This window comes from Synergistetes bacterium HGW-Synergistetes-1 (genome assembly GCA_002839185.1).
Lineage (GTDB): Bacteria > Synergistota > Synergistia > Synergistales > Synergistaceae > Caenicola.
Map to the genome: position 1 here is coordinate 1 of PGXO01000005.1, position 57,671 is coordinate 57,671.

A 57,671-nucleotide genomic window follows, 5' to 3' on the forward strand; every position below is an offset into this window, starting at 1 on the left:
CTCTTCCGGAGCCTTGTCGATCATGTCGAACGGCGTAAAGTCCGCTCCGCCATGTCTCGCAAGCGTCTTCGTGATCGCCGCTGTAAGAGTCGTCTTACCATGGTCAATATGGCCTATCGTTCCTATGTTTAGATGCGGCTTGTTTCTTACAAATTTCTCCTTTGCCATTTCTGTCTTGCCTCCTTTAGATATTTCCTGTTTGTTAGATCGTTTGCTATATTTTCAGAAGTTCTTCCGCTACGCTTTTCGGTACTTCGTCATAATGATCAAATGTCATCGTATACGAAGCTCTTCCTGACGTCTTGCTCCTGAGGTCCGTTGCGTAACCGAACATTTCTGCAAGAGGAACAAAAGCTTTGACTATCCTGGCATTGGCTCTTGAACCCATTTCAGAAATTTTACCTCTTCTTGACGAGATGTTTCCCATGACATCACCCATGTATTCTTCAGGCACTACCACTTCAACATCCATTATTGGCTCCATAAGAACCGGGTCAGCCTTTTTAATAGCTTCTTTGATCGCCATGGATCCGGCAATTCTGAAAGCCATTTCGGAACTGTCGACCTCATGGTAGCTTCCATCGACTATCGCGACCTTAATCCCTATTACCGGGTAGCCGCCAAGAATTCCGTTATTAAGAGCTTCCTCAACACCTTTTTGGGCTGCCGGAATATACTCTTTCGGTACAGAACCGCCAATTATACGGTCTTCCCATTCAAAGCCCCTTCCTCCGGCAAGAGGTTCAACTTCGAGGACTACGTCCCCGTACTGTCCCTTACCTCCGGACTGGCGAACAAACTTGCCCTGGGCCCTTGCGGGTTTCTTTATAGCTTCTCTGTAAGCGACCTGCGGGCGTCCTACCTTTACCTCTACATTGAACTCCCTGCGGAGCCTGTCAACAATAATCTCAAGGTGCAGTTCGCCCATTCCGCTTATCAGCGTCTGGCCCGTTTCCTCATTTACTGCAACATGGAAAGTCGGATCTTCCTCAGAAAGAGCGTCAAGTCCTTTTGCAAGTTTGATCTGGTCTGCCTTGCTCATTGGCTCAACGGAAAGCGAGATAACGGGCTCAGGGAATATAAGGTTCTCAAGAAGTACGGGGTCTTTTTCATCGCAAAGCGTATCCCCCGTACGTACCTGTTTGAGTCCCGGTATTGCAACTATAAGCCCTGCCTGTGCGTTCTCCAGTTCTTCACGTTTGTTTGCGTGCATCCTGAGTATCCTGCCTACTCTTTCACGGCGTCTTGTGTTTGTGTTGTAGATAGACATTCCGTTCTCAATAGAACCTGAATATATCCTGCAGAAAGCAAGCCTTCCGACAAAAGGATCGACCATGATCTTGAACGCAAGAGCAGAAAAAGGCGCATCTGCGGAAGGATGGATCAATATCTCTTTTTCTAAGTCGTCAGGATCGTGAGCTATGAGCGGAGGCATGTCCAACGGGCTTGGAAGATATGCGACGACTGCGTCAAGAAGAGGCTGCACACCTTTGTTTTTAAATGCCGAACCGCACATGACCGGTACTATGTTGAGACCTATCGCTGCTTTTCTGATGGTCCTTCTGATCATGTCTTCGGGGACTTCCTGGCCTTCAAGATAGAGGCGCATCATTTCATCATCATAATCAGAAAGGTTCTCTATCATTTCAGACCTGGCAATCTCTACCTCTTCTTCAAGCTGAGGAGGTACTTCTGCAAGATGAAATTCTGTTCCAAGCATGTCATCATAGATTATCGCTTTTCTGGCTACGAGGTCCACCATTCCGGCAAAACCGTCTTCCACACCAATTGGTATCTGAATAGGAACAGCTCTCGCACCAAGACGCTTGCGCATCTGGTCTACAACGGAGAAAAAGTCCGCCCCTACCCTGTCCATTTTGTTGACGAAAGCGATCCTGGGAACATGGTATTTGTCAGCCTGACGCCATACTGTTTCTGACTGGGGTTCAACTCCGCCAACTGCACAAAAAACGGATACTGCCCCGTCAAGTACTCTCATAGAGCGCTCAACTTCAACAGTAAAGTCCACGTGCCCGGGTGTATCAATTATATTGATAAGGCAATCGCCCCAGAAACAGGTAGTCGCGGCAGATGTGATCGTGATACCACGCTCACGTTCCTGGTCCATCCAGTCCATTGTTGCAGCACCTTCATGAGTCTCACCCAGTTTGTGCTTACGGCCTGTATAGAACAGAATTCGCTCTGTCGTCGTAGTTTTACCCGCATCTATATGCGCAGCTATTCCAATATTGCGCACTTTACTCAAGTCGATGCCCTGCATCGTCAACACCACCAAACTAAAACTATTTTGAAATTTTTATTCTTTTTACTACCAGCGATAGTGTGCAAACGCACGGTTTGCTTCAGCCATGCGATGCGTATCTTCTCTCTTCTTTACAGAGCCGCCTTCGCCTTTACAGGCATCTGTGAGCTCGCGGGCAAGACGTTCTACCATTGGTATGCCCTTGCGTGAACGAGAGAAATTGATGATCCAACGAATCGCAAGAGCCTGCGCTCTTTCAGGTTTAACCTCTACAGGAACCTGATATGTTGCTCCGCCAACTCTCCTTGGACGTACTTCGACGAGCGGACGAACGTTAGTCATCGCTTTTTCAAATACTTCTGCAGGTTCGATAGTAAGCCTGCTTCCAGCCAGATCCAGTGCTCCATAAAAAATTCTCTCAGCCGTGCTCTTTTTTCCGCCGAGCATTAGGCAGTTGATGAATTTTGAAATTGCCGGGTTCGCATAAACTGAATCGGGCGGCGTTATACGTTTTTTTACATGTCCTTTGCGTGGCATTTAGGACCTACCTCCCTTTAATAATACAAATTACTTCGGTCTGCGAGCGCCGTAGAGCGAACGGCTCTGACGACGGTTTTCAACGCCGCCGCAGTCAAGAGTTCCCCTGATTATGTGATAACGAACACCAGGTAAGTCCTTTACACGTCCACCACGGACCAGGACTACAGAGTGTTCCTGTAAATTATGTCCTACACCCGGTATATAAGCAGTGACTTCTATTCCGTTAGTAAGACGCACACGTGCGACTTTACGGAGAGCAGAGTTAGGCTTCTTCGGTGTAACTGTATAAACACGCGTACAAACTCCGCGGCGCTGTGGGTTCTCCTGAAGTGCAGGGGCGCTCATGCGACGCCTCTTGTCCTCTCTGCCGTTACGTATAAGCTGGCTTATTGTTGGCAAATAGCTCCCTCCTTCCCTATTAATATATCTTTCTACTTTTTAAGAAGTGCCGCCGCCGCAGTCTTTCTTGTCACGGCGCAAGCTCTTCCCAATTGCAATGATGTTTCTGCCCATTCTACGGGCACTCCTCGTTTTGCGGCCTCTGTCAATATTTCTGCTTTCAGGGGAATATCCGCTTCTTTAGAAATAAAAATCTTGCTTACTCCATCGGCCTTAAGCTTCCTCAGAACTGAGTTTACCCCAGCTATCCTTCTGGATGAAGCGAGTTCGTTTAAAGGCACACGAACACCTCCTGTGCAAAGGCGCACCAGAGTATATTAACAGCGGAAGCCTCCGGTGTCAATAAACACCTTTGCTTCCGCTGAAAATTTTATTTGATTGTTATTTTTTAGGCAAAACTACTTACCCTAGGAACAGTTATTTGTCAGCTAATGCTAACGTTTCAGCATGTACTGAAACCGTTGGTTCTGCATTTTCGGTGATCTCAACTTTCCTGTACCTCTCAATGCCCGTTCCTGCCGGTATCAGAAGTCCTATTATTACGTTCTCCTTAAGTCCTACCAGGTTATCGACATCCCCTCTTACAGCCGAAGCTGCAAGTACCTGGGCCGTCTGCTGGAACGACGCTGCAGAGAGGAAACTGTCGGTGGCAAGTGCCGCCTTGGTAACGCCGTGCACAACCGGTCGCCACTGTGGCTCTTCTCTAAGGCGCCTTACAAAGGATATCCTCTGTATAAGTTGTTTGAAATCCGAAGGTGCCTGTTTCGGACGAACTGTTATGTCATTTGCCCCTGATGAAGCGATGTTGTCTAGGACTTTACTGGTAATTTCCTGACCTGCTTCTGCGACAATGTTTCCTTTTTCGTCCTTTACATTTTCGAGAAGAACTTTACCAAGCGCTCTCTCAGTCAATACCTGTCTGATGACCTTTTCCCTTGTGATTATATTTCCTTCGCTTTCGATTCCCGATATAGACCCTTCGACTATTCCCCTGACAATTGAACCATCAATGCTGTGGATGATATTTTCGATTACCTCCCCATCAGAGTTAATAGCCTGTGTAAGCGGTTTGCCAAAGTAATGCTCGATCAGAACATGATGCATCGAATCGGTCAGGTTGATATGCTCAGGTGATTTCCAAAGTTTTATTTCGTTAATGTTGTTTGCACTCAATGTCTTTATTGCAAGGGAGTCGACCAGCGCATCCATAGGAATGATCACTTTGCCGTCCTTCTCAACATCGGCAGCAAACCATGCCGCGTCTTCGCTCTCGTCAAGGACATTAGTATCCCTTACCAGCATCGGCCGCGGAGGCATAGCAACGATCTTTGCAAGGTCTGTTGCTGAGAGTCTGGTCCCGGCTTTGATAATAACTTCGTCATGTCCTTCATACGTTAATTCCTTAATAAGCTCAAGCCCTTCCGTAGCCCTTCGGAAGCTTGCGTCTCCCAATACTACGCGCAGTTCGCCGTCCTTATCCTGGACCAAAAGTTCCCCTGCTGCTCCACCCGGCTTTAGCATCTCTCCGAGCGCCGCCTTTGTTATCTGATCCGGGGCATCACTTTCTTTTTTGATAATATCTCCCGGCGCATCAACTATTTTACAGTCCCTGAGGAAATTGTATGATTCATCCAGAGAAGCCTGATTTTGATCCGAGATCACCCTGACGCTATCCTCAAGGTCTTCTTTCCATACCAGCTCACCAGAAACAAAAGAACTGTCTCCTTCTTCCAATACCCGAACACGGTTCACCGGCGCAACTTTGCGCAGTATAGTCTCAATGTGTTTATCATTAATCGAGACACCCTGTGACCGGTAAACTTCCTGGATACCGTCAAGCAGATAATGCTGTACCGCCTCAAGACCCTCTACTTCCAAGAGCTGCTGAGGATCAATGTATCCCTCCGTCAATAACATTCCCTTTGATATAGTACATCCCTCTTCTATTCCTGAGAGCAGGTTCTGGGATGCCGGGATATTATAGGAGATCCTTTCCTCAGATCCGTCTTCTTTGACTACACCAATGATCAGTTTTTTCTTGCCATCCATCTCCCTGATCTCAAGGAGGGTCCCTCCAACTTCAGCAAGAATGGCAACCTTTTTGGGTCTGCGGACTTCGAAAAGCTGTTCTATCCTTGGAAGACCCTGAGTAATGTCTTCTCCTGTAAACTGACGAACTCCTCCTGTATGGAAGGTCCTCATTGTGAGCTGTGTTCCAGGTTCACCGATAGACTGAGCTGCAACGACTCCGACAGATTCTCCTATCGCTACCCTTTTCCTCGTTCCAAGATCCCTGCCATAACAGGCTCTGCATATACCATGCCTCAAACCGCATGTAAGAGGGCTGCGTACCCAGACTGAAGTTATGCCAATAGATTCAATGTACTCTGCTTTTTCAGCTGATATCTCTTCATCCCTAACAAGCAAAGGTTCACCTGTAACCGGATGTGGAATATCCCGGAGGCTGGTCCTTCCCGTGAGTCGCTCAGACATGGAAATAGTAGCCTTACCATCCTGTTGGAGGAGAGGGCGTATTTCAACGCCAAACTCAGTACCGCAGTCTTCTTCCATTATTATCAGGTCCTGGGCTACATCAACAAGGCGTCTGGTAAGATAGCCAGATTTTGCTGTACGGAGAGCTGTGTCGGCAAGCCCTTTCCTTGCTCCGTGCGTGGAAATGAAGTATTCGAGCGTATTGAGACCCTCTTTGAAGTTTGCTACTATAGGATAACGAATGATCCTTCCGGAAGGGTCTGCCATAAGGCCGCGGATTCCGGCCATCTGGGCCACCTGCCCGCGTGAACCTCGAGCTCCTGAATCTACCATTATCTTCAAAGGGTTGGTGTCCTTCATGCTGTCCATGATCTTATCAGCAATGCGACGTCCAGCGTCAGACCAGAGGATATCCTTCTGTCTCATGTACTCGTCTTCGGTAAGTATTCCCATTTCGAACTGTGAAGTAAGATCCTCTTCCTGTACAAGCGTCACATCCAGTATCTCTTTCTTTTCGGGAGGCACTATTACATCCCCGACTCCAAGGCTTATGCCGCTGTATGTCGACCAGCGATACCCGAGCGTCTTTATCTCGTCAAGCATCTCGACCATAGCGGTCTGTCCTACCTTGTCGTATGCCGTATCCAAAAGTGAGCCCATCTCTTTTTTATTTATGGTTTTGTTGATGTATCTCAGATCCGGATGAAGTGCAGAATTAAAGAGCACACGGCCCGGTGATGTTTCTATCCACTTTCCGTCAACTGTTTCACATTTCCATTCAGGGTCAGCTTTCAGTCTGATCTTCGAGTTAACGTTGACAATTGAATGATCAAGAGATGACATAACATCCTCAACATCAGAGAAGTGGAGTCCCTCTCCCTTAAGTCCGTTTCTCATGCTGGTCAGGAAGAAAACACCAAGGATTATGTCCTGTGTCGGTATGACTACAGGTTTCCCGCTGGCAGGAGAGAGGAGGTTGTTTGAGGAAAGCATAAGCACTCTGGCCTCAGTCTGAGCCTCCAGCGAAAGCGGCACGTGAACGGCCATCTGGTCTCCGTCAAAGTCTGCGTTGAAAGCAGTACAAACCAGAGGGTGCAGCCTTATTGCCTTTCCTTCGATGAGGACAGGCTCAAATGCCTGTATTCCAAGCCTGTGAAGGGTAGGCGCACGGTTGAGCATAACAGGATGGTCTTTGATTATCCCTTCCAGTATTCCCCAAACTTCGTCTCTGCCTCGTTCTATAAACCTTCTTGCACTCTTGACATTTGGAGTAAGACCGCTTTCTACAAGCTTATGCATCACAAAAGGCTTGAAAAGCTCAAGCGCCATCTGTTTAGGAAGGCCACACTGGTATAATTTCAGACTTGGCCCTATTACTATGACAGAGCGTCCTGAATAGTCCACCCTTTTGCCAAGCAGGTTCTGGCGGAAACGTCCTTTTTTACCTCTGAGCAGGTCTGTCAGACTTTTTAGCGGCCTATTGCCTGCTCCAAGCACTGCCTTGCCCCTGCGTCCGTTGTCTATTAGCGCGTCAACAGATTCCTGCAGCATCCTCTTCTCATTGCGCACTATGATCTCAGGCGCTTTTAGCTCCTGAAGCTTGCGAAGACGGTTGTTCCTGTTGATGACCCTTCGATAAAGGTCATTCAGATCGGAAGTTGCAAAACGTCCTCCGTCCAGCTGAACCATCGGGCGAAGATCCGGGGGAATTACCGGCAGAACAGAAAGAACCATCCATCCAGGTTTGCTGTCGCTCTTTCTGAAATCTTCAGCGACCTGGAGTCTCTTGACCAGTTTCCGCTTCTTTTGGCCTGAGCACTCCGCAATATCTTCCCTAAGTGAGGAGACAAGTAAATCGATATCCATCTGTTCCAGAAGTGTATATACACCTTCCGCTCCGATCCCTGCTCCGAAGGTTTTGTCGTAGGCCGCACAAATAGTCTCTTCCCTCTCAAGGATTATGTCGGCTCTGTCGAAAGGGGACTCTCCACCATTGATAACGATATAGCACGGGTCTTCCAGGGTCTCTGTCTCTTCTACCGTCTGGAAGCGTTTTGGGTACTTTTGGTTGTAAAGTCTGTATTCACTTTCGGAAATAACATCATTCTTTACAAAAGGCAGATGGACGACAGAAGTCACTATGAAGGCATCCTGATTGTTCAGGACCGCCCTTTCAAATTTAAGCTCACTGTCTGCCTCTTTCATCGCCTTGATCTTTGATTCAGCGATGATGGCATTGGATACCTGCTCGTCACCTTCTTTGAACATACGGTACGCAGGCTCTGTCTTGAAGAGTTCGTCACCGTACTCACTGAGGATACGGTTGACTTGGGACGCAGTTATTACATCACCCTCGTCAACGTTTATCTCTTCAACCTTTGTGATCCGGAAGGCCTCTTCTGCTTTGAACTTGGGATCGTAAAAACGGTGGATACGCTCTTCAGAAGCCGATATGAGCTTGCCCCTGCGGGCAAGATCTATTCTGCGGCCTTCGCTTACCACCTTATAGACCTTCTCCCTCCGGCGTGTGGGAGCAAAATAGACCACCTTTTCGAGCTCTTTTGTAGAAGCTCCCAGCAACAGGCTAAGCCTGCTAGGGATACCTCTGAGATACCAAATATGTACCACCGGAGCTGCAAGTTCAATGTGTCCCATTCTCTCTCTGCGAACGCGGTTATCTGTGACCTCTACTCCGCAGCGGTCACAGACAACTCCCCTGAACTTGGGGCCACTTCTTTTGTATTTTCCACAGGCGCATTCATAACTGCGGGTAGGACCAAATATTCGTTCACAGAAAAGTCCGTCTTTTTCCGGCCGGAGCGTCCTGTAATTGATAGTTTCAGGCTTTTTCACTTCACCGCTCGAAAGCTCCCTGATCCTTCCGGGAGAGGATAGTTTTGTCCTTACTCCGGCGATTTCGCGATTTACGTTAGCCATTAGATATCATCCCCCTGGTCGACCTTTTTAGGAGCAACATCACTAAAGAGATCCGTATCCCCATCCCTGAGCACTTCAGCTTCTTTATCTGCATCTGTCTCGTGCAGCTCTAACGGACTGTATTCTGCCGCATGTTCATGGAAGAGATCGTTGTCTATTGTTACTTTTGATGGGCGGCTCAAACCAAAATCTTCCTCAAGGCTGTCCACTGTAGAATCAGGCTTGAATGACACATGACGCCTTGATTCCCTGCCGCTGTCATCGTCTTCTTCTGAAAGCACAAGCTCTCCAAATGACCCGTCTGAGTATTTAATCTCAACATCCAGACCAAGTCCTTGAAGCTCTTTGATAAGCACCCTGAAACTTTCAGGGACACCGGGCTTGGCAAGATTTTCACCCTTAACTATTCGTTCGTAAGTCTTAAGCCTTCCTCTGATGTCATCGGATTTGACAGTAAGCATTTCCTGGAGCATGTGTGCGGCTCCATATCCTTCAAGAGCCCAGACTTCCATTTCACCGAACCTCTGGCCTCCGAACTGGGTCTTACCTCCCAGAGGCTGCTGCGTAATCAGGCTGTAAGGCCCTATCGAACGTGCATGGATCTTGTCGTCGACAAGGTGTATCAGTTTGAGCATGTACATTACTCCGACCGCTACCTTGTTTGCCATTGGTTCCCCTGTTCTGCCATCGTAAAGAGTTATCTTGCAGTCGTCTCTCATCTCGGGATATTTAGTTTCCTGTATTTTTTTAACATAAGGCATCAGGTCTTCTGCTGTCGCAGACTCAAATACAGGGGTCACAACCTTCCAGCCATTCTGCATAGCGACAAAACCCATTACAGTCTCGAGAACCTGACCAAGATTCATTCGGCTCGGAACTCCAAGAGGGTTAAGGACAACGTCAACAGGCGTACCATCTGAAAGATATGGCATGTCTTCTTCTGCCATGATTCTTGAAACAACACCCTTGTTTCCGTGACGTCCAGCCATCTTGTCACCCTCTGTGATCTTGCGGAACTGAGCAACATAGACCTTTACAACTTCGTTTACTCCGGGACTCATGTCTTCGCTGTTCTTATCCCTCGAAAGCCTTTTGATCTCTACTACTTTTCCGCCCTCACCATGGGGAACTCTCAAACAGGTGTCACGAACTTCGCGGGCCTTTTCTCCGAATATTGCTCTTAAAAGTTTTTCTTCAGGAGACTGGTCTGACTCTCCCTTAGGCGTTACTTTGCCTACAAGGATGTCTCCGGCCTTGACTTCCGCACCTATTCTGACAATCCCATCTTCGTCAAGATTTTTAAGAGCATCCTCTCCAACGTTCGGTATATCTCTTGAAATCTCTTCAGGACCGAGTTTAGTATCACGTGACTCGACTTCATATTCTTCGATATGTATAGAAGTGTAAAAATCTTCTTTGACCAGTTTTTGACTGAGAAGTATGGCGTCTTCAAAGTTGTAGCCCTCCCAACATACGAAAGCAACCACAACATTTCTTCCCAGAGCAAGTTCTCCCCCGTAGCATGCCTGACCGTCAGCAATAACCTCATCGGCCTCTATGCGCTGACCATTTGCAACTATAGGCTTCTGGTGGATAATGGTACCCTGATTGGAGCGTCTGAATTTGGGCATTGTATAGATATCTTTGTCATTGTCTTCCGTCGTAATCTCAATACGGTCGGAATCTACATATGTGACCGTGCCTGCCCTTCTTGAAACAGAACATGACCCTGAGTCCTTCGCAATGCGATGTTCTATCCCTGTACCCACTATAGGTGAATCGGGGAAAACAAGAGGCACAGCCTGTCTCTGCATGTTGGATCCCATCAATGCCCTGTTCGCGTCGTCATGTTCAAGGAATGGGATCAAAGCAGTTGATATCGAAACTATCTGCTTTGGTGATATGTCCATATACTGCAGCTGTTCCGGCAGTATCTCTATAGTGTTGTCATGATGTCTGACATATATTCCTGTACCGCCGTCTGTAGGCAACACGTGTCCTTCGTCAGAAATTGGCGTATCAGCACGTCCGACATAGTACTCATCTTCGTCGTCCGCAGAAAGGTAAACTATCTCATCGGTCAGCATCCCGTTTACCACTTTTCTCCTGGGACAAACAAGAAAGCCGTACTCGTTGATCCTTGCAAAAGTCGCAAGGGAAGTTACCAGTCCTATATTAGGCCCTTCAGGCGTTTCTATAGGACAGACCCTTCCATAGTGGGTATGATGGACGTCACGAGCTTCAAATCCTGCTCTTTCTCTGCTCAGGCCACCGGGGCCGAGAGCGGAGAGACGGCGACGGTGCGTAAGCTCGGCAAGAGGGTTGGTCTGATCCATAAACTGAGAAAGCTGTCCTGAACCAAAAAATTCCCTCAGTGCAGCAGATATGGGCCTAACATTGATAAGGTCCTTGGCCATCGCGGTAGCAAGATCAGGAGTCGTTGTCATACGTTCCCTTGCTATCCTTTCCATCCTAAGAAGACCGATCCTTACCTGATTCTGGAGAAGCTCTCCAACGGCCCGGACCCTTCTGTTCCCAAGATGATCGATGTCATCCATATGTTCGTTTCCTTCGCGGAGCCTGATCAAACCTTTTATTATCGCGACTATATCTTCAACTGAAAGAAGGCGTTCTGTACTTGGAGTATCAAGGTTCAGCCTTCTGTTGATCTTGTACCTTCCGACCCTCCCGAGATTATATCTGCGGGGATCAAAGAAAATACTGTTGATATATTCTCTGGCATTTTCCATACGGGCCGGTTCATTTGGCCTTAGTTTACGGAAAAGTTCAAGCATTGCCGCATCCGGGGTGGTTGTGTTGTCTCGTTCGATAGTGGCAGATATGGCTGGATCTACATCCCATACCCAGATTTTTGTCCGGCCGCTTTCCCAAAGTGCCTCAAGATCCTCTTTAGTAAGCCTTTTGTTCTTCGGGATAGCAACAGCCCCGTCACCCTCGCCTGATACTATAGCTTCTGCAAGGAGCATTCCTTTTACTTCATCTTCAACGAGGTCTCTTTCTACTTCCTTGGCTCCGAAAAGTGACAGAAGCTCATCCGTGGTCTGAATGCCAAAAGCTCTCAGCATCAAAGTGACAGGTATTTTTTTCCTGTTGTCGATCTTAACTGAGAGCACTTCACCGGGTGCAAGATCAAATTCTATCCATGCTCCGCGATCCGGTATCAGTTTTGCCAAAAATGATTCCTGTCCGGGGATGCCTAATTCAGCGCTTAAATAAACGCCTGCCGATCTTGCAAGTTGATTAACAACGACACGCTCAGTGCCGTTGATTATAAAAGTTCCTCTTTCTGTCATTGCAGGGAAATCACCGAGGTAGATTTCCTCTTCCTTGATCTCGCGTGTCTTCCTGTTGGCCAGCCGAATCGTCGCACGCAGAGGTCTCGACCATGTAAGGTCCCTGCTACGCGCCTCATCCAGACTCATAACCACCGGATCAACATAGTATCTTACGAATTCAAGGGCGAATGAACCGTCATAACTTTCGATAGGAAAAACCTCATCGAAAAGTTCCTGCAGACCTTGTGAATTCCTAACGTCAGGATCAGTATCAGACTGGAAAAACCACTGATATGAATTGCGCTGGACTTCAACAAGATCCGGTAGAGCGATTAGATTTTTTTCCTTTCCAAAAACCTTGCGCTGCTCAAAAGCCTTGCCTGATGGAGTCTTAGCCTGCATGGGAGCAACCTCCCTGATTGGAATATTTGGTAAGAATGTACAATCGTACAAATGGGTATTATAGCAAAAAAGCGACAACTGTCAATAGACAGGTGTCGCCTGTTTTTGATTTGATTGGTGTCGAGGAGGGGAATTGAACCCCTATGGGCGCTAGCCCACTGGATCCTGAATCCAGCGCGTCTACCAGTTCCGCCACCCCGACATCTGAATATTGATATTGATTGAATCAAGCTTGCAACGAAGTGGATTTTATCAGCAAGTTCGATCTTTGGCAAGAAGATATTTCATTTATGATATTTCATTTAAACTGATCGGCGAGGGAACGGGGGAATATTATTTCCAAATGGTTTTTAACTTAAGGACAAATTGTCTTTTTTGTTTGTTCAAATGCTATCTGCCCTGTAAGGTCAGCAGGATGTTTTTCTTTTTTCTGAACTAATGGTCGCAAGTGAGTCAGAAATCTAAAAATATTACTTCGTCTTACATCTAATATACTTTAATTCTGTCAAAACGACGGGCATCTAGATCTGGCAACGATGTTCCGATGACCCGCCGCCTTATTATCCTCTGTTTTTTTGTGAACAAAAGTGAGCAAAACCATAATTATGGGATAAAAATAGTGAAATCTTGCACAACATTATGGAATATATGTTAAAATTTTGATATTGGGGAAGGTCAGCATTCTGTTTATTGGATCGTTGGCCTTAGAGATCGTAATAATAATATCAGGAGGGATTTTGTGTGAAAGTACTTCAGTTAAGAACGGAAAAATGCGTACAGTGCGGAGAATGCATGTCCGCATGTTCCAAAGCGTGGTTTAAAGAAGACAATCCAGCACTGTCCAGGATCAAAATCGAAAACAAAGCCACTTATCCTAATATCAATGTGTGCAATCAGTGTGGCGCATGCATAGAAATCTGCCCGACGAAGGCGCTTGAGCGTGACGCAAACGGCATCGTACAGGTACGTAAAGACAAGTGCACATCCTGTCTTATGTGTGTGGGTTTCTGTCCCTCTGCAAGCATGTTCTTCAATGCTGCGAAGCAGACCGAGCCTTTCAAGTGCATTTCCTGCGGCATCTGTGCCAAGGCATGCCCCACAGGAGCACTTGAGCTCCTTACCACACCGGAATCAAAGTAAGAAGGAGTGACAAAAATGGAAATGAAAGAGATGAAACTTTTATCGGAATGGTCATACGAACCTGCGAAGATCCACAGAGGTTACGCAGGAGAGACTCTTTACGTAGGACTTGGAAATAAAGACGGAAACTACAAGTTTGAAAAACGGCCTGTATCCGAGGACATGAAAGAGAATTTTACCGGCGGACGCGGCTTCGGTCTTAAACTGCTTTGGGACGCAGTAAAAGAAGGCACAAAGTGGGATGATCCCGAAAACGAACTTGTCATTGCCGGCGGTCCCTTCTGCGGGATCACACAGTATCCCGGCACAGGAAAGTCATACACTGTATTCCTTTCACCTGCGACAAAACAGACGTACAACAGCAATGCCGGAGGATACTTTGGTCCTTTCCTTAAATTCTCGGGGTTTGACGCCCTTGAAGTCCAGGGAAAAGCAGACAGACCGGTTGTAGTCTTTATCGACGGAGATAATTTCAAAGTACAGATCTTTGAATCTACCCTTGAAGACAACAACGCATACTATATCTCTGAAGAACTGCACGACTATTTTGCAAAAGACGAACAGGACAAACGCACCATATCCGTTATCTCAACAGGTATGGCAGCAAAGACCAGCTATATAGTAGGTCTTAATTTCAGCTTCTATGACGTCCGCAGAAAGGCCGTAAGACTTAAGCAGGCCGGACGCGGCGGCGGCGGAACCGTTCTCTGCGATAAAAACATTGCAGCAATAGTCGTTAAACGCACGAAGTTCACAGGAATTGAAAATGACCCAGTCGACGTCGAAACAATAATGAAAGCTGGAGCCAGCCTGCACAAGCGCATCCATGACCATGACAACGAGCAGTGTCAGATGCGCGCTGCCGGTACAGCCCACCTTACTGAAATCATGGACGACTACGAACTCCTTCCTGTCCACAATTACAAGTACGGAAGCCATAAAGACATAGGCAACATCAGCTCACACGAATACATCAAGCTCTTCAGCCAGGGAACTGCAGACGGCTGCTGGTACGGATGCTCACTGGCATGCGCTAAGGCTGTAGACCACTTCCCCCTTCAGACCGGACCATGGAAGGGCAAAGAAGTAGTTGTAGACGGACCCGAATATGAGACAGCTGCAGGCCTGGGGTCGAACGTAGGCATTTTCGATCCTCACTGGACAATAGAAGCCAATTTCTATGCCGACCATTATGGACTTGATACGATCTCCCTCGGAACAACAATGGCATGGGTATGTGAATGCTATGAACTCGGGCTCATTAACAAAGAAAATACACATGGCCTTGAGATGACTTTCGGCAACAAGAAAGATCTGATGGAGCTGATACACCGTATAGCCAACGCAGCTGATGATTTTGCGGTTGCGACCGGCTGGGGTATCGAAGCTGCACGTGAGTACTACTCAAAGAACTACGGCGCAGATCTTGAAGTAATGAAAAAGATCGGAATGGTATGCCAGGGACTGGAAGCTTCCGAGTACAGATGCCAGGAGTCAATGGCTCAGTGGGGAGGATACTTCCTCACGCTTAAAGGCCCTCAGCATGACGAAGCATGGCTCATCTTCATGGACATGGTCAACAAACAGCTGCCGACATACGAGGACAAGGCCGAGGCCCTTTACTTCTTCCCCTGCTTCCGTCTGTGGTTCTCTCTCCACGGTCTCTGCAAGCTGCCATGGAACGACATCGAACCTGTCGACAACAGCATCAAATATAAGGGCATTGAGGCTGCAAGGGTACCTGAGCACCTTAACAACTACCTCAACATATACACAGCCATTACTGGCAAGCCGCTCGACAGGGACGGAATGATCCTTCAGTCTGAAAAGGTTTACAACTTTGAACGGATATTCAACCTCCGCATGGGCAAGGGTACTTCTAAGTTCCATGAAGCTCCTGACCGCGGACTCGGCCCTGTCTGGGAAGACGAATGGATGGCAAGGCCCGACTATTTTGACGCCAAGCTTAAGGAGTTCGGTGAGGAGATAGAAGGCAAATCAGTCAAAGAAAAAATCACCCTTCTCCAGAAGCACCGCCGCGCACAGTGGGAACAACTCAAGGCTGCTGTCTACAAACGCCGCGGATGGAACAAGAACGGCATACCGACACTCAAGACGGTGAAACGCCTTGGCATCGATTATCCGGAAGTTGTTGCTCTACTTGAGAAACACCTCAAGCCGGAAGATGAATTCGAGGAAGCATAAGGACAGCAATATAAATGATAACGGTAAACGGGAACCAGTCAGAATGGGAAGAAGGCCTCACAGTTAAGCAACTCCTGGCGAGAGAGAATTATACTTTCAGGATGCTGTCTGTGTGGATCAACGACCGACCGGTCGAAAAAAAAGATTTTCCCACACATCTGATCCCCGACGGAGCAAACGTACAGGTAATACACAACATCAGCGGAGGTTAACTACACCGCATACAATTGCTCAAAATAAAAATGAGAGACGGAATTATCGGTCTCTCATTTTTATTTGAGACATTGTCTTTGTAGTCATATAATTAATAACATTTATTTAAAGGATGTGCACAAAATGTATCAGCTACTTTGGAAGGGTTTCAGGTTCGGGACGCTTTTGCAGGTTGCAGTTGGACCTGTCTGTCTTTTTATATTCCAGACAGCAGCTTCGTCAGGGTTTTGGGCCGCTGAGGCAGCTGTTCTGGCTGTAACGCTGGCCGATCTTTTTTACGTCACAGCAGCAATACTTGGAATCGGAGCATTGATAGAAAGGAGTTCGTCTGCCAGGTATATTTTCAAATATCTCGGGGCAGCGGTGATAATACTCTTTGGGATATCTTCCATTCTCGGGTCTTTTGAAATACACATAATACCGGGCTTCGGAACGTTAACCAGGACAAACTCGGAGAGTGCCTTTATCAAAGCACTCCTCCTTACCCTTTCAAGCCCCCTTACGATCATTTTCTGGGCGGGAGTATTCTCTGCAAAAGCGGCAAGCGGAGAAATGAGCGGCAGAGAAGTATCCTATTTCGGTTTCGGAGCGATACTTTCAACCCTCGTATTCATGTCGATGACCGCAATAGCTGGGACACTTACAGGAAGTTTCCTGCCGTCATCTGTCACCCTTATACTAAATATTCTTGTCGGTCTGGTGCTGATTTTTATCGGGGTAAGAACTGCTGTCAGGAATTAGTCTTCTTATTTACTGTTATCCACTTCTTCAAATTCTTTTTTTCGAGGATCTCTTTATCAAATATTTCTGTGCGTGATGCAAGAAGCATGCAAAGCGGTATTCCAATTCCGAAACAAATAACCGCCTGGCTTATGCCAATGTATATTATCGAATAGAGCACAGGAGTATCTGTAATAACTCCAAGATATGTACCTACAGCCAGTGCATTTATAACCACCGGAGGAACGGCAGCAAGCCATATCCCGGGCATTTTATATGTCAGCCATGCGGCAGCAAGAGTCGCCGCACTTCCTATAACTATATCTATCAGGCCGAACCCTCCTGCAATGTTTGAAAGAAAACAGCCGATAAAAAGCCCAGGGATCGCTTCTGGCATAAAAAAAGGAAGCAGCGTCAGCGCCTCAGCGACCCTGAACTGGACGGGGCCGAATGAAAGCGGAGAAAGCGCCACGGTGAGTGCAGTATACAAAGCAGCGATCATTCCGGATACAGCAATACTTCTTATCATTACAAAAAACTCCTGACAGACAAAGAATGTTGGTATTATAACCCTCTTAAGGCTATAATGACCACAAACAAAAGCATCAAATATATCCTGACGGAGGTACTCACTAATGAACATTACAATGCTGGGGGCAGGAAGTTTTGGGACAGGGATGTCAAAACACCTTGCCGATCTGGGACATAATATTCTAATGTGGACGATAGATAAAGAACAGTCAGAGTCGATCAACAAGTCAGGCAGGAACACTTTTTGCTTCCAGGACACAATCCTGCCGCGTACGATCAAATGCACGATGGACATGGATGAAGCTCTGAACTTCTCAGACCGTGTGATCATGGCGATACCTACCCAGTTTGAACGTGAGGTATGTCAAAAGGTTGCTGCCACCTGCAAAAAGAATCTTCACATGTTGAACCTGGCTAAAGGCATTGAGATCAGCACAGGATATCTACTCCATAAAGTACACGAAGAAGAATCTCCTGAAAATATCTATTCGGCACTCTCCGGTCCAAGCCACGCTGAAGAGGTATTGATAGGGTGCCCCACTGCCGTTGCGCTTGCCTCATTTCACGAAGGAGAGGCAGAAAGCTGGCAGAAGATACTTACAGGGAATAATTTCCGCGTTTACACTTCTGATGATGTTATAGGCCTTGAAGTAGGCGGGGCAACAAAAAATATATATGCTGTCGCAGCAGGGATCTCAAAAGCTATGAAGCTGGGAGACAACGCGCTGGCTGCGATCGCATGCAGAGGACTGGCTGAGATCATGAGGTTCGGCAAGAAACTCGGAGCAAAACCGATGACCCTTTCCGGCCTTGCTGGTGTAGGCGACCTAATGGTCACCTGCTACAGCATGCATTCAAGGAACTTCAGGCTTGGTCTGGCAGTTGGAAGCGGCAAGACATTCGATGCAGCGGCAAAAGAACTGGGACAGGTAGCAGAGGGAGCTTACACAGTTAGAGCGGTCATTGAAAACAGCAAGAAGTTCGATGTTGAAATGCCTCTTGCTGAAGGCGTCTACCGTATCCTTTACTGCGGAGAATCACCCGAATTGATCATGAGGGAACTTTTCTCGCGTCCGCTTAAAGCCGAACAGCTCTTCTGATCGTTTTAAAACCTTACTGACAACGCAGTGGCTTAGAAAATTTATATAGGGACCTGTAATGCTCAGCTGCTGATAAAGAGTAGCTGGGCATTATTATTGAAGTAGTAGCATGTTGATATATTTATACCGTTCTGCAGTTGGTGTCCAGGATCGGAACAATATTTTGCAGGTTAAGTTTTTGAACTAAAGAGGTCCCTAAATATTCACATCAATATATAGATTGACAAATTTATCTATATATCTTACTATGTAAATCACAGCTCAAGGAGGTGGGAACATGAATAAAACTATGAGTCCGTCAATTTTTGATGACATAATATCGATCACAGAATTCAACAAAGGACGGGCGGGAAAAATTTTTGAAAGCGTCAAATCCGGTCGTCCCAAGATAGTCTTTAAAAATAATGTTCCTGAATGCATTTTGATTTCACCGGAACAATATAAGAATATGCTTGATGAGCTAGAGGATCTACAGCTTATCGCGTTGTCTCACGAGCGAATGAAAAATTATGATTCCGAAAGATTATTATCCTCAGAAGAAATAAATAAGAAATATGGTTATAACGATCCGGATATCGCCGATGTTGATGAGATTGAATTTGAATGAGCTGGAAGGTAAGCTATCTTCCCGAAGCCGATAAAGACTTAGAAAGGCTGGATAATTCACAAAGGCTTTTGGTACTCAAAGCAATCACTAAAGTATCATTAAATCCAAAATCGAAATCTGAAGGAGGTTACGGTACCCCCTTAGGAAACAGAAATACAGCAAGGCTGGCAGATCTGTTTAAAATTAAATTAAAGAAATCCGGACTGCGGATCATTTACAAGTTAGTTAGAACCAAGGAGACAATGTTAGTAATAATTGTCGGTGCAAGGGCTGACAATGAAGTTTATATTGAGGCTGATACACGGGCTAAGAAACACCAGCCTCTGTAAAATATAAACAGACTCGTATCGCAACAACATACTCCGAACCTCTGAAAGTTTGTGACCATGTTTTGAAACAATTGCTACACTACAGCTTCACCATGGCTTCACGCGACTGATTCTGTCACAGTTTCACAATCGTGTTCATCCCTTAAGAAAGAACCCCAGCACCTCGTTCAGCGACGAGACCCTGACGGTCTCCATCGGGTATTCGTCTTTCGGACTCCTTCTGCTTATCACAGCTTTTTTGAAACCGAGCCTTGAAGCCTCTTTCAGTCTCATCATGGTTCTTCCAGCAGGTCTCACCTCACCGGCGAGCCCCACCTCTCCAATGAAACAGACATCTGAGGGAAGTGGAATATCTTTTAAAGTCGAAGCAAGTGAAACACACACGGCAAGATCTGCTGCGGGATCCCTAAGCGTCAGGCCACCGGTGATATTTAGATAAACGTCACTGGTCCTTGAATATACACTGCACCTTTTTTCCAGGACTGCAAGCAGGAGTTGGAGTCTGTTGGCCTCAAGTCCCCTTGAAGTACGCTTTGGATAAGGGAAAGGAGAACTGCAGGCAAGCGACTGTATTTCCGCCGCCAGCGACCGTGATCCTTCAAGTACCATGGAAATCGCCACCCCGGAGCTGCCGAGGTCGCTTCCGTCCCAATAAAGCCTGCTCGGATCGAGTACAGGTGATAGTCCCTTATCTGACATCTCAAATATTCCCAGTTCGTCAGTACTTCCGAAGCGGTTCTTCTCGGCTCTGAGCAGTCTGTTCGGAGAGTTTTGTTCTCCGGAGAAAAGAAGAACCACGTCGACCATGTGTTCAAGGAGTTTTGGTCCCGCGATCTGCCCCTGCTTTGTGATATGCCCTACGATCACAGTTGGTATCTGAAAGTTCTTAGCCATCTCTACAGCCATGGAAGCTACTCCTCTGACCTGATTGGGAGATCCCGCCCAGCCGTTTTCCGCATCTGCCCTGAAGGCCTGTACGCTGTCAACGACCACAAAATTATATTCCTCCGCAGCTTTCAGACATGATGCGAGATCATCCTCACAGAGAAGATAAAGGCCTTCAGACATGAGACCCAGCCTTCTTCCCCTGAGAGCAAGCTGTCCGGAAGATTCTTCTCCCGAGATATATAAAACTTTTTTGCCGTTTCGTGCCATTTTTGCGCATACCTGAAGCAGAAGGGTCGATTTGCCGACTCCGGGTTCTCCCCCAAGCAAGACAACTCCGCCCGGCACCCATCCGCCTCCAAGAACCCTGTCAAGTTCTCCGATCCCTGACGGGACTCTTTCCTGCTCCTCAACATCAAGTCCTCGAAGCGGCGATGCTGCCTTTGCGGCTGCAGGCCTTCCATCCTTAGTCATGAGGATGGGCTCTTCCTCTTCCATGCTTCCCCAAACGCCGCACTTAGGACATTTGCCAACCATGGTAAGGCTTACATATCCGCACTCGCTGCACTTATATCTGTTCATATCTTTTTTTGCCATGTTTGAATCCTCCGCATACAGAATATCAGAGCACTGAAGCAACTACAAGTGATATAATAGCGCGCAAACCTCAAAAGAGGTAATATATCACCGTAATATGAGATGGGGTGGCACTTTGTTTTATTTTTACCTGGCAGCCATATCGACCCTTGCGATATTTGTAGCGGCAGGAACCCTCATAGGCGCAAAGACATCCGATCCCAGAGATTATTCTCTTGGTGGGAGAAAGTCTTCCGCTGCGGGAGTCACCGGCATTCTTCTCGGAGCCCTGGTAGGCGGGGCATCCACTGTCGGCACCGTACAGATGGCCTACAGCCACGGGATGACTGCTGTATGGTTCACGCTTGGAGGCGGGATAGGCTGCCTGCTGCTGGGACTAAGATTCGCCGTCCCGCTGAGAAATTCTAATATCACTACAGTCGCTGATTACCTTGCCAAAAGCTATGGAGGAAAAGAGAGCATCTGCGGAAGATCGATATCATTAACTGCGACGATCTCATCGACTCTTGGCACCTTCATATCGATATCCGCCCAGTTTCTGTCATGCATAGCCCTGCTGAAAGGACTTTTCCCCATCTCTTCGTCCACAGCATCCCTGCTGGCCGGTTTTTCAATAATCGGCTTTATTGCTGCGGGAGGTTTGAAGAGCTTCAGTACTTTGGGCGGAGCAAAGATCATTCTGCTCTATTTTGTCCTTCTCTCCTGCTTCGTTATGGCAATAGTAAACGGAGGTACTTTTAGCTTCGTCGCATCACAATTAGACGCTGATCTTTGGTTCAACCCGTTTGGAAGGGGTTTCGTACCTGAGATCGGGTATTTAGCCTCCATGATAGTTGGAGTTTTCACAACCCAAATCTACATACAGTCCTTAGCTGCAGCAAAAGACGCCCAGACAGCAAAAAAAGGGGCTTTCGCATCAGCACTTCTTATGCCTCCTATGGGATTTCTTGGAGCCTGGGTAGGGCTCTCCGTAAAGGCCAGGGGTATAGAAATGAGACCTGATGAAGTCCTTTCCTGGTTCATAATGGACTCTTTTCCTCCATTCTTAGGAGGAATCATATGGGGAGGAATACTGATCACGGTTATAGGATGTGCATCAGGGCTGATTCTTGGAATATCGACAAATATTGTCAAGAACCTTATTCCAGAAAAATTCATACAAAAACACAGTGATAGTGAAATTATGATCCACCGTATGCTGATAGGCGCTATCGTAGCAGCATCAGCCTTAGCGGGGATAACCGGAGCCGGCTCTATGATACTGGAATGGAGTTACCTGAGTATGGGACTCAGGGGAGCCGGTACCTTCCTGCCTTTCGCAGCAGCTGTCATACGCCCTGATTCCTTATCACCCAAATGGGCGCTTGCATCTTCGGCAGCAGGGCTCTCAGGAACGATCCTTTGGGGTCTATCTTCTTTGCCGGGTGACCCTCTCTTCGCCGGACTTGCTGTTTCGGCAGCCTGCGTCCTTATAGGCTTCAAATCAAAAAAACAGTATATATAAAAACAAGCCGGACCTCCTTCTATGATAAGGAGAACCGGCTTTCTTAATTCAGAGACAATAATATTATCTCTTGTATCCTATTATGTTGCGAAGCAAGCCTTTTCTCCAATTCTGGCCATTTTCATCTTCAACACCTGCTGTTTTTGATCCATCTATTACTCCTATGACGCCCCTGCCCTGCTCTGTTTCAGCAACAAGCACCTGCATGGGGTTAGCAGTTGCCGCAAAGACACGGCATACTTCCTGTACATTTTTGATCCTGTCTAGAACGTTGATCGGAAATGAGTTTCTTAAAATGACAACGAATACGTGACCCGCATTGATCGCCTTTGCGTTTTCAATTGCTGCATCTTCAAGATCTTTTTTGTTTCCGTCATGCCTGACCAGGCAGTCACCGGAAGCCTCACAGAAAGCAATTCCGAATTCGATAGAGGGCGAAGATGTCACCAGAGCCTCAAAAATATCCTCGACTGTTTTGATGAAATGGCTTTGCCCTATTATGATGTTGCATTCCTCCGGTATTGTCACCTGCTGTATATCGATACTGATATTACATGACATGATATCTTACCTCCTCAGCTCTTGATATTTACAAGTATATCAAAACCTATATCTTTTGACCTGTATTATCCTTATGGATTAACGTTTTATCGAAGCATGAAAAAACCCCGTACGCAATAACACGCCGGGGTATTAATATTTATTGTGATATTTTTGAGATTATTTTTTCTTTTTCAAGTCAGCGATAACATCGTCGGTAATATCCGTCCCGCCGAAAAAGACCGCTCCCTTGTCAACTACCACTGTTATCTTCTTGGCATTTGCAACTGTTCGTATCGCCAGGTTAATATCCTTGAAGAGCGGTTCCATAAGCTTTCTCTCTTCGTTTGCAGCCTCTGTTCGTTTGTTCTGGAAGATCTGGGCCTTCTTTTTGTCGTCCGTCTCTTTATCGATGGCCACCTTAGCCTCTTCCTGTTTTTTGTTTGTCACATCGCGAACCTGTTTCTGGATCTGTTCAAATTTCGGATGCTGGAACATGATCCTCTGTGGATCAACGCAGCCCATTACATCCTGAGCATATGCCGCACCTGCGATATACAAAGAAAGGAAAAGCACGGACAAAATACTTACTGCTATTTTTCTTGCTGGAAACATAATACCTTTACCCCCTCTTAGTTGGTTCAATAAAAATAGAACATAATAAGTCAACTAGTGAATTCTACCTGTCAATATATTCAAAGTCCACGTATAATTGCGGAATAAAGAAATATCAGCTTCGAAGGGCGGCGGACCCATATGGATTGCATAGCAACTTTTGACACGACTCACATGGCTTTGTTCTTTGAGAAATCCTGCAGGAGCATTGGCTTGAAAGTAAAGATCGTTCCGGTTCCCCGAGAGATATCTTCAAGCTGCGGCCTTGCCTGCAGTTATCCCTGCGAAGATGAAGAGAAGATAAGATCCATAGCCGCAGAAAAAGCCATAGAGGTCTCTGATTACCACAGACTTTAAGAGCTACTCCTCAGGTTCATCCGGGGGAGTGCCGTCTTTGAAATACTTATGCCAGAAAAGTGCTGTAAGTCCCCTCCAAAGCAGATAACCTCCTGATGTCACCGCAACACTGATCCAAATCAGATCCGTAAAACTCAAACCTGTCCTTTTAAGCTCCAGCTGACCGCTCTGCCTGACTTCGGCAGACCCAGGACCAAACCATTTCCAGGCCCAGAACATCAAAAACACAACTGCCACTGCCGTCAGGATGTTGTTGATCGTTTTTTTCGGGATCTTATCAAAGTCCATATTTACACCGCCTTTAACATTACTTGTTATTTTCTTTTAATTATCCTGTTCAATATCTTTTCCAGGTGGAAGCGTATTACTCTGCCGTATGAGAACCCTTCGAAACGGCCCGTTATTCTTGTCTTTCCATCTACGCTCCGTCTCACAAATGTCCTTGCTTTTGGCCTGAGCATCACCTGGCTTGGATATAGGCTCCTGTGACCCGCGACTACATAAGAGACCGCGCATACCAGACCGGCAAAAGGAGCTATCGGAGCTCCAAAAAGCTCCATAGCCAGAATAGTTGATGCGATCGGTGTATTCGTAGATCCTGCAAGCACTCCTGCCAGGCCCAGCGCACTGCTGACAGAGGGATCAAGACCGAATATATTCCCAAAAAGCGAACCGGCAGCGGCACCGACAAAGAGCGTAGGTGTAAGTACTCCTCCGCTTCCTCCACATGATAATGTGACTGCCATGGCAAACGACTTAAGGGCAAATGCCGCTATCGGGACGTTGCCTCCCCTTATCGCTTCATCTACTGTTGCCATTCCAAGTCCAAGGTATCTGCTGCCAAACACGGCGCTAATTGCAAGAAGTATGGTCCCGCCAAGAAGCGGTTTCTGCCAGTCAGGTATCTTCAAAGATTTAAATTTTTTATCCACCGCGTGCAGACACTCTATGTGGAATACTGAAACAGTGCCGAAAAAGACACCGGCAAACAACGACCAGCCAATCAGACCGGGAGCAAGAAGAGGAACGTTGACGGTAAATTCAGGAAGATGCCCCGCACCCAAATATGCCGCTGTAAAGCATGATACGATCCCGCTTATGAAGGATGGAAGGAGAACATCGTAGAACATCTGTCCGACGAAGAGGACCTCCACTCCGAAAACTGCTCCTGTTATGGGAGTCCCGAAAACTGCGGAAAAACCTGCGGAAATACCGCATATTACAAGTTTTTTCCTGTCAGATTCATCAAGCCTGAATATCTTGGAAAGACCGTACATCAGCCCTGCGCCTATCTGCGCACAAGGACCCTCTTTTCCTGCCGAACCTCCCGCAGCTATGGTTACTATTGTCGCGATCAGTTTTACCGGTACGACCTTGATATCGATAATTCCTGCCCTGCGATGAACAGCGTCGATAACTTTCTCTGTTCCGTGACCTGCCGCTTCAGGCGCAAGTATTCGAACAAAATAGAGGCTGAAGAGGAGCGCGGGGAAAATAAGTAAGTATCTCCAGCTGCTGAAGGAAGAAACGTATTCGATAGCCCAGTCAAGCGAAATAAGAAAGCCTGCAGTCACTGCCCCGACGATCACACCTGCCATGATCGAAAAGAAAGACCACTTTAAAAGAGAACTTAGGAGCCAGAGTTCATCCCTGACCATTTTTGTGTCCATTTTCATCACCGCCGTTAATTCTACCACTTTATCGCAGCTCTCCAGGGATCAATAAAATAATACCAGAGATAATCCAAAAGCATATTTAGAGTATAATCTTCACATTATGAAAGAGAGCAAATTGCCCACACTCCAGAAAATAATAGCCTGCTTTTTTGCGCTTGTATTCATAGCCTCAATAATTTTCATTGGCTACAGGATATATTCCAAACCTGCATATGAGGTGCACGAGAAAGAACAGGCGAGGCTGCTTGCGATTTCCGCCGTATCCCTCTTTTCAGAGAAGACATCCAAATACCCCGGCATTTGGGCAAAATTTGAAAGCAACGAAACTGAACTGATGATCGATCACATGAGAATAATGGGAAACTGGGTCGTCAAAGTAAATTTCATAAATAAAGGAAGCCATATCGATGTTCTGTCATCTGTAAGCTCCGGGTGGAACTCAAGAAGCCCTCAATCCGCAGAAATCAGAGCAAAAATATTTAATGACGGCAGCATGGAATTTGAAGACGGAGATACTGCTTCGACATCCGCCGACAGGATCAAAATCGACAGGCTTAAGACTCTTGGCAAGATACACAATTTCAGATTCCCCGACGAACAGAAAAAAGTGCCTGTTTTGATAGATGCTGAGGAGTTCCTATTTACAGATCCTGAAGGGAATGAATTTCTGGTTTTAAAAGATCCTCTAAAAATCAGTCAGGATATCCTGCCAACAGAATAAATCCTGATCCTCTTCAGCCGCTTGCCGCCATAGGGTATATCTCCAGGACATCACCTTCAGAAAAACTGTAGTTCCAGGGCTTTGTCCTGTTGTTGACTACAGGAAGGATGTTCTCTTCTTTTCCGATCCCGGATCTTACAACATAATCCCTTATAGTCTCACCTGCTGACGGCATAAGTACGGAACTCTCATCTACACCGTAAAGATCTGCATACTCGGGTCTGATTTTCAGTCTGATCAATAAAAGCACTCCTTGTCAGCTTAGTCCAAGCCTCTCTATCGTCTCCGGTTTTGGGACCCCGTCATCGTCCCATCCGCGCACCCAGTAATATTCATCAAGCATAGGTTCAAGGTCGGGAGTGTAATCACCGGTCCCCTCATCCCTTCGCGGTGTAGAAAGGATGCGCTCAGGCAGTCTGTCATCTTTCCTGCGCAGACCAAGCCTGATGTTGTACAGCCGTTTAAGATTAAAGATCCTCTCACCTGTCTCTGCCATCTCTTTGACAGACGTCTTAATGCCTGTCACTGCTTCATACCATTCGCAGATCTCAGTCACGTTGACACCGCCGTAAATCGTAAACTTGCACATTTTGAGGGAGTCCATCAGCCCCATGAGATTCTGGGCATGGAAGTTCAGAAGTCCTTCTCCGCCTTCAGTGTATCTGGCACGCGGTTTTTCATATCCGAACTCCGGCATGACGGCAGTCTTTTCGAAGAAATATGCAGAACTTGTGAGATGGCAGGCTCCCCTGTTGCTTGTGGCATATCCCACAGCCATCGTATTGAAACAGCGGGGGTCATGAGCGGGAAGGGTCAGTCCTTTGACATGGACAGCAAAACCCTCTGTCCCTGGCATCTTTGCGGCCATTCCGGCTACTCCGAGGCCAAGAAGTTTTCCGACGCCTTCAGCCCTGCATATCTTTTCCGTCAGTGCGACAAGCGCTTCTGCGCTCCCCCATTCCGCACTGATACCGTCAAGTTCGTCCAGGGAAAGGAATCTCTTCTCAAAACATTCCATCGCCATAGCTACTGCGCTTCCAGCCTCAATGGTGTCCACACCATGCCTGTTGCAGAGGTCCGCTGCGTAGGTTATTGCCTCAAGGTCGTTCACCAGGCAGGAACCGCCCATAAGCCCAAGCGTCTCATATTCCGGGCCGGCGCCTTTGACTCCCGCCCATCTTCCGCTCTTTATCTCCACATCGCGCCCGCATCCGATCGGACATGAAGCACAGTAATAATTTTTCTTCAGTATGGTGTCTGCCATAACCTGTCCGGTAATTTTTTCCGCATCGGGCCAGTTTCCCCTTCGCCAGTTCTGCACAGGAAGATCGCCCATCTTTTCTGCTGCAGCCGTTCCTCCGGCTGTACCAAGCAGCTTCATACCTTTCATCTTTTCTACTAGAAGAGGAACCATCTTCTTTTGCTGGACCGTCAATCTTGCAGGGTCAGCAATCTCTGTATCTCTGCTTCCGATAGCTGCAACGGCTTTGAGCCTCTTGGATCCCATAACTGCTCCGAATCCGCATCTTCCGCTCATCCTAGCGTTTTCACCGTCATGGCCTATACAGGATATTGGTACCATTTTTTCACCGGCGATACCAATGCAGGACGTCTCACAGGAAGGTCCGAACCATTCCTTCAGGTGTTCGTCCGTATAAAAGGTATCCTTGCCCCATAGGTCGCCTGCAGGCTCTATGGTCACGTTCTCGTCCTTTATAACAATGATTGCCGGCTTATCAGATATTCCTTTGACGATGAGCCCGTCCCAGCCGGAACGCTTGAGCGCTGTTCCAAACCTGCCGCCCGCGTCGCTCTCGCCGAATATCCCCGTAAGTGGTGATCTGGAGGTTATCTCGTGACGCCCGGAGGTCGGTACCTTAGTTCCTGTAAAGGGTCCAGTCATCCATATTATCGGGTTATCAGGACCGAGAGGGTCTGTCTCAGGTCCTGTCATGTCGAACAACAGCCTGGCACCTATCCCGCTTCCGCCAATGTAATCCCTGTACAGTCTTTCGTCAGGAGTTATTGTAGTTATGGTGCTGGCGGACAGGTCGATGGAAAGGATCCTGCCCCAATATCCTTTCATGCTAGTACCCAAGTTCTTCGCCGACTATTATGACATGGCATTCACGCCCAAATGGGGGGCGCTCCATCATGGTCACTATCCTGCAAACCCTCTCATGGCTGTTGCAGTTTACGCAATGGCCTACAGCAGCACATGGTACCTTGTAGTTAAGACGTATAACATTAGGGGGAGTAGCTGTATTACGGGCCCGTTTAAGCGCCGTTTCAAGATCGGGCGTTATTTTGTTGATGCCTACGATGTAGAGCAGCTTGCCGGGTGCCCAGGCCATTGCGCCCACCCTGTTCCCTGTGCCGTCAATATTTACAAAAACCCCCTCATCGGCTGTAAGCGCGTTGGTGCTGGTCACCAGCCATTCTGAGGTCATTTCTTCCAGCAGCCTTGTCTTTCTGTCCTCTGCTTTCAGTTCCGGATCCCAGTGGACAGAGACCTTCGAGCCTCTTTTTTTAAGCTCGTCGATCAGACCTATCTGCCTGACAGTAACTGTACCAGGGACTCCAACGGAAGCTCCGTCAGGTATAAGTTCAAGCGCTGCCTTAAGTGCTGCTTCTTTATTTTTCACAAACCAGGCGGAGTACCCCAGACTGTTCAGTTTTTTGCAGACAGTTTCTCCCAGTTTTTCATATCCGTTGATTTTAGCTTCGTTCATATCCATAGCTTTCACTCCTTCATGACATCGTTATACAAATTAATATGCTACAATCATACAGTTTTTGCTTTTAACGGTCTATACTTATCCTAGCGATCACTGGCAGGGGAGGACTGATCTTGAAAAACTCAACGATCATGAGAACAGCAAAAAAAGAAACATTTATAATCATTGGCCTTTATATTCTCTTTTTTGCATGGTGGTATGTTACAGCATACGGTTTCGGGGACGATCCTTCCGAGTACAGCTACATATTTGGCTTCCCGGAATGGTTCTTTTACAGCTGCATAGTTGGCTACGTCGGCATTTCTGTCCTCCTGTGGATATGTGTCAGGTTCTTTTTCGCTGACATAGATCTTGAAGAAAAGAAAGAGGGCAGAGAAAATGATTGAACGTACCGGCATGATACTGCCCCTAGTCCTTTATCTGGCATTGATAATGGGCATCGCATTATGGGGGAATACTTTCTCAAGAAAAAAATCCGATACCGCAGGATTTATGGAGGAATATTTTATAGGCAGCCGTTCAATGGGGGGATTTGTCCTGGCAATGGCTGTGATAACGACTTACATCAGCGCAAGCAGTTTTGTAGGAGGACCCGGGGTCGCATACAAAGTGGGACTCGGATGGATACTCCTTTCAATGATACAGGTGCCAACAGCTTTTCTTACTCTGGGAGTACTGGGCAAAAGGTTCGCTCTGATCGCCAGAAGGACAAAAGCTGTAACTATAACCGACTTTCTCAGGGCTCGATACAACAGTGATTATGTTGTGATCGCGGCATCTGTCGCACTGCTTGTCTTCTTTATGGCGTCCATGCTCGCACAGTTCATAGGTGGTGCAAGGCTCTTTGAGTCGATAACAGGATACTCCTACCGGACAGGCCTTATCATATTTGGGATAACCGTCATAATCTATACCACTGTCGGAGGCTTCAGGGCTGTCGTCCTGACTGATATGATCCAGGGCATTATGATGCTCTTTGCATCGGTAGCCCTGCTCTTCGCTGTGACCTCAGCAGGAGGAGGAGTGGCCAATATAATGGACACGCTGAGATCTATCGATCCGGACCTTCTTACACCGGGAGGAGCCGGAAATTCCATCCCAAAACCCTTTATCCTTTCATTCTGGGTACTGGTTGGATTCGGGATACTCGGCCTGCCTCAGACAACACAGAAATGCCTGGGGTTCAAAGATTCAAAGTCGCTGCACAACGCCATGGTGATAGGCACCTTCGTTGTCGGTTTCGTCATGCTCGCTATGCATCTCATCGGTGCCATGGGAAGGGCTGTCATTCCAGGGATAGAAATCGGTGATCTGGCTGTTCCGACACTCACCGTTAAGCTGATGTCACCATTCTGGGCGGGAATATTCATTGCAGGACCGCTTGCTGCGATAATGTCCACTGTCGACTCAATGCTTATCATGTGCTCTGCAGCGATAGTAAAAGATCTGTACTTCCACTATATCGCGCATAATGACCCTGAACTTCTGCCCCCGTCTAAGGTACGGTCCATGAGCTTCACAGTTACCTGTGTGGTAGGTGTCATAGTCTTCTTCGCAGCGATGAAGCCTCCCTCCCTGCTTGTATGGATAAACCTATTCGCTTTCGGCGGTCTGGAGGCAGTATTCTTCTGCCCTACGATCTTCGGCCTCTACTGGAAGAGAGCAAACTCTACCGGTGCAACACTCTCAATGATCACAGGCTGCGCAGCCTTTTTCTGGTTCAATATAACTAAGACAAGCATAGCGGGAACAACGGCCATAGTCCCGACACTGCTGATTTCTGTAATAGTATTTATCGCAGGGAGTTTTCTTGGAAAAGAGGAAAAGCCAGAAGTCCTTGAAATTTTTGACCTTTAGGCTTCCTGTTTATACAAAGTAAAGGGTAAAAACGAAGAGAGGGCATGATCGGCCCTCTCTTCGTTTGTTATATTTCTTCGTTGCTTATTGGTTCTGCCTTTGGCAGTGTCATTATGAAAGATGCCCCTCCAAGAGAGGATCTGCCCAACTCAAGTGAGCCTCCCTCGCGTTCCGAGATCTTTCTGGAGATAGAGAGCCCAAGACCGTATCCTCCTGCAGAGCTTCGGCTTCTGGCACGGTGTGAGTCTCCCCTTCTGAATTTTTCAAAGATTATATCCCGATCTTCTTCAGTTACTCCCGGGCCGTTGTCATCCACATATATATGAATGTTATGATCATCTTCTTGAACTGTAACTTCTATTCTTCCCTCCGTCTCCCGGGAAGATGAGACATACTTTACACCGTTTTCGACCAGATTGAAAAGAGCCCTTCGAAGGTCTCCGTATACTGTTCTGACCGTAATGTCTTCCTCCGGCAGGATGGCCTTTATCTCTATCTTCCTGCTTGCGGGAAGCTCTTTTACGTCAGATATTATGTCGCGGACTATCTCTTTGAGATCTACTTCTTCTCTTCTGTTCCCCTGAGGATCAACGTCAAGCTTCACCAACAGGAGAAGATCCTCAACAAGGCCGCTTATCCGTTCCTGTTGGCGTATCATACTGTCAACGGCCTTAATATCCTCAATATCTGTCAGAGAGTCGCCTGATTTCAGAAGTTCAAGCCCCGTTCTAATTACTGTCAACGGAGTCTGGAACTCATGACCCGCATCTATAAAGAATTCCCGCCTGGCCTCATCCAGCTTGATCTTATCCGTCAGATCCTCAAGAACGATCATCCTGCCGCGTGTAAGTGTAAGCGTCGACATTTCGATCTTTGAGCCTCCGCTGCGGGATAGGCTTATCATCCTTCTTCCGTCTCCTTCATCAAGCATGCTGCACATCTCATCGGAAGGAAGGATCACTTCTATGGAGAGACCTCTCGCAGGCTCGTTGCCAGCCCTTCCGCATATCTTTGAAGCAGCACTGTTCATGTAACGGATTTTTCTAGCCTCATCGATGAGTATCACGCCGACAGGGAGCGCACCAACGAGCAGAGAGAGTTCCTCTTTTCTTTCCTGCGCCTCCCTGACGCTGAGCTTAAGGGAGTCTGACATCGAATTCAACGCGTTCGAGAGGTTTTGTATCTGAGGATCGTTTGTTATAGGGAACCTTGCTGTTCCTCCGGCCGCTATCGTCTGTGCAGATTCGCTCAGCAGATCAAGCGGCTTTGTTACGAAATGGAGCATCAGATATGAACCTAACAATACGAAGAAAAGCATGATCTCCAGTGAATAGAGGAATGGTTTTGCCATGGATAGAGCAAGGCTGTTCAGCTCTTCAAGCGGGTAGGACAGCCTTATGACCATTCCCTGCCCCGGAATCCCGGGGATGATCACCCTTTTAGCCATGTAATTCTGCCACTCAGATTGTGTCTTACTGTATCTTAGTTCTGACCCGCTCCCATCCTCGAAAGCTTTTATGATCTCAGGCCTCTTGTAATGGTTGTCCATTTCATTCGGATCGCTTTTGCTGTCGATGACTACCTCACCCATGGTATTTATTACGGTAAGCCTGCCCCTGGGGTATATTTTTTCCCAGAGAGACTGGATATCTCTGATCCCCTTCAAGCCGTCCTGCTCTCCTGCCGCAGCAAAAGCGTCAAGATATCGGGAAAGGGTCTCCCTGTTTTCTTCTACAACTTCTCTGCGCTCGTTTTTGTAAATAAATGCCCAGACACCGATGCCGATAAGCACGACACACAAGGTAAGCAGCAGAGCTGTTTTTTTTCTGAGAGTCATTTTTTTAAACATCAAACTGTTCCTCCTCCCAGGAAAGCCTGTATCCACGTCCCCTGGATGTCTGGATCAGAAGGTGGGGGCTTTTGCCGTCATCTAGTTTTTTTCTGAGTCTCGAGATATGGACATCGATCGTCCTTGTATCCTCGCCGCTGATCCCCCAGATCTTCTTTAATATTTCCTCTCTGGAAAGAGTCCGTCCGATCCTTCCGGCCATGAGCTCAAGTATCTCAAATTCCATTGGGCTGATGTCAATGGGCACGCCGCGAAGAAATGCCTCTCTTTCTTCCCTGTCTATCTTCAGGTCTCCGTCCTCTATCGTCCTTCCGGTTTCTTCGCCTTTTTTTCTTCTAAGAAGTGCTCTGACACGTGCAAGAAGTTCGTCAAGGCTAAAAGGTTTTCTCATGTAGTCGTCAGCGCCAAGGTCAAGTCCCTGCACAGCGTCTTCAGCTGAACTTCTTGCTGTCAGCATGATGATCGGAATGTCTTTAGTTGCAGGATCGGATTTTGCCCTTCTGCAGACCTCCCATCCGTCCATAAGCGGCATCATGAGATCAAGTATAACGAGATCTGGAAGCTCTTCTCCGACAAGAAAGAGCGCGTTGTCACCGTCGTGGGCTGTTATCACCCTGTAGCCATGCTTTTTCAGCGCCCTGCCGATGAATTCAACAAGACTCTCTTCGTCGTCCGCAATGAGAATTTTTTCAGCCATGAGGCTTCCTCCTATGAGTCCTTTTTTCTCCTATACTGGGACGCCTTTACCGTCTTGCCTGTGTACATATAGGCTATCCTCTCCGCCACGTTTGTCACGTGATCTCCCGCCCTTTCAAGTGTGCGGGATACATTCATCAGCTGCAGTGACTGCTCTATTCTCTCGGGCTTTTCCATCACCATGAGAAAAAGCTCCCTCATTATCTGTTTTTCAAGATCGTCAACCTGATCATCCATAGGAAAAACTTCCATTGCTTTTTCCGGAGATCTCGTATCCATTGCCGTCATTGCCATATCGAGCATCCTCTTTATGCATTCAACCATGCGCGGAATGTCAATAAGGGGTTTTATTGGTGTTTTTGAAACCAGTTCTATCGCTGTCTTAGCTATGTTTCCTCCATAATCGCCTATCCTCTCAAGGTCTACGGCTATATGCATTATAGAGGTCACAGTCCTTAAGTCTTCTGCAAGAGGCTGGTAACGGGCTGCGAATTCCATGCATGCCTCGTCTATTTTATCTTCAAGATCATCTATCATATCATCCTTTTCAAGGACTTCGCGCGCCGCAGCCTCGTCTCTGTTTTTCAGTGCCCAGACTGCGTTTTCAAGGGCTTCGCCGGACATCCTCGCCATCCTGAAGACCATTCTTTTCAGCTCGGAAAGATCTTCATCAAGTCTTTTTCTCGTATTTATTACGTCCATCATGATACCCCCTTTAATTGTGAAGCTGCGAACTATTAAATGCGGCTGAGCAATTGCTGAGCGGTGGCTGAGCAGTCGCTGAGCGATCGTAAGATCAGGCGGAGACTGCATCCGCCGGGAGTCAATTGGGAATCGGTTGCGAATCAATTGTCACAACCTAAGCACCAAGTCCCTTATAGTCGCCCCAGGATGCCTCTGGTGTAATTACCAGCCGATTCGCGCAAATCGTAACTCGTTGGCTTTCTGACCGTGAGTCGGGGCCTGGATTCCCGCTCGAAGGCATACGGGAATGACGGTCCTTTGAATTCTTAGTTTATAGTATTAAGGTTTTCGCAACTGCTTGTCTATCGCTTGCCAGCCCCTACAACTGATTTGCCATCGATTTGCAATTGATTCCCAACCGGCTCCCGCGGTATGTTTTTGCCGCAGTTTCTCTTATCCGAACCTGCCTGAGATGTAATCTTCGGTCTTTTTATCGGACGGTGAAGTAAATATCTTCGGTGTCCGGTCATACTCGATTAGGTCGCCGAGCAGGAAAAAGGCTGTAAAGTCTGATACACGGGCTGCCTGCTGCATGTTGTGAGTTACTATGGCAACTGTGTAATCGCCTTTGAGTTCCCTGATTAGCTCCTCCACCCTGGCTGTGGACATAGGGTCAAGTGCACTCGTAGGTTCATCCATGAGGAGCACTTCCGGCTGGGTAGCTATGGCCCTTGCTATGCAGAGCCTCTGTTGCTGTCCTCCCGAAAGCCCGGTGCCCGGTGATGAAAGTTTATCTTTTACCTCATCCCAGAGTGCAGCCCCCCGAAGACTTTTTTCAACCGTTTCGTCAAGTGCGCTTTTATCTTTTAAGCCGTTCAGTCTCGGACCATACGCCACATTTTCATATATCGACATCGGGAAAGGGTTGGGCTTTTGGAAGACCATTCCTACCCGACGCCTAAGTGCTATGACATCAGTCTCAGGAGAGAGTATGTTCTCCCCTTCCATTTCTATCGTACCCGTGATCCTGGCTGACGGGATGAAATCATTCATCCTGTTCAGGCATCTGAGGTAACTGCTCTTTCCGCAGCCTGAGGGACCTATGAAGGCTGTTACCTTTTTGCGTCCGATATCAAATGTGATGTTTTTCAGCACCTGGTTGTCTCCGTAAAAGAGATCCAGAGCAACCGTCTTTATCTGCACATCGAAAAGATCACTGCTCATATTATTGCCTCCCGCTTCTCGCCGCAAGTCTTGATCTTGCAACGACTCCAATTGCGCTCGTTCCGAGTACGAGACCTATAAGCACAAGTATTGCTCCGTACTGTATCGGCCTTGTAGCCTCAAGGTCAGTAGATGCCGTAGCCAGGACATATATGTGATAAGGAAGGGCCATTACCTGGTCAAAGACGCTCTTTGCCACTTCCGGAGCGAAAAAGGCTGCTCCCGTGAACATGATAGGGGCTGTTTCCCCAGCTACCCGTCCTATTGAGAGTATCGTTCCTGTAATTATAGTAGAGGCAGCTGACGGCAGGACCACTTTCAGTATCGTCTGGCATTTGGTCGCACCTAGTGCGTATGACGCGTCCCTGTAGTCCTGAGGAACAGCTAGGAACGCCTGTTCGGATACTGTAACAATGAGAGGCAGGGAAAGACATCCAAGAGTCAGTCCCGCTGAAAGCAGACTTGATCCAAAATTTAAAAATATAACAAAGAGCGAGAGACCGAAAAGACCGTAAATAACAGAAGGAACCCCTGCAAGGCATCTTATCGATACTCTGAGCACCCTCGTAAGCCAATCATCCTTGGAATATTCCGCAAAATACAGACCTGTCATTATACCTATCGGCAGTGCGGCTGCCATTGAAACAAATACCAGTTGTATCGTTCCTACTAAAGGAGTCATTATGCCGCCTGCGGTCATGCCGTCCCGCGGCGCTTCTATCAAAAAATCTAATGAGAGCGTCTGCCAGCCCTCTTTGAATAGAAAGACCGCTACACCTGCAAGGACAGCGACAAGCATAAAGGCCGCCAGACAGAAAAGAGAAGTCATCGCGAGGTCTTTGATCTTGCGCGATCGGTTTCTGTTCATCCCCTATCTCTTCCTCCTCTCTACATAAAAAGAGGCCAGATTTATTGCGAGCGTTACTGCAAGGAGTATAAGTCCCGCAAAAAAGAGAGCATGGTAATGTGTGCTCCCTACCGGGGTCTCTCCCATTTCGGCCGCTATTGTTGCAGTTAGGGGCCGCACAGGATCAGTGAGCATGGTCGGAATGATCGCTGCCCCTCCCGCCGCCATCAGGACGACCATAGTCTCACCAAGGGCTCTCATTACCCCAAGCAGGGCCGCTGCTGTGATACCGGAGAGGGCATATGGCACAACGACCCTTCGGGTCGTCTCCCAGCGTGTTGCCCCCAAAGCATAGGAAGCATCACGAAGTTCCTGCGGAACGGCAGACAGAGCTTCTTCTGAAAGTGAAGCTACGACCGGTATGACCAGAAAACCCAGAAGGATCGAGGCATTTAGCAGATTTAGCCCTGTAGCTATGTTGAGGCTATGCTGCAGCCAGGGCGCGAGGACCATCATTCCAATGAAGCCCAGGACTATGGAGGGCAAAAATCCCATCAGTTCCATCATGACCTTAAAAAAGCTCCTGAGCCTTCTCGGTGCTATCTCTGCCGTAAATATGGCAAGGGCCACAGCTATCGGAAGCGCAATCACGCTTGACAAGAGCGTCGCAGACAAAGTCCCGGCTATAAGGGGAAGCATCCCAAGTGCGGGCGGTTCTTCGACCGGATACCAGTCCCTGCTCAGGAATATCTCTGAAAGGGTTGATTCCCTCAGTACAGGCATCCCGTTTGTTATAAGAAATCCCAGGATAAAGAGCATGATCAGAATGCCGATCATGGAAACAGAGCGGACAAGATTTGAAATGATCCTGTCCCCCCTGCCTCCAAAACCGCTGACAATTTTTTTCTGCCGTTCTTTCATGTTTTTTTTCCTCTCTGATTGTTCATTCTTAAGCTGCAATTGCGTTTATTTTGTGTTGGTTGCTTAAAAGTAAGCGGAAGACTTTATCCACCGGTAGTCAATTGGTAATCGGTTGCAAATCTATTGCGAATCAATTGTCATAAACTAAACACCAAGCCCCTACTTGTCTCCCCGGTATGCACTTGGTGTAACTACCAGCCGATTCGCGCAACTCGTAACTCGTTGGCTCTCTGGCCGTGAGCCGGGGTCTGGTCCTGACAATTGATTCCCAATCGATTTCCAATTGATTCCCAATCGACTCACGGCGGTAAGTTCGTCTGGCGTAATGCCGGACGAACTTACCGCCGGTCTTTCTATCTATTTCATTTCCTGAAGGGAGACAAATCCTGTGCTGTTTACTATCTTCTGTCCCGCCGGGCTCTGCATGTAGCTGATGAAATCCAGCACATCGCCCTCAGGCCATCCGTTGGTGAACATGTAGAGGTAGCGTGAGAGGGGATACTTGCCGCTGCGTGCGCCTGCCGCTGTACCTGCTACTCCGTCAACTGCCAGGGCTTTCACTGACTTGCTTACATATCCCATACCCTCGTAGCCGATAGCGTTCTTATTCTGCGAAACTGCTGTCATCATGGCTCCGCTGGAGGCAGTTACCTGTGCTTTGGGGGTGACTCTTGTCTTTTCGCCCTTATCCATTATCATTTCCTGCCATGTGCCGTAGGTACCTGAACTGGTATCACGTCCGATAACCACTATGGGGCTGTCGCTTCCGCCAACCTGCTTCCAGTTCGTGACCTTGCCGGAATAGATATCCTTAAGCTGAGCCTTTGTGAGTGACTTGACCGGATTTGAGGGGTGCACTACCGGAACAAGACAGTCAAGAGCGACTGCAAAGGGCACCGGATAGACTTTTTTATCCATGCATGATTTGATTTCCGAATCCTTTATGAACCTGGAGGCGTTCGCGATCTGGGCGCTGCCGTCGGCAAGGGACTTGAATCCGTTGCCTGTACCGGTACCTGAGACTGAGAATTTTACATTTGGATTCTGCTTTGAAAACTGCTCTGCCGCAGCCTGTCCAAAGGGAAGTACCGTCGTCGATCCGTCCATAACTATCTGACCTGCAAATGCGGCTGCTGATAGAGACATTACTGCGATCATTACTGCTGCAAAAATTATTTTTCTCATTATTCTTCTCCTCCTGTGATCTGTAATATATGAAGTATAGAGTGAGAAAGTTAACGCAGTATTTAATCTGTGTAACAGAAATGTAAAGGCTCCGGCAAATGCATAAGTTAAAAAAAAGGCAGAAAGCCGAAGCTTCTGCCCTTTTGATCTCAATGTTTGTGTTATTGCTGTTTTGCCAGTTCGTCCAGTCGCGTCTGAACCGTTGTTATCTCGTCGTTTATCCCCTGAAGCTGTTTTTCATGCTCCGCCTTGTCCTTGCGGAGCTTTTCAAGGCGCTTCAGGAGGCGGTCCGTTTCAAAGCGCGCCGCAGTCTTGCCCTGATAGAGCTTGGATGGGTCATCGTTGCCAACATCCCAGACGAATTGCGTATCAGATCCGTTTGTAAGCGGACTTATACTCGGACTCAATTCAAGTCTTACGCTCTTTACTCCGGCAAGAAGATCTTTGCCTGTCTTCTCATCATAACGGGGGAAATATACAAGGCCGTTCTTTTTGCCCTGAAATTTAAAATTGAAGCGCTTATCGTAATCAACAGGCTTATACAGCTTATTCCCTATCCTGAGCTTCACCATGATGTCAAATGGGCCGAGGAACATAGTTGGAGCATTGTTTATAAACTCTATCTCTATAGGTATCATTTCATCAAGCTTAAGTGCTCCCAAAAAGTTGTATTTGTAATTTTCAGCCTCACTATCTGTCCAGAGATTTGCCTGCGCTTCTTTCTGCATGAGTGCCTCAATGTACTCCGCAGAATAATAAGTGGCTTTGATCTCAAGATTTGCTCCATCCTCGTCAACTATTTTACGATTCTTTGTCCAGCGCTGAAGGACCTGATCATATGCGGCAGCATCAGCAGCCGCTGCTGGCATCAAAGAACAAAAAAACATAAACAACACAAAACAGACTATCTTTTTCAATAAAACTGCTCCTCTCCGTTTGGGCAATAAGCATGCCACAAGTATATCTAAATATATCAGTTATGACTATAGTTTTATAGATCAAATGGAGCATCATGTAAAGAGCAGAATTTATGAAACATGGATAATTGCCACTAAAAAAGGAGCCCTTTCGGGCTCCTTTTTAAAGCAAGTTAAAACTAGAAGCTTACGTTGGTACGGAAACGAACTACGCTTTCCTTACCATCGACAACGTTGAGAAGACCTGTTCCGTGGTCAACCTGATCGTAACCAAGTTCGAAGTAGATTGCCGGTGAGTACTGGTAACCAATACCAAGACCCCATTCTGTCGCATCATCTACACCAACTGTGTCAGCCTTGAAGTTTGCATAACGGAGGTATGAGCTCCACTTGTCGTTCCACTTCTGGTCAGCCTTAACAAAGAGGAACTTGCTGGTTCCGTTATCGGTAAGAAGGTTACGTCCAACATAGTCATAGTTGCTTCCGCCGATAGCATAACGGTCGTTGAGTGCATTCCAGAAATTGTTGTGCTGCTGGCTGTATTCGATCCAGAGAGAGGTGAACTTAAGGGCATCCTGTTTGACTTCGAGAATAGCCTTCCATGCGTTCGGGCTGCTGTCAAATCCGCCGGCGAGGTCTGTGCCGAGGTTCTGCCAGTAGTACTGACCTTTCAACGCGATGTTCGGGGTGAAACTGAAGCCTGCGTAGGCTGTGTAAGTCTTCGCATCCCAGTCACCGACAGACTGATCATGGTCTACTGTCATCCAGTAACCTGTGAGTCCGCCGAAGAACTTCTCGTTGGGCTGGAAGTGGAGGTCAAGAGCGTATGTCATTGCTTCGCCTTCAAAACCAATCATGGGGTCAAGGCTGTCAGAAGCGTCGTTACGGCCAACGATGAGTGTGGAATCCATCATGCCCCAGCTCTTCTTGAAGCGGAAACCGTCTGTGCGGAAGTCTCCGAAGATTGCGTCGTTGTCAGCGTAGAGACCGTAATCGCCTTCAAAGTCGACTGCAAAACGTCCAACGCGGAATGCGATGTCATAGGGAAGCTTCGTGTCTACATAAATGTGCGACCAGCGAAGTCCGCCTTCATCTCCAAGACCTTCGAAATTATTTGCTGCTGCATTATAATCACCTGCAGAATCGCCGCCTACACGCATCTGAGCATAGAAGCTGGTGTTTTCGTCGATCTGTTTCGTGAGGAACAGACGGAAACGCTCTTTGTTGAACTCGTTTTTGCCGCCGTTTGTGTAGAGATATGCGCCGCTGTCGCTGCTTGCAAACTTAGCGTCGAAACGGAACTGTCCGCGGATCTTCCATCCGCCGATGCCGTCTTCGAGGACTGCTACACGTTTGTCAAGTTTGTCAACTTTCACGCCGAGTGCGTCGAGTTCGTCTTTGAATTCCATGACGAGCTTCTTCAGCATTTCGAGATCCTGCTTGCTTGCCTTTTCAGCGTCTACCTTCGCGAGTGCGCGGGCTACAACTGATGCAACTTCGTAACGTGTTGCGGGCTGGGCGCCTTTGAATGCGCCGTCGGGATAACCGGATACTACGCCGCGTGCTGCGAGCTGTGCTACTGCATCATATGCCCAGTGGCCTGCGGGTACATCCATGAACGGGTTTGCTGCGAATGCCGGTGCTGCGAATGCTACCAGCGCGATTACTGCAAATACTGCCAAAAATTTCTTCATAATAATGTACAACCCCCTTGGTTGTTTTTTTGAATTTTTTTATATCGCAGACGATCTGCGCGGGGGGGTCGCCTCTAAACAGAAACAAGTCTCCAAGGTTTCCTCTTTCCTGTTTCGCGGCTCTCTCCCATGTTTCGCATCTGCCTTATCATTCTGCTCTCCTTTATTGGCGGGGGTTGTGTTCCACCACCTTTCGTGCCGTCAAGGGTCTTTGCAGAAGTCCAAGCTATTTGGGGTCCAAATTGTCAAGATTCGGATTTATGCGGGAATATCCCGCTCTGTAAGATTATACAAGTATTTCTACTGTGTCATATAGGTCTGTAGGCTCATTTTTCCATATAAGCCTCTCGCTGACAGGGTTTAAGGAACATATCCCTGCAAAAACTGCCTTCAGCCTGATGATTTTCAAATTATAGCAGATAGGACATCTGTCATAACAAATCAATTGCTTTCTGGGTTTCATTTTATCTGCAGCAAACTGATTTGCCTCTATAATTATTGATCATCTTATCCGGAGGTACTGATATGCGATCGGAATGGAAAATAACCGCCTGCCCGCACGACTGCCCCTGTGCCTGTACTATCTGGGCCAGATATCGTGACAGTAAGGTCGAAATGAAACCCCATGATAATAATAAATGGACGGAGTTCATATGCCCAAAGGGGCTCCGTTATGCTGAACGGGTTTTTGACCCCAGAAGGCTAAAGACTCCTCTGCTTAGATCAGGCAGCGGCTGGGAAGAGGTCACTTGGGAAAAAGCATGGTCCATCTGGGCAGACAAGGTTTCTTCGGGGATATCTGAGTCAGGTCCCCTATCTTTGATGTATTACTCAAGCGCCGGATCCATGTACTTTTCAAAGGGACTTATCCCGCATATTTTCAATGAACTGGGAGGATACACAGGAACAAGGGGATCGCTCTGTTCAAGCATCGGATCATCGGGACTTAAGGACGCCACTCTGGGATGGGGTGTTCCGTTCCTGACTCCTGAACTTCAGTCTGAGGCAAAGGGCATAATGCTTTGGGGAAGAAATTCCCTTGTAACGCAACCACAGATAAGGCAGGTCTTCCGCAAAGTACGAGAAAATGGCGGCGAAATAGCATCCCTTGAGGTAAGAAAGACTGAGACTATGGAAAACTCAGACAGGTCATGGTACATTGCTCCCGGAGGAGATTTTGCCCTGGCTGCATGGCTGTGCAAAAAAATGATCAGTTTGGGTGCATCTTCTCACGTATGGGAGAGCAGGGTCATAAATTACGAGGAATTCCTTGCTCACCTCATAAGTCTTGACGAAAAAAAACTTCTTGAAACTGCCGGAATAGATGAAAAAACTGCAAAAGAAATATTATCCTGGCTGATGAAGTTCCGGCCTGTGACACATATGCCATCTTACGGGTCCCAAAGATATCTCCACGGAGACATGCAGTTTAAGTGGATGTTTGCCTTATCTGTGATCTCAGGCGGCTTCGAAGATCCGCGTTCAGGCCTCAGTTTCGGAAAATACGAGCATGCGCTCTTTCCAAAAGAACTTATCCCCCGTTCTGACGATGTACGTAAATTCGGAACAGGCACGATGGGAAAAGAAATCCTTGATGCCTCACCAAAGATAAATGTGCTTCACATAACAAATGCAGACCCTGTTATGCAGAACCCCGGCAGTTCCGGCATAGTCAGGGCCATGAGATCGGTCCCGTTCAAGGTATGCACAGAAATATTCATGACCGAGACCGCGAAGGAGTGCGACCTTGTCCTGCCTGCAGCGACATATCTGGAAGAGGGGCATGACTGGCTCGGTTCATACTGGCACAGCTTCCTCGTCAGGAGCGAGAAGATCGTCGAGCCTCAGGGAATGGTAAAGTCTGACATAGAGATCTATGACGGACTGGCAAAGACCCTTGGACTGAAGACCAACCTGATAGAATTATATGAAGAAATGGACAGGCTGATGCTTAGTGGAAAGAGACTGGAAAAGGTGTCAGAAGGACTTTATGAATGGCAGGAGCCCATATACTGGACCGACCGCGGAACTATGGCGAAACTGCCTGCCAATATTCCTGCACTGCGTGTTAGTGAAAAGGAAGAACTGAGGCTTGTCACCTTCCACGTGAAAGATTATATCAACGGACACAGCTGCGATGCCCCAAGCATACCGGATATCCCTGATATATATTTGTCACCTGATGATATGGAAAAGATCAGTCTGGAAGAGGGCGATATGGTAACAGTCTATTCAAGGACAGGAGAACACATCGTAATGCGCACAAAGAGAGATGCTTCACTCAGAAAAGGCCTCGCTTCAGCAAAGCAGGGCGTGCCCGGCATAAACTTTCTAACAGAAGCACAGGAAGCTCCCGGCTGCGGAGCCCCCTATGCGGACACTTTTGTAAAGATCGAAAAAATCATTTAGTAGCAAGCAAGTCACTATTCAAAGGGAGAGGAGCATTCCAAAAAGGCCCTCTCTTATTTTGGTCTATTTCATATAACCTGCGACTTTTTCGAGATAGTTCCCTATCCCTTCGTGCACGACCAGATCTGCTATTTTATCAAGCGGAGTTGATTCCCTGTTGATTATTATCAGCTTAGCTCCGCTGTTTTTCGCCTGACGCGGAAAGTAATTGGCTGGAGAGACGACCAGTGATGAACCAAGGACTACAAATGTTTCGCAGTCGGAGCTCCACTCGTCGGCAAGCCTCAGCGGTCCGTCCGGAAGCATCTCCCCGAAGAGGACAACACCCGGGCGCAGCAAACCTCCACAGTCACATTTTTTACCCTCGAGGAAAAATTCTTTCTCCCATGTCTTTCCGCAGGAATGGCACCTGACTGGCTCAAGGCTTCCGTGAAGCTCTGCGATTTTGACCGAACCTGCCTTCTGGTGAAGCCTGTCGACGTTCTGGGTGATTATCCCAGTCACGTAGCCTTCAGCCTCCCATTCCGCAATGTATTTGTGCCCTTTGTTAGGCTGTACGCTCTCGGGTACATAAAGCCTGGATCTATAGAACTCCAGGAATGATTCATAATCATGTTCGAGCGTGTTTACTGAGGCGTACTGCATGGGGTCGACATGAGCCCACAAGCCCTCTTTCGACCTGAAGTCGGCAAGCCCCGATTCTGTACTGAGTCCTGCACCGCTAAAGACGACGACTCTGCTTTTTTTTATCTGTTCCGCAAACCATTTGGCTCCGCTCTCGATATCCATATCCATGAGATCACTCCTCCCTTAATTTTTTCAGGTCAGGAAGCAACAGGCTCTTCCCCAGTCTGCGCCTCGTGGCACAGAGAAGGAGATTCGCCAGCAGCAGGGAGACCGTTATGGGTCCCACACCTCCCGGAACCGGACTCAGCGCCTCGACACGCCCCTCTGCACCTTTTGCCACATCCCCTACCAGTTTTCCCTCTTCTGTGACATTAGTTCCGACATCGACCACCCAAGCATGGGATGGCAGTATCTCCGGGTCTACCATGCCTGCTACTCCTGCGGCAGCAATAACCAGATCCGAACCGGCAAGCACGTCTTTGAGCTGCTCAGAGGAAGTCCTTGTGTGGCATACAGTCACCGTAGCATGCCTGTGCATGAGCATCAGCGCGACAGCCTTGCCAACGTTTGGGCTCCTGCCAATAACAGCGCACCTGCTTTGCTCAAAAGAGCTCCTGCCATACCATTCAAGCAGCGAGATCGCCGCCCATGCTGTACATGGAAGAGGAATGGCTGTTTCGCCAAGATACAATCTGCCAAGGTTTTCCGGATGGACGCCTTCAACATCCTTTCCTGATGGAAGGCCGTTCAGTATCTCGTCAACAGGCCAACCCTTCGGAAATGGGGTCTGCAGTATTATTCCGTCAACTTCCTGATTTCTGCCTATCGCCGCCAGTTTTTTCAAAAAATCTTCTTTTGGAATATCACAGTCAAATTTTTCCAGTCTGGCTGATATGCCTGCCTCATTAGAGGCTTTCAGCTGGTTTCTGATGTACCTTTCAGCAGCAGGGTTATCACCCACCTGGACTGTCACCATTTGAGGCACCCAACCGTCTCTTACTCTGATGGCATCGACCGAAGCCGCTACCCAGTCCTTAATTTTTTTCGAAGTGATCCTGCCATCAAGTATCAGTGTCATTTTCCTTCTTCCCCGATTTCAGAATGGTCATGCGAATGGCTATGGGAATGGTGAAGCCCGTGATAATGACCATCCGTCTCCTTTGCATGCGGATCCTTCAAGTCTTCTTTGGTCATATTCAGTTTTGTCTCAAAGTCTCCCTGTATAAGTTTCGAGGATTTTACAGCCGTTTCCCTTTCACGCGCGATCAGAGAACGGACCTCTGATAATGGTATGGACCGTTCTGAAGCTATTTTTTTAATGTCCTCAAATTCGGGCATTTCCTTTATAATTTTGCCTCCCATGACCGCCATTTTTATCCTGACCGGACCAAGGGATGTTTCCAGTATTTCAGTGCTTCTTTCAAGCATAGATCTCTCAACATATATCTTTCTGACTCCAAGTGAAGAGCTCTCTCTGAGAAGGGTCTCCTGCAGCAGTTCTGAATAGCTTTCATGGCACAGCACGCAGACCTTTACCGCCGGTCTGTTCTTCTTCATCTGAATATTCTCGAACCAAACATCAAGTGCCCCTGCATCAAAAAGTTTTTCCATCAAAAATGCAAGGTCCTGTGGAAGCATGTCATCTATGTTTGCAGACAGTTCAACGCCCCTGTCAAATAGTAACGCATCGTTCTTTTCAAGCATAGTTGCTCTCAGGATATTTGGAAGAATTCCGTCTCTGCTGCCCAGGCCGATCCCTGTATCCGCTATTTTTCCGTGTGGCATTCCGGCAGATATTCTGCCCCCAAGAGACTTGACCAGGACAGCTCCTGTAGGGGTTACCCTCTCCATCGGATCTCCCTCTGAATATACTGATATACCCTTGAGCAGTTCCACAGTTGCAGGCGCAGGGACAGGCAGTACCCCGTGGGCACAACTGACTGTTCCTGAACCCACGTTGAGCGGTGAAAAAACAACTTCGGGCCATCCAAGATATTCAAGCATGATCATCGCACCGGTTATGTCGATGATGGAGTCGACCGCCCCAACCTCGTGAAAATGGACATGGTCGGCCGGTTCGCCGTGCACCTTACCCTCCGCTTCGGCCAGAAGAGTGAATGCCCTGACGGTCATCTTTTTGACTTCATCTGAAAGAGTGCTTCCTTGTATCATTTCTTCTATATATGAGAGATGCCTGTGTACATGTCCTTCTTTTGAATCAACATCGAAACGCAGACCGGAAATGCCTCCTCTTTTATCTTTAAAGAGATCCAGGCTGTATCCTGAAAGCGGCATTTTATTAAGTTCTTTTTTTAGATGTTCGAAACTGTCGGTCATGTCAAAAAGTGCGGCTAAAAACATATCTCCCGCTATCCCCGCAGAACAGTCGACATATAATATTTTTGATCCTTCGGCTAAGTTGCCCAATTTACACTCCCCTTTGAAAACTGCTGTTTATGCCTATTTTATATTATTTTAGGTAATAATACCTTAATTAATAAATGAACAGAGGTAAAATTATCATAGATAAATTTAACAATTTAAGGAGGCATTTTAAAAATGCAGAGATTATTAAAAACGTTCATGGCCGCACTTTTTTTAATTGTTTTTTCAGGGGCAGCTTTCGCTGCATCATTTGGGCTTGACGTAGATTCAATATACTTCAATGCTGATGAAAAGGTAGACATCGTCGGCGCCGGCACTTCAAGGGTCGCTGACGGCAAGATCGATGCTTCTTTCACCCTTGCGGTAAGCGGAGCCCAAGCTATAACAGAGATCTCGCTTAGAAATGATACTACAGGCAAGATGTGGAGCACATCTCCGTCAAACTCTGTAGGGCTTCTTACTGTAAAAAACAGCGGAGGCAATATCCTGAACACTTCAGGCAGGCTTCCGGTGACGCCCGTACTTATGGGGGCTGACTTTAAGCTCTACATTAACGATGCTGAGGGTTCAATACCTAATGATTCAGATTTCACAGTGATCGTCAGGCTTATCGACAACCAGGAGGTCACCGGCAAGACAAGCGTCAAAGGGTTGAGCAAAGTCACTCCGGCGGCTACTGTTGGAAATTCATCGGAGGGTATATACGCATTTGAGATAAATGGGATCAGCCAACACGACTACGCCGGAACAAATGAAAAAGTCGGAGCTGACGGCAGAAACGATCAGCAGTTTACCCTTGCCCTTAATTTCAGAGACGGAGCAGTCAGGGCAGTAAAAATATCAGCCCGGACCTACTCCCAAAATGCTCAGTGGGATACGGTAGCTGGAAACAACATCCCGATAGTAACAGTTATCGACAGCGGTAACAACATAATGAACAGGACAGACGGTACCGTCGCCTTTGCTGTGAGGGGCGCACAAAAATATACTCTCCTTACTCAGGACAAAGACGGAATAATGGGTGACCAGTCAGTTAAAGCAAGAATAACTATCAGCCTCGCTGACGGACGCATATTCGAAAGAGATGCCGTAATGGGCAGCAATACAACAGCGTTCAAAGAGACGCTATCCGTTGAGTACAAGGGCAGCGAAAATTATGACTTCACCGGACAGAATGAAAAAATGGAGTCCAATCTCAACCCTGACAGATTGATCCGCGCTGTAATAAACGCATCAGGCACCATTACAGGAGTCAGGGTCAGATCCGCAACTAGCGGAAAGGTCTGGGATACTATCGCAGGCAACAGCAACCCATTAGTCGTATTGGTGTCCGGTCCCAAGCTGAACCATTCTGACGGGACGATCTCCATTCCAGTAAACGGGGAAAAAGCATTGAATCTGTGGTTTGACGAGGAAGACAGCAGGAATGTCGGACCCTATCAGGTCACATTTGTAATGTCCAACGGTCAGGTGCTTGAGGCATCTACAGGAAACACACCTGCGGCCCCCGCTGCGACAGTGACAAAGGCGGACCGCTCTGCAGTTTTCACTTCTGCCAGGCCTGTATTGGTCAATATCGACCATGTCGGCAAGAATAAAAAGAGAGCTGCAAACGGCTACAAGGATACGGCCCTTAACATAAAGATAACAGGGAAGGGTAATATCAAATCGCTGATCCTTTCAAGGGATAATTCAGGAAAGAGCTGGGACGGAAAGGGCTGGGATACGCTTCCTGAAAATAATGGCAGATGGCTTCTCGGTGTAAGGGAAGGCAACAGGATTCTTAACCATAATAACGGAGCCGTGCGCATCCCTGTAAACGGTACAAAGACATACCAGCTGCTGATGCAGGACAATGGTGACCTTCGAAAGAACCGCGGGCATCTGAAGCTTTCTGTTACGTGGGCTGACGGACAGGTCACAGAATCATATTTGAAATGGTAACTATCCGGAGTTAAATAATCTAAATAAAGAAATGGCCGGTCTTATGGAGATTTCATACTCTGAAGACCGGCCATTTTTTTATCTGTTGTTTCTGCTCAGCTTATTGCAGTACTTTTATTATTTTCTTTGAGCTACTGTTCAAGACCTGCCTTGAAAGCTTTTATGTTGAGATCCAGAAGTTTCGCTGGTACAAGTTCATTTAAGACTGATTCCCAATCTATGTCCTCTAATCCCATTGCTTTTACTAGTGCTCCCAGAAGGACTACGTTCTGTGCCTTGATGTTTCCGAGACCTTCTGCAATTTCGCCGGCGTTGAATATCTTAAGGTCAGGAACTTCTTTCTCAAGCTTTTCAACTACTTCATCGGGGTATTTCGCTGCACCTGTAAGGACAGGCAGGGAGTATATCTCGAAATTATTGACGACGAGTCTCCCTCCCTTTTTGAGGTACTTAAGCCAGCGTACAGCTTCGACTTTTTCAAATGCCACCAGTACGTCAGCCTCTCCTTCAGGAACGACGGGAGATGCCACTTTTGTGCCAAACCTGACGTGTGTGGTAACGCTTCCCCCTCGCTGAGACATTCCGTGGATCTCAGACATCTTTACATCGTAGCCTTTGCGGACAAGCCCCTCTGAAAGTATTTTCGAGGCAAGTATGGTCCCCTGTCCGCCTACTCCAACAAGAAGGATGCTTTTGGTATCGTTTTTCTTCATGGTCCTATACCTCCCTCGATATGGCATTCTTAGGGCATATCTGCAGGCATATACCGCAGCCGTTGCATGATGCTCGATCAATGAAAACAACGCCGTCCCTGAAGTTGAGCGCAGGGCATCCGGCCTTCATGCACATTTTGCACTTTATGCACTTATCCTGGTCTATCACGCACTTCATGTTCGCCCTCGCTTTGATGACGTCCTTGATCAGAGCGCAGGGGGATGTAGTTATTATCACAAAAGGTTCACGCGACTCGTAGCCTGACCTGATCGCGTCTCTGGTGGCCGTAAGGTCATAGGGGTCAATAAGGCGTACGTTTTCTTGCTTCACGCCGCATGCCACGCATACTGCCTTCAGGTCGACCTGGTGAGTCGGCTCGCCCATCAATGTACGTCCCGTTCCGGGGTTCTCCTGATGTCCTGTCATTGCCGTTATCCTGTTGTCAAGTATGTTTATGACTATAGGGGCTTTGTTGACTACAGCATCGATCAGGCCTGTTATGCCCGAATGGAAGAAAGTTGAGTCTCCAATGACTGCAAAGACCTTTTCTTTTCTGCCGGCTTTTTCCACCGCCTTGCTGAACCCTACCCCGCCGGAAACACTGGCTCCCATGCAAATTACAGAGTCAGTTACGCTCAGGGGGGGCACTATGCCAAGCGTGTAGCAGCCTATATCACCAGTTACGACGATATCTTTATATTTTCCAACTTCATAGAAAAATCCTCTGTGTGTACATCCTGCGCAAAGTACCGGAGGACGTGGGGGAACTTCTGCGTCAATGGCATATCCTCGCTGCTCTTCGTTCTCAGGGAAGAAAGCTCTTCTTATTATTTCCGGAGTCAGTTCGTCCACCCAGGGGAGTTTTTCTCTGCCGGTGCACTGTATTCCCATGATCTTAACGAAGTCTTCAATGTATGGCTCGTTTTCCTCTATTACATAAAGTGTCTCGACCATCCCGGCAAATTTTCTTATCAGCCTTTCCGGGAGTGGCCACGTGAAGCCCAGTTTAAGATAAGATACTTCATCCCCGAAGACTTCCTTTGCATGGTTGTATGATATTCCGCTTGTTATTATGCCGATTTTCTTTGGGCCATCCTCAATGCGGTTCAGGGAGGTATTCTCGCTGAATTCCTTCATTGCAGCGATCCTGTCTTCCATTATATATTTGCGTTTCTTGGCGGATGCGGGAGCCATTACATATTTGGAGATATTCTTTGCGTATGGCCTGACAGGGACTTCTTTTCTGGATGATGTTTCGACGAGTGTTTTGCTGTGGCAGATCCTTGTCGTGACCCTGAAAAGAACAGGGGTATCGAATTTTTCCGAAATATCGAAGGCCTCTTTGACAAAGTCAAGGCACTCCTGACTGTCAGATGGTTCAAGCATTGCGAGTTTGGCATGTGAGGCGTAGTATCTGTTGTCCTGTTCGTTCTGTGAGCTGAACAGTCCGGGGTCGTCAGCCGTCACAACTACAAGACCCCCGTTGACTCCTGTGTAGGCAAGAGTAAAGAGAGGATCAGCCGCAACGTTGAGCCCGACATGCTTCATTGCAGCGAGAGCTCTTCCGCCGGCCATGGAAGCTCCAGCAGCGACCTCAAGCGCGACTTTTTCATTTGTTGACCATTCTGAATATACATCTTTGTAAGTTGACAAGTTCTCGAGGATCTCTGTGGAAGGTGTTCCCGGATATGCAGCTGCTACGTGCAGTCCTGCTTCCCAGGCACCCTGGGCTATTGCTTCGTTGCCTGTCATTATTTTCTTCATCAGTTTGCCCCCTTTTTAAAAAATCCCGGCCCCGGCTCACTTTAGCCGAAGTCGGGATCATAAACACTTATAAAAAACTGAAATAACCAGGTCAGTTTATTCTCCCTTTTCCGCAGATCTTTCCTCGAGCATCCACTCAGCCACATTTACCTTTGCAAGTCCTGTAAAAATATACATAAGCGAGATGGCCAGGAATGCCTTTTCCCTCAGAACCGCAAAAGAGAGGAGGAGAAATCCGATAACCCCGTAGAGCTTGACTCTGTTTACATTGTCCTTTTTCATCTTTTTCGCGTTGCAGTAAGGCACAGAGCTTACCATCAGGCCGCCTATAAAGAACATCATCACTATCGCTGCAAGAGGTGTAAGCGGTACTTTGGCTATCACAAAAGCTGCGAGAGTCAGTCCTCCGGCAGGGATCGGCAGACCCTGGAAGGGTCCTGCAGGAACGTGCGTGACATTGAAACGGGCAAGCCTGAGGACTCCGCAGAGGGCAAAGAATGAAGATGCCACAGCACCCCATACTCCGCCTTCCATTCCTATATAAGCGGCATAGATCAGAAATGCAGGAGCGACGCCGAAGCTAATAGCGTCAGCGAGACTGTCCAGCTCTTCCCCGAAAACACTGCTTCCTCCGAGGCTTCTGGCTACCCTTCCATCCATTACGTCGAAAAATACAGCAAAGCATATAAGCACAGCAGCCGGCACAAAGTGCTGGTGATATGTCATTATCAGTGAAGCTACTCCGCAGAATACGCTTCCGCTGGTTATCATGTTGGGTATTATTTTACTTATTGGTATGTTTCTGATCCTTCTGTCACGTTTTCTCATTTTTTTACCACTCCGATCACAGTTTCCCCCGCAACCACCCTGTTGCCGATATTTACAGCCGGTACGACAGATGGAGGCAGATAGACATCGACCTTTGAACCAAGCTTTATCATACCATAACGCTGGCCTCTGTCCAGAGTGTCACCTTTGCTGACCCTGCAGACTATCCTCCTTGCAAGTATACCAGCGATCTGCACAAGAAGGAAACGGCCGTTTTCTGACTTGGCCCCTACGTAGAAACGCTCGTTTATCTCGGAGGCCTTAGGTGCTATCGCGAACCATTTCTTGCCGGGGACATATTTGACATATTCGACCCTTCCTGATGTCGGGAAACGGTTCACATGAACATCAAACCCATTCATGAATATGCCTATTTTTGTTGCCCTGCCGGTATATTCGTGGTCAACTTCCTCTATTTCGACCACCTTGCCGTCAGCCGGACTGACCCATCCTGCAGGCGCATCCGGGACTCTCTCAGGATCACGGTAAAACCAAATCGCCAGCATCATGGGAAATGCAAGTATCACGGATATCCAGGGAGAGACAAATCCTCCCCCTATAACCATGAATGCCAGTCCGCCTATCGTAGGCAGTCCGTCACGCGCGAGCTTCAATCAAGTTCTCCTTCGCCCTCGGTCCTTACAATGCTTACGTCTGCCACAAAATCTCCGTCATCCAGCCTTACCACTTTGTATCCTGTTGCGGTACGGCTCAGGCTTGATACTTCGTTGGTGTTTATGCGGACCATCCTGCCCTTACTGCTTATAACAACTATTTCCTGATCATCAGCGACGCCCCATGCTCCGACAAGTTTTCCTGTTTTATTTGAGAGCTTCATCGCCCTTACTCCGTAACCGGCACGATGGTGCTGGGTAAACTCTGAGTATTTTGTCCTCTTGCCTATTCCCTGCTCGCTTATGAAAAATACCTGACTGCCTTCTGTGACGACATCGCAGCCAACTACAGAGTCTCCGTCATCGAGCCTAATTCCGCGAACGCCCTGTGCCTGTCTCCCAAGCGGACGGAACTCCTCTTCCAGGACTCTCAGAGTCTGTCCCATCGATGTTGTAAGAAGCAGTTCATCTTTTCCGCTGGTTACACGTACCCTTGCTATATTGTCATCCGGAACGAGAGTCAGAACCCTGCGGCCGGCTCTCGTGAGACCTTCAAGCTCTTCAACAGGCAGGCGCTTTGCAGTTCCTTTGCAAGTGACAAAGAAGACATACTTTGCCCCGTCAAGGCTGCTGTCTTTTATCGCTACCACACGTTCTTCCTTTTCCAGTGTCACTATTGTCCCTACAAGCTTGCCTTTGCCTGTTTTGGGTTCCGGCAGAGAAAAGCCCCTTACCCCGAATACTCTTCCCAAACTTGTGAAAAGATATAGCGTCCTGTGGGTATTTGTGATGGTAAGAAGTGCTATTTCATCTTCGGCCTTTGTAGTAACGCCCTTGACCCCTTTGCCACCTCTTGACTGTACCCTGTAATCCTGCAGCGGCATGCGTCTGATATAACCATCCCTGCTTAGCGCAACGACGATCTCCTCTTCGGGTATCAGATCTTCATCGGATACCTCTTCAACGGAGTTTTCTATATCTGTTCGCCTCTTATCGGAATACTGCCTGCGGATCTCCATCAGTTCATCTTTTACTACTGAATCAAGGATCACCTGGCTTCCAAGGATGCTTTTGTAACGCTCGATATCCATGATAAGCTGGGTCATCTCACTGTCAAGCTTTTCTCTCTCAAGGCCTGTAAGTCTCTGCAGACGCATATCGAGTATTGCCTGAGCCTGGATCTCAGTGAAATCAAGTGCTTCAATGAGGCTGTTTCTGGCAGTAGCTGCGTTGTCTGATCCCCTTATAATCCTTATGACTTCATCAATTGCATCCAGAGCCCTGAGCAGGCCCTCAATTATGTGAGCTCGGTCTTCGGCCTTCCGAAGCCTGTATTCTGTCCTTCTTCGGACAACCGTTCTGCGGTGGTCAAGAAACACCCAGACCATCTCTTTGAGCGGCAGTTCTCGAGTCTCTCCGTCAACGATCGCGAGGTTGATCACCCCAAACGTACTCTGGAGCTGTGTCCTTATGTAGAGCTGACGCAGGACCAGATTAGGGTCCGCATCACGCTGAAGCTCTATGACTATCCTCATTCCATCTCTGTCAGACTCGTCCCTGAGGTCGGAAATACCGTCTATCATTCCATTTTGTACACACTTAGCTATCGTTTCTATAAAGTTGGTTTTATTTACCATGTAAGGTATCTCAGAGATTATTATGCTCTGTTTGCCCTTACGGCTGTCTTCAAAATCGACCCGCCCTCTTACTGTAAGCTTGCCTCTTCCTGTGCGGTATGAATCTATTATCCCTTCGCGGCCAACTATTATTCCTCCGGTAGGGAAATCAGGCCCGGGCATAAGGGTCATCAGTTCGCCAAGCTCTGCATCGGGATTTTCCAGCAGTGCACAGCAGACATCAATAGCTTCGCCCAGGTTATGGGGAGGCATGTTGGTCGCCATGCCTACAGCTATACCTGTGCTTCCGTTTACAAGGAGGTTTGGGATCCTGGAGGGAAGTACAAGAGGCTCAACCAGGGATTCGTCAAAATTTGGGCCCCATTCAACCGTTTCTTCGTTGATATCAGCAAGCATCTCTTCTCCGAGAGAGTGGAGCCTGGCTTCTGTGTAACGCATTGCTGCCGGCGGATCTCCGTCGATCGAACCAAAGTTTCCCTGCCCATCGACCAGGGGATATCTCAGACTGAAGTCCTGTGAGAGCCTCGCCATTGTGTCGTAAATTGCCGAGTCGCCGTGCGGGTGGAATTTACCCATCGTCTCACCGACGATACGGGCTGATTTTTTGAAAGCCTGGTTATGTCTGAGGCCAAGCTCAAGCATAGCAAAGAGAACTCTTCTCTGGACCGGTTTCAGGCCATCCTTTGCATCCGGCAGTGCCCTGCCGACAATGACGCTCATAGCATAATTGAGATAACTCTGCTTTATTTCCTCTTCCAGCGGAAGAGTAATTACTTTATTGACTTCGAATATACTTGCCTGTTTATTTTTATGATCCACTTTTACGCCCCCGAACTGCTTTACCATATGACAAACGGCGGTGCTTCCGCCGCTTTATCTGCAAGACTTGTCTATTTTACCACCAGAGGGTTCCACTTTCACCACTTATTACGGTGCAGTGAGTGTGGGTCTATCCCTTTGTGGGGATCCTTTGTTTCAAGAGGCCAGCCTATGGCAGCAATGCTCATAAGCGCAATATCGGCCGGCACATTGAGAAGCGATTTGAGTCTTCCTTCAAGGTCGTTGTCCCCCCGTTTGGCCCCAAGCCACACTGACCCGAGTCCAAGCGCATTGGCTGAAAGAAGGACGTTCTGCATTGCTGCAGAGCAATCTTCTTCCCAGTACCTTATGACCTTGCCTTCACGTTCCGTCTCAGCGCAAACAACAATAGCAAGAACAGCTGTTTTAAGCATCTTTCCGTATGGGTGCAGCTCAGCCATCCTGTCAAGTATCTCTCTTTTATCTATGACCACAAAATGCCATGGATGGTAGTTGTTTGCGCTTGGCGCCGCGCATGCACACTCCAAGATGACCTTCACATAAACATCATCGACATGCTTTGACGGATCGAACCTGCGGATGCTTCTTCTGGTCAGAATATTGTCGATAGCTTCCTGGTTTATCTGAGTCATTAAGACTCCTGCTCCGATCAATTACCGTTGCTGTTTGTCGGTTTTACAGGATCTATCGACCTTCCGAGAACTGGTGAAGATAGTACTATTGCGGTAGTAGTCATGCCGCAGCTGCCCATCTGGCTTATTACATCTTCAAGGTGCCCTACTGAAGATACTACTACTTTAAGGATAACTCCGTCGCTACCAGTAAGATGGTGGCATTCAAGGACTTCCGGTATTGCCCTGGCCAGTTCATCGGACTGGGCAAGAAGCGCTACTGGGATCGCAAGACGGATATACGCCATTATCGGATAGCCCACCTTGGACTGATCGACTACTGCCTTGTAACCCATGATTATTCCCGCGTCTTCCATACGGCGGACCCTCTCCGCAACTGCCGGAGAAGAAAGACCGACTCGTCTTCCAAGTTCGTTGAATGATATTCTTCCATCTTCCTGAAGTATTTTCAGTATCTGTATTCCGATGTCATCAAGCAATTTGCCGGTTAACATGGATACACCTCCGCTTCCTTATTAAATGAAACTATTTTCAATATTGCACGCCTATATATTAAGGCATTATTTAAAAAAATGGAAGAGCAGCCATAATTTTTTTTGTTATCATCAAAAATAATAATTTATCTAGAAAGTTATACAGCAAAATTGTGCACTCTGACGGTCACAGTAAGTTCTGTTTTTTATCGTTTCAGATGAGCTTTCTGAATCTCCCTACACTCTCTGTCTTTTCGAAAGGCTATTGGCAACAGCCCAAGCAGCAGCCATTGAGTGAAGACACGGTACACCAGCAGCTGAAGCGCTTCTTCTGAGTTCAGCTCCGTGCATTATATGGCGTTCATTTCCTCCCGGGATATTCAGCACCAGGTCCCAGTCTCCCTTCCTGAGCCTTTCAACGAGTTCTTCCTGCGGGACAGTGTTGACTTCGATGCCCCATTTTGAGAGATATTCGGATGTGCCTGATGTGGCATCGACTTTCCATCCGAGAGAAGTGAACTGGGCCGCTGTTGACATTGATTCTGCCTTCTGTGAATCCGCTATGCTCATCAGTATCCTTCCTTTTTCAGGTGGCATCCATCCCGCTCCCCTCAATCCGTCCATCATCGCGTCAGCAAGGTTATCCCCCAGTCCAAGACTTTCTCCCGTAGACATCATCTTCGGTCCAAGTTTTGGATCGATCCCGGGAAGTTTGTCATTAGAGAAAACCGGGACCTTTACCCCCCACTGACCGCTTTTTGGCAAAATGCCAAGTCCATATCCCATATCCGTCAGTTTTTCTCCGAGGGCTACACCTACAGCCAGATCGACCATTGGTATTTTTGATATTTTGCTGCATATCGGGACAGTACGGCTTGCCCGCGGGTTCGCCTCGATTATCCAGAAGAGACCGTCCTTGAGGACGAACTGTATGTTGAGTAGGCCATGGATGTCAAGCTCTTTTGATATCATTTTTACAGTTTCAAGGATCTGTTTCTGCTGCTCATCAGTAAGAGAGAAGCTTGGAAAAACTGCTATCGAATCACCCGAATGAATGCCGGAAGGGTCAATATGTTCAAATATACCCGGGATCAGAACATCTTCGCCGTCACAGACAGCGTCGCATTCGAATTCCTTACCCTGAAGGAAACGGTCGATCATCACCTTTTGTCCCTGAACAGCCTCAAAGGCCTCTGAGAGGACTTCTATCATTTCCTTTTCGCTGTAGACTGTTTTCATCGCGACCCCCCCTATTACGAAGCTGGGCCTTATCATAAGAGGGTATCCCAGATCCTGGGCGACTTTGCAGGCTTCATCCACGGAAGCCACATCGACGCCTTCAGGCTGGGAAATATTCAGTTTGGTGAGAAGTCTTGAGAATTTGCCTCTGTCTTCTGCAGCGTCAATAACATTCTGATCGGGGCCGAGAAGCCTGATCCCCTCTGCGGCCAGGTCAAGGCCAAGTCTGAGCGAGGTCTGTCCCCCGAAACAGGCGAATACTCCCTTGGCTCTTTCACGCTCAAGTACAGCCATTGCATCATCGATGTAGAGAGGCTCCAGATAGAGTGCATCGGAGATATCATGGTCTGTGCTAACTGTTTCAGGATTGACATTCATCATTATTGCCCTTATCCCTCTTCTGCGCAGTGCTTCGACAGCTTTTACACAGCAATAATCGAACTCTACCCCCTGGGCGATCCTTATCGCGCCTGAACCGAGGACTGCTATGCCTCCCTCGCTCTCTTCCCAGGGATCACTCTTTACTCCATAGGCCGCATAGTAGTAGCCTGAACCGGAAGGAAACTCTCCGGCGCACCCGTCTACTTCACGGTAGCCTGTATGGCAGTTTTCTGACTCAAGTATCTTCAATGTCTCTTCTTTTGATATCACGGCAGATGCTGATATGCGGCTTATTGACATTCCATGCATCCTTGCAGAGACGACATTTCCGTTTACAGGCCCGTCTTCTTCCAGATATTTTTCCGCCAGCTGGATCTTATTGAGCTGTTCGATAAAATATTTTCTAATGTGGGTCCTTTTAGACATTTCATCAACAGTTACGGAACTCCTTCTGAGAAGTTCTGTGATCGCTTCCAGCCTCAGATAGGTTGGGGCTGTTATCTGTTCCCATAGTTTCCTCGTC

Annotated in this window: 50 protein-coding genes and 1 tRNA gene (1 of these 51 running past the window's edge); 14 read left to right on the forward strand and 37 right to left on the reverse strand. The window is 47.7% G+C overall.

Annotation, left to right across the window (positions count from 1 at the left end; all coding sequences use genetic code 11):
* From tuf to CVV54_05280, 8 genes are all read right to left on the reverse strand, one after another.
* Positions 1 to 168 (reverse strand): elongation factor Tu (gene tuf, locus CVV54_05245; GenBank protein ID PKL04289.1); only part of this gene is annotated, 168 nt, incomplete at its 3' end.
* 46 nt (positions 169 to 214) lie between these two features.
* On the reverse strand, positions 215 to 2,281 hold the full coding sequence (fusA, locus tag CVV54_05250; GenBank protein ID PKL04290.1) for an elongation factor G: 2,067 nt from the start codon (positions 2,279 to 2,281) through the stop codon (positions 215 to 217).
* 48 nt (positions 2,282 to 2,329) lie between these two features.
* The gene (locus tag CVV54_05255) at positions 2,330 to 2,800 is read right to left on the reverse strand and encodes a 30S ribosomal protein S7 (protein PKL04291.1); all 471 of its coding nucleotides are present in this window, start codon (positions 2,798 to 2,800) and stop codon (positions 2,330 to 2,332) included.
* A gap of 30 nt (positions 2,801 to 2,830) precedes the next feature.
* Positions 2,831 to 3,202, reverse strand: a complete 372-nt coding sequence (locus tag CVV54_05260; GenBank protein PKL04292.1) for a 30S ribosomal protein S12 — start codon at positions 3,200 to 3,202, stop codon at positions 2,831 to 2,833.
* A 32-nt stretch (positions 3,203 to 3,234) separates the two neighbouring features.
* Entirely contained in the window at positions 3,235 to 3,483 is a 249-nt protein-coding gene (locus CVV54_05265) for a 50S ribosomal protein L7ae (protein PKL04293.1), read from the reverse strand.
* Positions 3,484 to 3,619: 136 nt separating this feature from the next.
* Positions 3,620 to 8,632 carry a DNA-directed RNA polymerase subunit beta' gene (gene rpoC / locus CVV54_05270; GenBank protein PKL04294.1) on the reverse strand — a complete coding sequence of 1,671 codons (5,013 nt, stop codon included), beginning with the start codon at positions 8,630 to 8,632 and terminating at the stop codon, positions 3,620 to 3,622.
* Positions 8,632 to 12,330, reverse strand: a complete 3,699-nt coding sequence (gene rpoB, locus CVV54_05275) for a DNA-directed RNA polymerase subunit beta (protein ID PKL04295.1) — start codon at positions 12,328 to 12,330, stop codon at positions 8,632 to 8,634. Before rpoB ends, rpoC begins: the two co-directional genes overlap by 1 nt.
* Positions 12,331 to 12,445: 115 nt before the next feature.
* A tRNA-Leu gene (locus CVV54_05280) sits at positions 12,446 to 12,532 on the reverse strand.
* A gap of 539 nt (positions 12,533 to 13,071) precedes the next feature.
* Here CVV54_05280 and CVV54_05285 point away from each other — a divergent pair.
* From CVV54_05285 to CVV54_05300, 4 genes are all read left to right on the forward strand, one after another.
* Positions 13,072 to 13,470, forward strand: coding sequence for an aldehyde:ferredoxin oxidoreductase (locus CVV54_05285; protein PKL04296.1), 399 nt, complete (start codon positions 13,072 to 13,074; stop codon positions 13,468 to 13,470).
* A gap of 21 nt (positions 13,471 to 13,491) precedes the next feature.
* The gene (locus tag CVV54_05290) at positions 13,492 to 15,675 is read left to right on the forward strand and encodes an aldehyde:ferredoxin oxidoreductase (protein ID PKL04543.1); all 2,184 of its coding nucleotides are present in this window, start codon (positions 13,492 to 13,494) and stop codon (positions 15,673 to 15,675) included.
* A 14-nt stretch (positions 15,676 to 15,689) separates the two neighbouring features.
* Positions 15,690 to 15,887 (forward strand): thiamine biosynthesis protein ThiS, encoded by a 198-nt coding sequence (gene thiS / locus CVV54_05295; GenBank protein ID PKL04297.1) that lies wholly within the window; start codon positions 15,690 to 15,692, stop codon positions 15,885 to 15,887.
* 124 nt (positions 15,888 to 16,011) lie between these two features.
* Positions 16,012 to 16,629 carry a lysine transporter LysE gene (locus CVV54_05300; protein ID PKL04298.1) on the forward strand — a complete coding sequence of 206 codons (618 nt, stop codon included), beginning with the start codon at positions 16,012 to 16,014 and terminating at the stop codon, positions 16,627 to 16,629.
* On the opposite strand, the gene CVV54_05305 is transcribed toward CVV54_05300, so the two are convergent.
* Positions 16,619 to 17,137: a QueT transporter family protein gene (locus CVV54_05305; GenBank protein ID PKL04299.1), complete on the reverse strand. Its 519-nt coding sequence runs from the start codon at positions 17,135 to 17,137 to the stop codon at positions 16,619 to 16,621. The two genes, CVV54_05300 and CVV54_05305, sit on opposite strands and share 11 nt — an antisense overlap.
* 106 nt (positions 17,138 to 17,243) lie before the next feature.
* Here CVV54_05305 and CVV54_05310 point away from each other — a divergent pair, with 106 nt between their 5' ends.
* The 3 genes from CVV54_05310 (at position 17,244) to CVV54_05320 (ending at position 19,175) form a co-directional block, all read left to right on the forward strand.
* On the forward strand, positions 17,244 to 18,239 hold the full coding sequence (locus CVV54_05310) for a glycerol-3-phosphate dehydrogenase (protein ID PKL04300.1): 996 nt from the start codon (positions 17,244 to 17,246) through the stop codon (positions 18,237 to 18,239).
* A 277-nt stretch (positions 18,240 to 18,516) separates the two neighbouring features.
* Positions 18,517 to 18,846 (forward strand): toxin-antitoxin system antitoxin subunit, encoded by a 330-nt coding sequence (locus tag CVV54_05315; GenBank protein PKL04301.1) that lies wholly within the window; start codon positions 18,517 to 18,519, stop codon positions 18,844 to 18,846.
* Positions 18,843 to 19,175, forward strand: coding sequence for an addiction module toxin RelE (locus tag CVV54_05320; GenBank protein ID PKL04302.1), 333 nt, complete (start codon positions 18,843 to 18,845; stop codon positions 19,173 to 19,175). The genes CVV54_05315 and CVV54_05320 overlap by 4 nt, the downstream gene beginning before the upstream one ends.
* A 135-nt stretch (positions 19,176 to 19,310) precedes the next feature.
* Here CVV54_05320 and CVV54_05325 read toward each other — a convergent pair whose 3' ends face one another.
* Positions 19,311 to 20,657, reverse strand: coding sequence for a DNA repair protein RadA (locus CVV54_05325; GenBank protein PKL04303.1), 1,347 nt, complete (start codon positions 20,655 to 20,657; stop codon positions 19,311 to 19,313).
* Between the two features lie 97 nt (positions 20,658 to 20,754).
* Here CVV54_05325 and CVV54_05330 point away from each other — a divergent pair, with 97 nt between their 5' ends.
* On the forward strand, positions 20,755 to 22,161 hold the full coding sequence (locus CVV54_05330) for a sodium:solute symporter (protein PKL04304.1): 1,407 nt from the start codon (positions 20,755 to 20,757) through the stop codon (positions 22,159 to 22,161).
* Positions 22,162 to 22,224: 63 nt separating this feature from the next.
* On the opposite strand, the gene CVV54_05335 is transcribed toward CVV54_05330, so the two are convergent.
* On the reverse strand, positions 22,225 to 22,722 hold the full coding sequence (locus CVV54_05335; GenBank protein PKL04305.1) for an adenosine monophosphate-protein transferase: 498 nt from the start codon (positions 22,720 to 22,722) through the stop codon (positions 22,225 to 22,227).
* A 159-nt stretch (positions 22,723 to 22,881) separates the two neighbouring features.
* Positions 22,882 to 23,316, reverse strand: coding sequence for an HlpA protein (locus CVV54_05340; protein PKL04306.1), 435 nt, complete (start codon positions 23,314 to 23,316; stop codon positions 22,882 to 22,884).
* 141 nt (positions 23,317 to 23,457) lie between these two features.
* Between CVV54_05340 and CVV54_05345 the strand changes: the two genes are divergently transcribed.
* Positions 23,458 to 23,673, forward strand: coding sequence for a hypothetical protein (locus tag CVV54_05345; protein PKL04307.1), 216 nt, complete (start codon positions 23,458 to 23,460; stop codon positions 23,671 to 23,673).
* Between the two features lie 3 nt (positions 23,674 to 23,676).
* Here the strand turns inward: CVV54_05345 and CVV54_05350 are convergent, their stop codons facing one another.
* Both CVV54_05350 and CVV54_05355 read right to left on the reverse strand, forming a co-directional pair.
* Positions 23,677 to 23,961 (reverse strand): hypothetical protein, encoded by a 285-nt coding sequence (locus CVV54_05350; GenBank protein PKL04308.1) that lies wholly within the window; start codon positions 23,959 to 23,961, stop codon positions 23,677 to 23,679.
* 26 nt (positions 23,962 to 23,987) lie between these two features.
* Entirely contained in the window at positions 23,988 to 25,349 is a 1,362-nt protein-coding gene (locus tag CVV54_05355; GenBank protein PKL04309.1) for a voltage-gated chloride channel, read from the reverse strand.
* Positions 25,350 to 25,449: 100 nt separating this feature from the next.
* Here CVV54_05355 and CVV54_05360 point away from each other — a divergent pair, with 100 nt between their 5' ends.
* Entirely contained in the window at positions 25,450 to 26,070 is a 621-nt protein-coding gene (locus tag CVV54_05360) for a hypothetical protein (protein ID PKL04310.1), read from the forward strand.
* 13 nt (positions 26,071 to 26,083) lie between these two features.
* Here the strand turns inward: CVV54_05360 and CVV54_05365 are convergent, their stop codons facing one another.
* Genes CVV54_05365 through CVV54_05375 form a run of 3 tightly spaced genes read right to left on the reverse strand, consistent with a single transcriptional unit; the run spans position 26,084 to position 28,808 of the window.
* Complete coding sequence (locus tag CVV54_05365; GenBank protein PKL04311.1) at positions 26,084 to 26,311, reverse strand: hypothetical protein; 228 nt, start codon at positions 26,309 to 26,311, stop codon at positions 26,084 to 26,086.
* 15 nt (positions 26,312 to 26,326) lie between these two features.
* Positions 26,327 to 28,156, reverse strand: coding sequence for an aldehyde ferredoxin oxidoreductase (locus CVV54_05370; protein PKL04312.1), 1,830 nt, complete (start codon positions 28,154 to 28,156; stop codon positions 26,327 to 26,329).
* 1 nt (position 28,157) lies between these two features.
* Entirely contained in the window at positions 28,158 to 28,808 is a 651-nt protein-coding gene (locus CVV54_05375) for a lactate utilization protein (GenBank protein PKL04313.1), read from the reverse strand.
* 131 nt (positions 28,809 to 28,939) lie between these two features.
* On the opposite strand from CVV54_05375, the gene CVV54_05380 reads away from it, so the two are divergent.
* Together CVV54_05380 and CVV54_05385 are read left to right on the forward strand one after the other, a co-directional pair.
* Positions 28,940 to 29,194, forward strand: coding sequence for a DUF997 domain-containing protein (locus CVV54_05380; GenBank protein PKL04544.1), 255 nt, complete (start codon positions 28,940 to 28,942; stop codon positions 29,192 to 29,194).
* Positions 29,187 to 30,665: a sodium/panthothenate symporter gene (locus CVV54_05385; protein ID PKL04314.1), complete on the forward strand. Its 1,479-nt coding sequence runs from the start codon at positions 29,187 to 29,189 to the stop codon at positions 30,663 to 30,665. The genes CVV54_05380 and CVV54_05385 overlap by 8 nt, the downstream gene beginning before the upstream one ends.
* Before the next feature lie 67 nt (positions 30,666 to 30,732).
* Here CVV54_05385 and CVV54_05390 read toward each other — a convergent pair whose 3' ends face one another.
* The 9 genes from CVV54_05390 to CVV54_05430 form a co-directional block, all read right to left on the reverse strand.
* Positions 30,733 to 32,514 carry a hypothetical protein gene (locus CVV54_05390; protein ID PKL04315.1) on the reverse strand — a complete coding sequence of 594 codons (1,782 nt, stop codon included), beginning with the start codon at positions 32,512 to 32,514 and terminating at the stop codon, positions 30,733 to 30,735.
* On the reverse strand, positions 32,507 to 33,211 hold the full coding sequence (locus tag CVV54_05395) for a DNA-binding response regulator (protein ID PKL04316.1): 705 nt from the start codon (positions 33,209 to 33,211) through the stop codon (positions 32,507 to 32,509). The genes CVV54_05390 and CVV54_05395 overlap by 8 nt, the downstream gene beginning before the upstream one ends.
* Before the next feature lie 11 nt (positions 33,212 to 33,222).
* On the reverse strand, positions 33,223 to 33,912 hold the full coding sequence (phoU, locus tag CVV54_05400) for a phosphate transport system regulatory protein PhoU (protein ID PKL04317.1): 690 nt from the start codon (positions 33,910 to 33,912) through the stop codon (positions 33,223 to 33,225).
* Between the two features lie 435 nt (positions 33,913 to 34,347).
* Positions 34,348 to 35,118, reverse strand: a complete 771-nt coding sequence (locus CVV54_05405) for a phosphate ABC transporter ATP-binding protein (protein ID PKL04318.1) — start codon at positions 35,116 to 35,118, stop codon at positions 34,348 to 34,350.
* Between the two features lies 1 nt (position 35,119).
* Entirely contained in the window at positions 35,120 to 35,986 is an 867-nt protein-coding gene (pstA, locus tag CVV54_05410; GenBank protein ID PKL04319.1) for a phosphate ABC transporter, permease protein PstA, read from the reverse strand.
* A gap of 3 nt (positions 35,987 to 35,989) precedes the next feature.
* Positions 35,990 to 36,886 (reverse strand): phosphate ABC transporter permease subunit PstC, encoded by an 897-nt coding sequence (pstC, locus tag CVV54_05415; protein PKL04320.1) that lies wholly within the window; start codon positions 36,884 to 36,886, stop codon positions 35,990 to 35,992.
* 357 nt (positions 36,887 to 37,243) lie between these two features.
* Positions 37,244 to 38,071: a phosphate ABC transporter substrate-binding protein gene (locus tag CVV54_05420; protein ID PKL04321.1), complete on the reverse strand. Its 828-nt coding sequence runs from the start codon at positions 38,069 to 38,071 to the stop codon at positions 37,244 to 37,246.
* 161 nt (positions 38,072 to 38,232) lie between these two features.
* Positions 38,233 to 38,958, reverse strand: coding sequence for a hypothetical protein (locus CVV54_05425; GenBank protein ID PKL04545.1), 726 nt, complete (start codon positions 38,956 to 38,958; stop codon positions 38,233 to 38,235).
* Positions 38,959 to 39,167: 209 nt separating this feature from the next.
* A complete protein-coding gene (locus CVV54_05430; GenBank protein ID PKL04322.1) occupies positions 39,168 to 40,682 on the reverse strand; it encodes a hypothetical protein in 1,515 nt (504 codons plus the stop codon).
* A gap of 525 nt (positions 40,683 to 41,207) precedes the next feature.
* Between CVV54_05430 and CVV54_05435 the strand changes: the two genes are divergently transcribed.
* Complete coding sequence (locus CVV54_05435) at positions 41,208 to 43,091, forward strand: hypothetical protein (protein ID PKL04323.1); 1,884 nt, start codon at positions 41,208 to 41,210, stop codon at positions 43,089 to 43,091.
* 63 nt (positions 43,092 to 43,154) lie between these two features.
* Here the strand turns inward: CVV54_05435 and CVV54_05440 are convergent, their stop codons facing one another.
* Genes CVV54_05440 through CVV54_05450 form a run of 3 tightly spaced genes read right to left on the reverse strand, consistent with a single transcriptional unit; the run spans position 43,155 to position 46,079 of the window.
* Positions 43,155 to 43,880: an NAD-dependent protein deacylase gene (locus CVV54_05440; GenBank protein PKL04546.1), complete on the reverse strand. Its 726-nt coding sequence runs from the start codon at positions 43,878 to 43,880 to the stop codon at positions 43,155 to 43,157.
* 10 nt (positions 43,881 to 43,890) lie between these two features.
* A complete protein-coding gene (locus tag CVV54_05445) occupies positions 43,891 to 44,796 on the reverse strand; it encodes a methenyltetrahydrofolate cyclohydrolase (GenBank protein PKL04324.1) in 906 nt (301 codons plus the stop codon).
* On the reverse strand, positions 44,793 to 46,079 hold the full coding sequence (locus tag CVV54_05450; protein PKL04547.1) for a TIGR00299 family protein: 1,287 nt from the start codon (positions 46,077 to 46,079) through the stop codon (positions 44,793 to 44,795). The genes CVV54_05445 and CVV54_05450 overlap by 4 nt, the downstream gene beginning before the upstream one ends.
* Positions 46,080 to 46,277: 198 nt before the next feature.
* On the opposite strand from CVV54_05450, the gene CVV54_05455 reads away from it, so the two are divergent.
* On the forward strand, positions 46,278 to 48,047 hold the full coding sequence (locus tag CVV54_05455) for a hypothetical protein (protein ID PKL04325.1): 1,770 nt from the start codon (positions 46,278 to 46,280) through the stop codon (positions 48,045 to 48,047).
* 131 nt (positions 48,048 to 48,178) lie between these two features.
* On the opposite strand, the gene CVV54_05460 is transcribed toward CVV54_05455, so the two are convergent.
* The 8 genes from CVV54_05460 to CVV54_05495 all read right to left on the reverse strand — a co-directional run.
* The gene (locus CVV54_05460) at positions 48,179 to 48,760 is read right to left on the reverse strand and encodes an indolepyruvate oxidoreductase subunit beta (protein PKL04326.1); all 582 of its coding nucleotides are present in this window, start codon (positions 48,758 to 48,760) and stop codon (positions 48,179 to 48,181) included.
* Positions 48,761 to 48,764: 4 nt separating this feature from the next.
* Positions 48,765 to 50,525 (reverse strand): indolepyruvate ferredoxin oxidoreductase subunit alpha, encoded by a 1,761-nt coding sequence (gene iorA, locus CVV54_05465; GenBank protein PKL04327.1) that lies wholly within the window; start codon positions 50,523 to 50,525, stop codon positions 48,765 to 48,767.
* A 96-nt stretch (positions 50,526 to 50,621) separates the two neighbouring features.
* Positions 50,622 to 51,353, reverse strand: coding sequence for a CDP-diacylglycerol--serine O-phosphatidyltransferase (gene pssA, locus CVV54_05470; GenBank protein PKL04328.1), 732 nt, complete (start codon positions 51,351 to 51,353; stop codon positions 50,622 to 50,624).
* On the reverse strand, positions 51,350 to 51,919 hold the full coding sequence (locus CVV54_05475; GenBank protein PKL04548.1) for a phosphatidylserine decarboxylase family protein: 570 nt from the start codon (positions 51,917 to 51,919) through the stop codon (positions 51,350 to 51,352). Before CVV54_05475 ends, pssA begins: the two co-directional genes overlap by 4 nt.
* Positions 51,920 to 51,963: 44 nt before the next feature.
* Positions 51,964 to 54,450, reverse strand: coding sequence for a DNA gyrase subunit A (locus CVV54_05480; GenBank protein ID PKL04329.1), 2,487 nt, complete (start codon positions 54,448 to 54,450; stop codon positions 51,964 to 51,966).
* Positions 54,451 to 54,521: 71 nt separating this feature from the next.
* Entirely contained in the window at positions 54,522 to 55,055 is a 534-nt protein-coding gene (locus CVV54_05485) for a nitroreductase family protein (protein PKL04330.1), read from the reverse strand.
* Between the two features lie 17 nt (positions 55,056 to 55,072).
* Positions 55,073 to 55,549, reverse strand: coding sequence for an AsnC family transcriptional regulator (locus CVV54_05490; protein PKL04331.1), 477 nt, complete (start codon positions 55,547 to 55,549; stop codon positions 55,073 to 55,075).
* Positions 55,550 to 55,765: 216 nt separating this feature from the next.
* A protein-coding gene (locus CVV54_05495) for a carbamoyl-phosphate synthase large subunit (protein ID PKL04332.1) crosses the window boundary here: on the reverse strand, positions 55,766 to 57,671 show its 3' portion. 1,241 nt of this gene lie beyond the right edge of the window; only the last 1,906 of its 3,147 coding nucleotides appear in the window; its start codon lies beyond the right edge, outside the window; its stop codon occupies positions 55,766 to 55,768.

What these genes read in the sequence shown, in the direction of transcription:
- CVV54_05360 (PKL04310.1), top strand. Translation starts at nt 25,450, where the DNA reads ATGAAAGAGAGCAAATTGCCCACACTCCAGAAAATAATAGCCTGCTTT.
- CVV54_05460 (PKL04326.1), bottom strand. Translation starts at nt 48,760, where the DNA reads ATGAAGAAAAACGATACCAAAAGCATCCTTCTTGTTGGAGTAGGCGGA.
- CVV54_05380 (PKL04544.1), top strand. Translation starts at nt 28,940, where the DNA reads ATGAGAACAGCAAAAAAAGAAACATTTATAATCATTGGCCTTTATATT.
- CVV54_05385 (PKL04314.1), top strand. Translation starts at nt 29,187, where the DNA reads ATGATTGAACGTACCGGCATGATACTGCCCCTAGTCCTTTATCTGGCA.
- CVV54_05455 (PKL04325.1), top strand. Translation starts at nt 46,278, where the DNA reads ATGCAGAGATTATTAAAAACGTTCATGGCCGCACTTTTTTTAATTGTT.
- fusA (PKL04290.1), bottom strand. Translation starts at nt 2,281, where the DNA reads ATGCAGGGCATCGACTTGAGTAAAGTGCGCAATATTGGAATAGCTGCG.
- CVV54_05370 (PKL04312.1), bottom strand. Translation starts at nt 28,156, where the DNA reads ATGAAAGGATATTGGGGCAGGATCCTTTCCATCGACCTGTCCGCCAGC.
- CVV54_05330 (PKL04304.1), top strand. Translation starts at nt 20,755, where the DNA reads ATGAGATGGGGTGGCACTTTGTTTTATTTTTACCTGGCAGCCATATCG.
- CVV54_05405 (PKL04318.1), bottom strand. Translation starts at nt 35,118, where the DNA reads ATGAGCAGTGATCTTTTCGATGTGCAGATAAAGACGGTTGCTCTGGAT.
- CVV54_05445 (PKL04324.1), bottom strand. Translation starts at nt 44,796, where the DNA reads ATGACACTGATACTTGATGGCAGGATCACTTCGAAAAAAATTAAGGAC.
- CVV54_05390 (PKL04315.1), bottom strand. Translation starts at nt 32,514, where the DNA reads ATGTTTAAAAAAATGACTCTCAGAAAAAAAACAGCTCTGCTGCTTACC.
- CVV54_05305 (PKL04299.1), bottom strand. Translation starts at nt 17,137, where the DNA reads ATGATAAGAAGTATTGCTGTATCCGGAATGATCGCTGCTTTGTATACT.
- CVV54_05440 (PKL04546.1), bottom strand. Translation starts at nt 43,880, where the DNA reads ATGGATATCGAGAGCGGAGCCAAATGGTTTGCGGAACAGATAAAAAAA.
- CVV54_05300 (PKL04298.1), top strand. Translation starts at nt 16,012, where the DNA reads ATGTATCAGCTACTTTGGAAGGGTTTCAGGTTCGGGACGCTTTTGCAG.
- thiS (PKL04297.1), top strand. Translation starts at nt 15,690, where the DNA reads ATGATAACGGTAAACGGGAACCAGTCAGAATGGGAAGAAGGCCTCACA.
- CVV54_05350 (PKL04308.1), bottom strand. Translation starts at nt 23,961, where the DNA reads ATGGACTTTGATAAGATCCCGAAAAAAACGATCAACAACATCCTGACG.
- CVV54_05395 (PKL04316.1), bottom strand. Translation starts at nt 33,211, where the DNA reads ATGGCTGAAAAAATTCTCATTGCGGACGACGAAGAGAGTCTTGTTGAA.
- CVV54_05430 (PKL04322.1), bottom strand. Translation starts at nt 40,682, where the DNA reads ATGAAGAAATTTTTGGCAGTATTTGCAGTAATCGCGCTGGTAGCATTC.
- rpoC (PKL04294.1), bottom strand. Translation starts at nt 8,632, where the DNA reads ATGGCTAACGTAAATCGCGAAATCGCCGGAGTAAGGACAAAACTATCC.
- rpoB (PKL04295.1), bottom strand. Translation starts at nt 12,330, where the DNA reads ATGCAGGCTAAGACTCCATCAGGCAAGGCTTTTGAGCAGCGCAAGGTT.
- CVV54_05325 (PKL04303.1), bottom strand. Translation starts at nt 20,657, where the DNA reads ATGGCAAAAAAAGATATGAACAGATATAAGTGCAGCGAGTGCGGATAT.
- CVV54_05355 (PKL04309.1), bottom strand. Translation starts at nt 25,349, where the DNA reads ATGAAAATGGACACAAAAATGGTCAGGGATGAACTCTGGCTCCTAAGT.
- CVV54_05340 (PKL04306.1), bottom strand. Translation starts at nt 23,316, where the DNA reads ATGTTTCCAGCAAGAAAAATAGCAGTAAGTATTTTGTCCGTGCTTTTC.
- pstC (PKL04320.1), bottom strand. Translation starts at nt 36,886, where the DNA reads ATGAAAGAACGGCAGAAAAAAATTGTCAGCGGTTTTGGAGGCAGGGGG.
- CVV54_05485 (PKL04330.1), bottom strand. Translation starts at nt 55,055, where the DNA reads ATGACTCAGATAAACCAGGAAGCTATCGACAATATTCTGACCAGAAGA.
- CVV54_05345 (PKL04307.1), top strand. Translation starts at nt 23,458, where the DNA reads ATGGATTGCATAGCAACTTTTGACACGACTCACATGGCTTTGTTCTTT.
- CVV54_05475 (PKL04548.1), bottom strand. Translation starts at nt 51,919, where the DNA reads ATGGTTATAGGGGGAGGATTTGTCTCTCCCTGGATATCCGTGATACTT.
- CVV54_05480 (PKL04329.1), bottom strand. Translation starts at nt 54,450, where the DNA reads ATGGTAAAGCAGTTCGGGGGCGTAAAAGTGGATCATAAAAATAAACAG.
- iorA (PKL04327.1), bottom strand. Translation starts at nt 50,525, where the DNA reads ATGAAGAAAATAATGACAGGCAACGAAGCAATAGCCCAGGGTGCCTGG.
- pssA (PKL04328.1), bottom strand. Translation starts at nt 51,353, where the DNA reads ATGAGAAAACGTGACAGAAGGATCAGAAACATACCAATAAGTAAAATA.
- CVV54_05255 (PKL04291.1), bottom strand. Translation starts at nt 2,800, where the DNA reads ATGCCACGCAAAGGACATGTAAAAAAACGTATAACGCCGCCCGATTCA.
- CVV54_05420 (PKL04321.1), bottom strand. Translation starts at nt 38,071, where the DNA reads ATGAGAAAAATAATTTTTGCAGCAGTAATGATCGCAGTAATGTCTCTA.
- CVV54_05315 (PKL04301.1), top strand. Translation starts at nt 18,517, where the DNA reads ATGAATAAAACTATGAGTCCGTCAATTTTTGATGACATAATATCGATC.
- CVV54_05450 (PKL04547.1), bottom strand. Translation starts at nt 46,079, where the DNA reads ATGTTTTTAGCCGCACTTTTTGACATGACCGACAGTTTCGAACATCTA.
- CVV54_05310 (PKL04300.1), top strand. Translation starts at nt 17,244, where the DNA reads ATGAACATTACAATGCTGGGGGCAGGAAGTTTTGGGACAGGGATGTCA.
- pstA (PKL04319.1), bottom strand. Translation starts at nt 35,986, where the DNA reads ATGAACAGAAACCGATCGCGCAAGATCAAAGACCTCGCGATGACTTCT.
- CVV54_05425 (PKL04545.1), bottom strand. Translation starts at nt 38,958, where the DNA reads ATGTTTTTTTGTTCTTTGATGCCAGCAGCGGCTGCTGATGCTGCCGCA.
- CVV54_05490 (PKL04331.1), bottom strand. Translation starts at nt 55,549, where the DNA reads ATGTTAACCGGCAAATTGCTTGATGACATCGGAATACAGATACTGAAA.
- phoU (PKL04317.1), bottom strand. Translation starts at nt 33,912, where the DNA reads ATGGACGTAATAAATACGAGAAAAAGACTTGATGAAGATCTTTCCGAG.
- CVV54_05320 (PKL04302.1), top strand. Translation starts at nt 18,843, where the DNA reads ATGAGCTGGAAGGTAAGCTATCTTCCCGAAGCCGATAAAGACTTAGAA.
- CVV54_05435 (PKL04323.1), top strand. Translation starts at nt 41,208, where the DNA reads ATGCGATCGGAATGGAAAATAACCGCCTGCCCGCACGACTGCCCCTGT.
- CVV54_05290 (PKL04543.1), top strand. Translation starts at nt 13,492, where the DNA reads ATGAAAGAGATGAAACTTTTATCGGAATGGTCATACGAACCTGCGAAG.
- CVV54_05335 (PKL04305.1), bottom strand. Translation starts at nt 22,722, where the DNA reads ATGTCATGTAATATCAGTATCGATATACAGCAGGTGACAATACCGGAG.
- CVV54_05375 (PKL04313.1), bottom strand. Translation starts at nt 28,808, where the DNA reads ATGGATATGAACGAAGCTAAAATCAACGGATATGAAAAACTGGGAGAA.